The following is a 57,671-nucleotide window of genomic DNA, read 5'->3' on the forward strand; positions in this document are numbered from 1 at the left end:
ACTCTTCAGAAAATTCATATAATTCAAATACATAAAATAGTTTTTTGAATTTCTTCCTAAACACACCAAACAAACAAAAAGGCCCTGCAACCGCGTTGGAGGGCCTTAAAATTTGTCACGGTTGAACGCTCGTTTAATCCATAAAGATCAAACCGCAGCCAAGAACAACAAGCGCCGCACCAATCCATGCGCCTACTGCCGGCGTCTCTTTGGTCAGCAGCCACAACACTGGCAACATCAGCACAGGGCTTGTTGCTGAAAGCGTTGTAATAACGCCCACCTCACCGCCGGAAAGCGCAAAGAGGAACAACGTCATACCCAAGCCCATTCCCACAAAACCGGAAAGAGCTGTACGGCCAAGAGTACGCAGAGTTGGCTTATTCTGCATTTTGATAGCAGCCCACGGCAGCTGCATCATGATCGTCAAACACATGGAAGCGATCAGACAGCGCATAGCAGCAACAGCAGTTGGGTCGGCACCGCTATCCATAACCGGGCGGATAAGAATGGACCCGATAGCCTGACATAGAGCGGCTACAAAACCAAAGCTGAGACCAATCCAGATTGGCCCCTTTACCGCTTCCCAATGGTGAAGCTGCGCACGGCGCTTACCAAACACAATAGCCAGAACAACACCGGAAAAGACGACGAGGATACCAAGCAACGCCTGCATGGAAAGCGCCTCATCCAGCACCATCCAGCCCAAAAGCACAGTCATTGGCGCATTGATGGAATAGATGATCGCTGTTCGGCGCGGCCCAAGGCGGTTCAAGGTCAAAAAGAGCGCGGTATCGCCAAGGAAAATGCCGATAAACCCGGAAAGGATAATCGGCGTAGCCAAGCTAACATCGACCGTACCCCAAAGACCGGCAATGGTAGCAAACACCGCCAGCATAGCCGTAACCATCCACATACGCAGACAGTTGAAGCCGATTGCACCGAGATAACCGGCAGGCCGAGAGGAAATCATGCCCCCGATTGCCCAGCAGAACGCAGTGAGCAACGCGGCGCTCTCATAAATATACATGGGATTACAATCCTAAAATGCGCAGGATTCGACAGCTATCCTATTGCGTGCAGCAAGACAACTAGAACCACTTTCTACGCAGCGTCTACCCACCGTTACAAATAGATTTTTGAGAGTATCTCATCCACTCTTAAAAAGAGAAACTGTAAAACCTTAACCCAATTCTTGTGTTCTTTTCCGCTCTCACTATAGATGCGTCATATCTAGATCGTCGCTATCACCGTAAGAATGCGACTGACCCAAACCGACACAAAGCCGGAACTAGTGAATGAGCGATATTGAAATTGCCCGTGCCGCCACCCTTCGACCAATGGAAGAGATTGCCGCAAAGCTGGATATTCCAGCCTCTGCTCTGGAGCCTTATGGACGCTCCAAGGCAAAAATCGCTAATGATTATGTAGCGAGCCTCTCTGATAAGCCTTTTGGAAAGCTGGTGTTGGTGACCGCTATTTCTCCGACGGCTGCCGGCGAAGGGAAAACCACCACGACCGTTGGTCTTGGCGATGCCATGAACAAGCTTGGCAAGAAGACAACCATCTGCCTGCGCGAACCATCTCTTGGTCCATGCTTTGGCATGAAAGGCGGCGCAGCTGGCGGCGGCCATGCACAGGTCGTACCGATGGAAGATATCAATCTTCACTTCACCGGAGACCTTCACGCCATCACAGCAGCGCATAACCTTCTCAGCGCGATGATCGACAACCATATCTACTGGGGTAACGAACTCGGTATTGATCAGCGCCGCATTGTATGGCGCCGTGTGGTTGATATGAACGATCGCGCATTGCGCTCAATCACAACTGGTCTGGGCGGCGTAACCAACGGCTACCCGACTGAATCCGGCTTCGATATCACAGTTGCCTCCGAAGTAATGGCGATCCTGTGCCTTGCAGAAAGCCTTGAAGACCTTCAAGAGCGCCTCGGCAAAATCGTTATTGCCTACAAGCACGATAAAACCGCTGTGACTTGTAAGGACCTGAAAGCAGATGGCGCTATGGCTGTGCTGCTTAAAGAGGCATTCCAGCCAAACCTTGTACAGACACTGGAAAACAACCCTGCTCTCATTCACGGTGGCCCGTTCGCCAACATCGCGCATGGCTGTAACTCAGTAATTGCAACCAAAACTGCGCTGCGCACCTCTGACTTCACTGTTACAGAAGCAGGTTTTGGCGCGGACCTTGGCGCTGAAAAATTCTTCGACATCAAATGCCGTCAGGCAGGCCTTACCCCTGATGCCGTGGTGCTGGTCGCAACAATTCGTGCGCTAAAAATGCACGGTGGTGTCGCAAAAGCTGACCTTGGCAACACCGATGTAGAAGCCTTGAAGAAAGGCAGCGCAAACCTTGCTCGCCATATCCTGAACGTTAAGCAGTTCGGTCTTCCTGTTGTTGTGGCTCTCAACCGCTTCTCCGGCGATAGTGCTGAGGAAATGCAGGCTCTGCAGGAAATCACCCGCGAACTGGGCGTTGAAACCATCATCTGCGAACATTGGGCCAAAGGCTCAGAGGGCGCACTTGATCTGGCTCGCCACGTTACAACGCTGCTGGAAAGCACTCAGGCGCAGTTCGCACCGCTTTACCGAGATGACCTCCCTATCCTTGAAAAAGTGAAGACAATCGCGACGCGCATTTACCGCGCCGATGAGATCACTGCTGCGCCATCGGTCAAATCCCAGCTAAAAAAATGGGAAGCTGAAGGCTACGGCCACCTACCAGTATGTATTGCCAAGACACCATATTCCTTCTCTACCGATCAGAAGGCCTATGGTGCACCAACGGGTCATACGCTTGATATTCGCAGTGTCCGCCTTTGTGCAGGTGCTGGATTCATCGTAGTGCTGACTGGTGAAGTTTTGACCATGCCAGGTTTGCCACGTCATCCTGCAGCCGAAACCATCGGCCTTGATGCGAACGGCAACATCGAAGGTCTCTTCTAAAGCATATCAATCGACATCGGACCGCTTCGGCCCTCGCTTGAAGCGGTCCAGATAAACGACAGAATCCAGATCTTTGCGGTCAGGGTCGCGATAGTGCCCGAACTTGAAATATTGTGTTGGGCCGGTGAAATCATCATTGCCGACAGACCCTGTAACGCGGGCGATAAAGTTTCCATTGGCCCATATTTCAATGAGAGCACCGCCTTTCCGATCGCCTTTGATACGATAGCGCATATCAACCCATCCCTTTGATGGATCCGGCAAGTTGGGATTGGCCGATATTTCAATCTTTACGTCAGGGTCCTGACTATATTTTTCTTTGTCAGTCAAAAACGGGAAGGCTTTGACGTTCTGCGTTTGAATCGCCTTGTTAAACTCGGAGCGGCGAAGCTGTTGGTCCAAATAATCCTCATAGGAAATGGAAGCGTCTTCTTTTTTGCGGAAGCCGTAGTCATCAAGCAGAAGTAACTGCTTCATTTCATTAGAAAAACGATCGAAGTCGAGATACTGGTCACCATCGGACTTGGCAACCAGAAGACGTTTATCATTGTGCTGAACGGTGATGTGAAAAACGCCATTGTCATAGCGCTGCGCAAGGAACGGACTACCGCCGGACTCCTCTTTCCACTGGCCGATGACCCAGCGCGTACTACCGCTTCGCCAAACCGTTCCTTTGATGAGGAAGCTGAAGGAATACCAAACCTCATCTCCGAAGTTGCAACGCTTCTCGTTCGCCTCCCAAATCTCGTGTTTAAGCTTTCCCTCCGCATCAACAATATCATCACCAGTGATACTGATAGCAAGCGCCTGCCCGCCCTCACGTACGTTGATGCCTTGCAGAGTAAAGTCTTCCTTTGGCACCATGCGCTTGGTTAGCCAGTTTTTGGGAGATAGAGGTTTGGCGAAATCTTCTAGAATAGTTTCGCAGGTACCCGACCGATCCTGCGGGGTCTCAACAACCAATTCTTCAGCGGGAGCTTCCACATTCGGAGCACTATCTATGGGCTGGCTATTTTGCTGAGCAAAGACGTATCCGCCAGCGAGGAATAGAGCAGCAAATGCCGAAATAGAGCCGAACACAGCAGAGCGCAAAGGAAAGGTTTTCACAGAAGATACGAACATATTCACCCTTCTAAACGGGGTAATTTCAGTTCACATTACATTATCAGAGCATAAAAATCTAACAAACGACAATCACAGGACAACTTCTGACTTTTTAAATGCAGTATTAATCAGCTGGAAAACCTAGAAGAATATCCTGAGCTTCATCAAAGCTGTACTCTAGTGTCTGTTTAGCAAGACTATAGGAAAAACCGGCTCTTAAGAGACTGGCAAGATGCTTGTCGTGCTTTTCTTCCCGATCCTTGCGGGCAAATGGACCTAGTCCCCGCCTGCGGGCATAGTAAAGCGCGGCCTTTTGATCGTCGTGCTCACTCTCTTCAAGGGCACTGCTGACCACGTCCTTGTCCGCACCTTTGAAAACAAGTTCCTGCGATAGACGCGCTTGAGACTTTCCCTTGGTCTGACCAACCCGAATGCGAGACTGGCAATAAGCTTCATCATCAACAAAACCATGCTCTGAACACCACAAAACCACCTGCTCTATCAGAGCAGATGGATCATCCAGTTCCCACTCACGCTCTTGCATACGCTTTTTCAATTTGCGGGTGAGAACACGAGATAGGTTTTGCTGTGTGGAGGGATATCGTGAGAGGTAGTACGCTGCGGCGTTCTTAAGATAGTTCAATACCTTTTCTTCTAGCACGCAGCGCCCCGTTCAAATGAAAAACCGATAGGCTTTAATAAAGGAAGTGGCAGCAGGCCCCTAGCCCACAAAAGCCCTTTCAACCACAAACTCTGCCGGACGGTTGTTTGCGCCTTCTGTCAGGCCGCGCTCTTCCAGCAAAATCTTGGTATCACGGATCATCTCCATGGAACCACAAATCATGCCGCGATCTACAGCAGGGTCGAGCGGGGGTACGCCAAGTTCCTCAAAAAGCTTACCGTTCTCGATCAGATCGGTAATCCGTCCCTTGATAGGAAAATCATCACGGGTAACGGAGTTGAACAAACGCAGTTTACCCTCTGCCATTTCGCCGATTAGCGGATCATCCTTGATCTGTGCCACAAGATCCTGACCGTACTTCAACTCAGAAACCTCACGGCAAGTATGAGTGAGGATGACATCCTCGAACTTTTCATAGGTCTCTGGATCGCGAATAATGCTGGCAAACGGAGCAATACCGGTGCCGGTAGAGAACATGTAGAGCCGCTTACCAGGAATGAGAGCATCATTGACGAGCGTTCCGGTAGGCTTCTTCTTCATCAAAATGACGTCGCCGATTTCAATCTTCTGGAGATGCTGAGTGAGCGGGCCACCCGGTACCTTGATAGAGAAGAACTCGATTTCCTCATCCCAAGAAGGGCTGGCAATTGAATAGGCACGGTAGATTGGCTTGCCATCAACCATAAGGCCAATCATGACGAATTCGCCAGAGCGGAAACGGAAACTAGCCGGACGGGTGATACGAAACCGGAACAGACGGTCCGTGTAATGTTGAACCTCAGTCACCTTCTCTGCAAACACGTTTGCCGGAAGTGCCTCCATCAGCTCTTCACCTTTCATCACCACATTCATATGACTATCCAACTCCATCGGAACGAAACATTCTAGCTGCTACAGTTTTAGCGTAGAAATTGAACCGAGCTAAGGCCCACAGCAGATCAAATTTGCGCGGAAGTAAAAACCTATTCCACAAGAGGAACAATCCTTAGAACGTAGAGGACGCTGAATGCAGCGTCTCTTAATCAGGCAGGCTCGAATCCACGCAAACACAAACCTAGGTACTTACACATGCGAGATAATACAATAAGCATTGTGCCGCACCTCACCACTTTCCATGAAAGCAATCCACGGTGATCCAATAGACCTAACACGTTCAAATATCCTGCATTAGTACGAGAACAACGCTCTATTTGATTATGGAATAATATAAGGTTATCACCGCAGCCGCATTTCATGCTTATCGAGTGACAGCTTCGCCACCAAATCACGAGCGGGTCTAAGCGATGTTTCTTAATTAGGCAGCGGGTTGAGACTGATCTTCATTTGCCCCACCTTCTTCTGCTGCAAGGCGCTCTGCTTCCAAAGCAAGCTGCTTCTCAAGTACCGCCCCAACAGGATTATAGGTCCCCGTCTCTATTTGATGAGCAAGAAGCAGATAATCATCTACCGGTAATGGCTTTGCGAACAGGTAACCTTGAGCTTCGCTAACACCCAGCTTTTCAAGAGCTTTCATTTGCGTATAGGTTTCCACGCCCTCAGCTATGATGCCCATATTGAGATTATCTGCCAGTTCCACAATCGATACGGCAATACTGGAAGCACTCTGGTCCGTCCCAAGCGGGTCCACGAACATACGGTCGATCTTTACGATATCGACCCCGAGCTTTTGCAGGTAAGCCAAACCGCCGTGGCCCGTACCTACATCATCAAGAGCAACGCGTACTTCCATAGACTGAAGTTCGGCAATGATTTTACGCGCCAGATCGACGTTTTGAAGCGGTTGGCGCTCTGTCACCTCAAGCACGATCTGGGAAAGAGGTATTTGGGAGGCTCCATATATCTCTTTGATATCGCGAATAATCTCGCGGTTGTTAAAGTGGCCGGCAAAGAGGTTGATGGAAAGCTTCAGCTTAGGGTTTCTGGAATAAAGATCGCCCACCTCATCAATGGTCTGTACCATCAAACGGCGTGTCATCTCAAATATGTGACCAGTCGCTTCTGCGTAAGGCATAAATTTGCCCGGTGGTATCATCACCCCATTGGGCTGTTGCCAGCGCATCAAAACTTCACAGCCGAGTAACTCGCCGGTCGAGATGTCAACAACGGGCTGATAATACGGTATGAACTCGTTGTTGCGAATGGCGGCTATAAATTCGTCTTCTGCTTCGCTATCAGGCCGCCAAGAGAACCAAACGCCCACCATCACAAGAAAAATGGCACCACTAGCACAGGCGATAGCCGCAACGATTTTGAGCTCGTAGACCAGCTCCAGAATGGCCTCTCGATCACTCTCTATCTTTGCGGAAATCGGATAAAGCGACGAGCGCAGCGTAAGCGACAATGGCCCATCACTTCCATCTGCAACTGGCATAGAATTTACGCTTGTGTGAACCCACAAAGCATCGGCGCCCAGACGAACCTGCAAATTGCTGGCTTTCCTGAGGTATTCCGGGCCCGGTTCCAAATCCATCACAAGCGGAGAGATCTCGGCAAACAGCCGCCATCCGTTATCTACGGCCCACGAAATACGCGCTCCTTTAACTCCCCTGAAGTCCTGATCCATGAGACCGAGCCCAACACGCGGACTATCAACGGAATAGGCAGGCAGTAGATTTCTGCCCGAAAGCGCTTTCGCTGGAACGGCACACATAGGAACGCCAGCTTCATCTGCCAGTCCCAATGAATGTACAAAGACATTACTGCCGACTGCGTTGCCCATGGCCCGTCGGTTTTGCCAGCTACAGGAGTTCACGCTGTTTTCGTCCAGCTCTTGAAGAGCAGAGACAACCTGCGTGATTGCGCGCTCAGCCTGCGAAATATAGCGCTTTGCGATGGATTGCATTTCTGCTCGAGCCCGTTGCTCGGCATAGTTCTCAAGTACGAGATTCGTTACGAGCAGCGGCCCCAACGACACGAGAAGCGCCAGAGCGATCGTCCGGATAAAGATCATGTAACGGCGCGACACGGGCGGCAAAACTCCCAGCTTTATGGATACGTATTTTTATCAATTAACTAGGTAAAGAAATTGCAAAACTTCGTATTACCACCAGAAATCTACCGCTATTATCCAGCTCGTTACGACGAACGGATAACGAGCGGACCATGTTTGTGATAGGCTGCGCGGCGTTAGGTTTGTTTGCCAAAGCTTAACCAATAACAAGAACGGGCGAAGCTGAATGATCGCCGGTCAATGTCCTATCCATTCATAAAAAGGAAAGAGTATTACCGTGTCCGCTAAGAGCAGCGTAAAATTTAGCAAATTGCTCGCATATGCATTTGCAGCATTCATTGCAATGACTGGGCTAACACTTGCCCAGAACACTGAAAAACAACAACTTCCGCAAAGCTACATGAATTTGTTTGAAGGAAGCGGAATTGACATCGAGGAATTCGGTGAGATCGAAGAGACCTCCGACAGCCTTATTGTCCATGACCTTGTTATGCGCCCCTCACCGATTGAGGATCCAAACCTGTTTTTGGAAACAGGTACAATGGAGTTCCAAGGTTTTCACAATGATGTCGTAGGCGAAACACGCATCGATATTATCAAAATCAACGATGCGAAGTTTTATGACGATGAAACAAAGCTGACTTTCGACAAGCTGGAAATTCACGATTTCTATGTGCCCGAGGAAGTCAAGGAAATGACCATTTCCGAGGCTTTGAAAGAACTACCTTTTACGCTGGTCCAGTTTCAAAACTTGAATTACGAGGACCCGTCAGAAGGCATCACATCTTCGCTCAAAAGCATTAGCCTTGCATTTGATGCCATGAGCAACGAGGACGTATTCGATCTCGCCTTCACAATGGAAAGCGTTGAGTTTCCCGTAACTGATGAGCATGCCGACAGCATGACATTCCTCAACCCAGAAGCTGAAACGCTCTCCTTCTCGGTTGATAGTAAAGTCAGCTGGAACCTTGTTTCCGGCCTACTGGATATCAACTACCTCCAACTCATCGTTGACGACATGTTTTCTGTGAACGCCAACGGTATGGCGAGCGGCATCACTGCTGAACTGATCGAGGATTACGAAGCTGCAACGAAAATGGGTAAGACACCAAACCCGCTGGAGTTTACAGATTCTATCATCATCAACAATGCAGCGGTCACCTACGAAGACTGGGGCGCAGCACCAAACATTCTAAAGCAGATGTCAAAGGAAACCGGCATTCCTGAGGAAGCGATCACCGAGCAGCTGACAGCTAATCCTTCGATCTTCCTTCCTGAGATCAAAGACCCTGAGTTGAAGCTTCTTCTTGCAACCGGCATTCAGAAGTTCCTCCGTTCTCCGGAAACCATGACAGTGCGAGCAGACCCTGAAGAAAGCATCGTGAAACTATTCATGGGCATCGCGTTCGCGCCTAAGATGATGGGCCGCTTGCTGAATGTCTCTATGGAAGTAAATGGCGAGCCGGTAGAGCCAGCTGCTTCTGCTCCGGTCACACAGCGCAGCAACTAATCATTTCACTTCGCATATCCGAGATACAAAAAAGGCCCCTCAAACTGGAGGGGCCTTTTCTTTTGAGCTCTAGTCAGAACCTTCAGTGAACTGCAGTTCGCATAGCCTGCGATAGAAGCCATCCATCTTGTAAAGCTCATTGTGGTTGCCGCTTTCAAGCAGCTTACCGGCATCAAGGACATGGATAACATCTGCATTTCGAACAGTTGAAAGCCGATGGGCAATAACGATTGTCGTCCGGTCTTCCATCAAACGCGCCAGTGCAGACTGAACTTTGCTTTCAGACTCTGCATCCAGAGCCGATGTCGCCTCATCCAGCAACAAAATCGGTGCGTTAGAAAGCATTGCACGGGCAATGGCAATACGCTGACGTTGACCACCTGAAAGACGGCCGCCGCCCTCGCCTACCATTGTATCGTAGCCATTATCCAAGCCTTCAATGAAGGCGTGGGCGTTGGCATTCTTTGCAGCTTCGATGATTTCGTCTTCACTGGCATCTGGGCGGCCAATGGCAATGTTTTCGCGAACACTGCGATCAAACAGGAACGTATCCTGCGTAACGATAGCAATACTGGAACGAAGGGATTCCACAGAGGCTTCGCAAATCGGCTGGCCGTCAATGAAGATAGCGCCGGACTGCGGCTCGTAGAAACGCTCGATCATAGCGAAGACGGTGGACTTACCGGCACCAGAAGACCCAACCAGTGCAGTTACCTTACCAGCCTGCGCGGTCATGGACAGGCCATCCAAGGCAGGCGTTTCGCCATACTGGAACACAACGTTATCCAGTTTGACCTCACCCTTGGAAACTTCAAGCTCTTTAAGACCTGCTTCGCCGCCCTTTGCTTCATCCATATCGAGCAGTTCGTACATCAAACGCACACCAACAAGTGCCGAGTTCAAGTTGACCTGAAGACGAGCAAGGCGCTTGATCGGATCATAAGCAAGAAGCAAAGCCGTAATGAATGCAAAGAATGCTCCTGGGTCCTGCCCAAGAGAAATAACGCTGTAGCCGCCATAAAGGATGATCATCGCGATTGCGATGCCGCCAAGCGTTTCCATCAAAGGTGATGTGCGAGCTGTCAGCTTTGCGATCTTGTTGGACTGCTGCTCTACCTCACGAACCGCCGTACTCATGGAACCTGCCATTTCCGGTTCGTAGCGGAAGGACTTGACCACACGAATACCAATCGCGGTTTCTTTCACGATCGACAGGATTTTCGTTTGGGAGACGAACTGTGACTTTGCAATCTTGCGCACGCGCTTGACGAGCTTGGAGACCACAAAAACCGCTGGCGGCATGATGGTCATGGAAATCAGGCTCAAAAGCGGGTTCTGATAAACCATCACAGAAACGAGGCCGATTACCGACATCAAGTCGCGACCAGCGGCCAGAATGATCATATCCATGACCTGACGGGCAGACGTCGTGTTGTGACCGAAACGGGTCGCCAGATCACCAAAGGAGGTATGGTCGAAATAGCGCACGCCCAGACGTGTCACCTTCTGGTACATTCGCTCCTGCAAGCCGGCGACAATGGAGTTACCAATGCGGCTCAGAACCACTTGCTGACCGTAGGTCGCCAAGCCACGAATAACGAAAATCGTAACAACAGTCGCCGAAATCACGTAGACCATCGTCTGGTTACGGTCGATGAAGATCTCGTTGATCACGTCTTTCATGATAGCGGCAGAACCCGCACCAGCTGCTGCTGCAACTGCCATGAGCAAGAATGCGATGGCATACTGGGATCGGTAGGATTTGAAGTTTTCCTTCAGCAACCTTCGGATCAGCGAAGCTGCGCTTTCGGGATCAGCAAACAACTTCTTTTTTAGCGACTTGAACAAATTGAACCTCGGTCATTCGGCACGTTGCGCGACCTATTATCACAAAAAAAGGCGATCGTAGAGCTTACGACCGCCTTCCTAGTATTTTCTTACAGACGCAATCCGTCTCTACCTGAAAAGCTAAGGATTAGCTCTGTGGCAGGTTGAGGCGAATGTGAAGGTCACGCAGCTGAGCTGGGAACACTTCGCTTGGAGCGCCCATCAGCAGATCCTGTGCCTGCTGGTTCATTGGGAACAGGGTCACTTCGCGCAGGTTCTTAGCGCCAACCAGCAACATAACGATACGGTCTACACCAGCAGCCATACCACCGTGTGGAGGTGCGCCGTACTGGAATGCGCGCATCATACCGCCGAAACGCTCTTCGAGAGTTTTCTCGTCGTAACCAGCAATAGCGAAGGCCTTTTTCATGACCTCTACCTGATGGTTACGGATAGCACCGGAGCCGATTTCATAGCCGTTACAAACAACGTCGTACTGGGCTGCGTTCAGTTCCAGAGGATCGGTGTTTTCCAGACCTTCAAGGCCGCCTTCTGGCATGGAGAACGGGTTGTGAGAGAAGTCGACCTTCTTGTTCTCTTCGTCCCATTCGTACATTGGGAAGTCAACGATCCAGCAAAGTGCAAAGCGGTCTTCGTCGATGAGGTTCAGCTCTTCACCCGCGCGGGTACGTGCCTTACCTGCAAAGTCTGCAAACTTCTTCGGATCACCTGCTGCAAAGAATACTGCATCGCCTTCATCCAGACCAAGCTGGGTGCGGATTGCTTCAGTACGTTCTGCGCCGATGTTCTTCGCAATAGGACCAGCGCCTTCAAGCACTTCGCCTTCCTTACGGAAGAAGATGTAGCCAAGGCCAGGCTGACCTTCGCTCTGAGCCCAGGAGTTCATACGGTCACAGAATGCACGCGAACCACCGGTTGGAGCAGGAATTGCCCAAACCTGAACCTTTGGATCGTTCTCGATCATGCGTGCGAACACTTTGAAGCCGGAACCGGCGAAGTGTTCAGTCACTTCCTGCATTTCGATCGGGTTACGAAGGTCAGGCTTGTCAGAGCCGTATTTGCGGATGGATTCTGCGTAAGGAATGCGAGGGAATTCCTGAGTAACAGGCTTACCTTCAGCAAACTCTTCGAAGATACCGCGGATCACTGGCTCCATAGTTTCCAGAACGTCTTCCTGAGTCACGAAGCTCATTTCAACGTCCAGCTGGTAGAATTCACCCGGCAGACGGTCTGCGCGAGGGTCTTCATCGCGGAAGCATGGTGCGATCTGGAAGTAACGGTCAAAACCGGACATCATGAGCAGCTGCTTGAACTGCTGTGGTGCCTGCGGCAGAGCGTAGAACTTGCCCGGATGGATACGGGAAGGAACCAGGAAGTCGCGTGCACCTTCAGGAGAAGATGCAGTCAGGATCGGGGTCTGGAACTCGTTGAACGCAGCGTCGTTCATGCGGCGACGCATAGAACTGATGATCTTGGTACGGGTCATCAGGTTCTTGTGCAGCGTTTCGCGGCGCAGGTCGAGGAAGCGGTACTTCAGACGGGTGTCTTCTGGGTATTCCAGCTCACCAAACACAGGAAGAGGCAACTCGAGAGAAGAACCAAGCACTTCCATATCGCGAATGAACACTTCAATCGCGCCGGTAGGAAGGTTTGCGTTGGATGTCTCTTCGGTGCGCTTCTTTACTTCGCCGTCGATGCGGATACACCATTCGGAACGAACTGTTTCAGCAAGCTTGAACGCTGCAGAATCCGGATCAACCACACACTGCGTAATGCCATAATGATCGCGCAGGTCGATGAACAACAGACCGCCGTGATCGCGTACACGGTGTACCCAACCGGACAGGCGAACCGTTTCTCCCACGTGGGTTTCGCGCAACTCTCCACAGGTGTTGCTTCGATATCGATGCATAGCGTCCTCTGCCATAGTTCTTATAGTCATAAAACTCGTAGAAAAAGGTGCCTTAAATAAAAGGCGCTGGCTGGAAAAGCCACGTTGTCACGCTAAAGTCAAGGGAGCTATTCAAATCAGCGTAGTTTCCATAGAAAAATCGAGCGAAATTGCATTTTCGACGCACTCTTTCCATAAAAAGCGCAGAAGTGGCCTTCTCCGCCTTTTAAAGCCCACAGATCACGCTATCTCCTACCCGCGTTATCCATTAGCGAAATACGCGGTGTAACTGTGAAGTTTTTCGGGCGACAATCGGGCCAAGCTCAAGTATAGAACCAATACCATGAATATGATTGTTTCCAGCGAAGGGCTCAAAGAAGCCTGTGCACTCCTTTCCCGTTCGGACTTTGTCACTATCGACACCGAATTCCTCCGGGAAACGACATTTTGGCCGCAGCTTTGCCTAATCCAGATGGCTAGCCCGGAGCAGGCATACATTGTCGATGCTCTGGCGGAAGGTCTGGACCTGACCCCGTTTTTCGAATTGATGAAAAACCCAGCCGTCACAAAGGTATTTCATGCAGCCCGTCAGGACGTCGAGATCGTTTACAAGCTCGGCGGCATTATCCCGACACCTCTGTTTGACAGTCAGGTCGCGGCAATGGTCTGCGGCTTCGGCGATTCGGTCTCCTATGACCAGCTGGTGCAGAAAGTAACCGGCAACCAGATCGATAAATCCTCCCGCTTCACTGATTGGTCGCGCCGTCCGCTGACCCAGAAGCAGCTGGCCTACGCTCTGGCTGATGTTACGCACCTGCGCGATATCTATCTGTTCTTGAAAAAGCAGTTGGAACAAAAAGGTAGAACCCACTGGGTTGAGGATGAGATGAAACTTCTCACCTCGGAAGACACCTACCGTTCCGATCCGCTAAATGCGTGGAAACGCCTGAAACTGCGCGTAAAGAAACCGCGTGAGCTTGCCATTTTGAAAGAACTGGCAGCATGGCGCGATAAAGAAGCGCAAAGCCGCAACATGCCGCGTAGCCGTATCATGAAGGACGATGCCCTTTATGAACTGGCCCAGCAGCAGCCACGCTCAACAGAGGCACTTGGCCACCTGCGCGCCATTCCGCGTGGGTTTGAAAAGTCCAAATACGCTCCAGAGCTTCTCAAGGCAGTCGCTGCCGGTCTTGCTATTCCTGAACAGGACTTGCCAGAAATTCCAAAAGGCCGCCCTGCTCCAGATGGCTCTTCTGCTGCGGTAGACCTTCTCAAAGTTCTGCTGAAGATGAAGAGCGAAGACTTTGGCGTTGCCGCTAAAGTGATTGCGACTGTCGACGATCTTGAAAAAATCGCGGCAGACGATGAAGCAGACGTACAGGCTCTTCAGGGCTGGCGCCGCGAATTGTTCGGTGAAGCTGCTCTGCGCCTGAAAGCCGGTGAAGTGGCTCTTGCATTCAATGGCCGCGCAATCGTTCTTTGCGAACAAGGCGAGCCAGTGGAACGAGTATCCAAATCCGCTAAGCGCAACAAGCGTCCGAAAGCGGAAGGCAATGGCAAGCGCCCGCAAAACACAGAGCCGACTGAGTAAGCTCTTTAAAAATATAGAAACAAAAAAAGGCGCCGCGAATATTCGCAGGCGCCCTTTTTGTATCTTTAGCTCGTTAGCTCTATCAAAGAACGCGAACGTCCCCATCAAGGTCCATCAGCTTCGCAAGCTGGTTCACCCGCTTACGCAAACGCTCGCCATCAAAGTCAGAAAGATCTTTTGGCAAGGTAAGTGTCAGTTTGCCATCAACAAGGCTCATAGAGGTCCGCTCAAGAACGCCGGAAATCGACGCGCTGATGAGCGATGCCACTCTAAAGATCGCACCAATCACGCAAGCAAGATGGGCAAGACGGTCACTGCACAAAGCCCGAAGGCGCGGAGACAACGCGTCTTGAACAATACCTTCGTGGCGGAAGAACACCGCCATAGCTAGGTAAGCACGACCTGCATGATCAACCTGAACAAAGCCAGCATTACTAATAATGTTCAAGGACTGCTGACCACGATAATCAGGGTGCGCGCGCCAACCAATATCGGCTAGATAGCAAGCAGCTTCGCGCAGACGCGCTTCATATGCGCTCTCATCCAGACCGGAAATCTGCATGATCTGGTTACTCCACCGAATAAGCTCATTGCTGTATTCTGGAGAGCGGGCACGCAGTTCGCTAAGCTCTTCGGATGCGACAAGTAGAGCGTCCTTCTTCTTGCCTTCCTGAGAGAGCAAGTCGTAGAGCAGACCTTCACGTACACCAAGCGCAGAGAAGACCACCTTCTTTGCATGAGACTGTTTCAAAGTCTCGCGCATGACAGTTGCGCCAAACGGCAGCAACGAACGACGAGCCTTGGAAATCACCTCAATGCGAGGAAGTGTATTGACGTCATTGTTAATGATGGTGTCGCAGAAATCGATCGCCACTTCCGCAGGAATTGCATAGTCATGCATAACATGCAGCGGATAGCCTTCCTGAAACAGGTGCAAACGACCCAAGGAACGCCAAGTACCACCGATCGCATAGAAATTACGACCCGTCGCGTTGGTAAGCCAGTCAGCTTTGGAAAGCTCGGTCTTGGCAATCTTTGCAGCTTTGCCGAGATCCCGTTCAGATGAATCTTGAAGACGCAGACCACCAAGCGGGAATGTAATGCCTTGCCCGATACGGCCATGCTGAAGGTCGACAAGCTCCAAAGAGCCACCACCCAAGTCACCAACCACACCATCAGCTTTCCAGAAACCGGAAATTACACCAAGAGCGGAATAGTAGGCTTCATCGCGGCCGGAAAGGATGAGAACCGGCTGCCCGCAAATACGTTCAACATCGCGGATAAACGCGGCGCCGTTGCTGGCTTCGCGTGCGGCGGCAGTTGCCAGAATTTTCAGGCTGGTAACGCCGATATGATCGCAGATCTTTTTGAAGCGGGTGAGCGCCTTGAGCGCCACCTGCATCCGCTCGTCTTCCAGACGACCAGTCTGTCCGACACCGCGGCCAAGGCCCGCGAGGATTTTTTCGTTAAACAGTGCGGTTGGGCTACGAGACAGGCGCTCGTAAACCACCAGACGCACGGAGTTGGAACCAATATCTATGATTGCGATCGGGCCAGCACCGATGAACCGGCCCCTTACTTCGCCATGTTTATATATGTCAGGCACTTGTATCGCGTTCCGATAGCAATTTTGGACTGTCACTCAACAAAGAGCTACCACGGCCAGACAAGGAAGGGTTCGTCATAAAGAACTGATGCGCATTGAACGGTTCTTCATCTGGCAAAGGCACGATCCGCTCATGACTACCATCAGAAAGAAGGTTCCAGCTCTGCTGGTTGTCTTCCAGATTGGCGACCATAATCTGATCCAAAACCTGTTCGTGAACAGTCGGGTTGGTAATTGGCACCATAATCTCGACACGGCGGTCGAGGTTACGTGGCATAAGGTCGGCCGAACCAATGTAAACATGAGCATTTCTGCTCGGCAGACCGCAACCATTACCGAAGCAATAAATGCGGCTGTGTTCAAGGAAGCGACCAACAATAGACTTTGCGCGGATATTGTCAGAAAGCCCCGGAATGCCCGGACGCAGACAGCAAATACCGCGAATAACAAGATCAACCTGCACGCCCGCCTGACTTGCGCGGTACAAAGCGTCGATAATTTGCAGGTCGACAAGAGAATTCAGTTTCAACCAGATCTGCGCAGGGCGGCCCGCCTTGGCATGCGCAATTTCTTCTTCGGTATGCTGAAGAATGCGAGCCCGAAGGGACTTCGGAGAAATCGCAACTTTTTGCAACTCACCCGGCTCAACGTAGCCGGTCACATAATTAAACACCTTAGCCGCGTCACTTGCCATCGCAGGGTCAGCGGTAAAGTAAGACAGGTCGGTATATACGCGCGCAGTGATTGGGTGATAGTTGCCCGTACCGATATGGCAGTAGGTACGTAACGTGCTGCCTTCCCGGCGAACAACCATAGACAGCTTGGCGTGAGTTTTCAGCTCAAGGAAGCCAAAGACCACCTGCACACCTGCTCGTTCAAGGTCCCGGGCCCAGCGAATGTTTGCAGCCTCGTCAAAACGGGCCTTAAGCTCAACCAGCGCCGTAACGGATTTACCAGCCTCAGCAGCTTCAATCAGAGCCGTGACGATTGGCGAGTTATTTGAGGTCCGATAAAGGGTCTGCTTGATCGCGACAACGTCAGGGTCTTGCGCAGCCTGATGAAGGAACTGCACCACCACATCGAAGCTCTCATATGGATGATGGACCAAAATGTCTTTTTGCTGGATCGCCGCAAAACAATCGCCACCATGCTCGCGAATGCGCTCAGGGAAACGTGCATTGAACTTCGTGAACTTCAGATCCGGACGTTTGACGTCAAGGAGCTGAGAAAGGTCATTCAACGCGAGCAGACCATTGACGAGGAACACCTCATCGCCATCTTCGATTTCAAGCTCATTGGCTACGAAATTACGCAGGTCCTCTGGTGTTCCGTCTTCGATCTCCAGACGAATGACAGAACCACGGCGGCGACGGCGCAGAGCGCTTTCAAAAACGCGTACGAGATCTTCTGCTTCCTCTTCAATTTCAAGGTCGCTGTCTCGCAGGATGCGGAACGCGCCCTTACCGCGCACTTTGTATCCAGGGAACAAACGCGAAATGAAGAGGCTGATGATGGACTCAATTGGAACGAAGCGGATGACGCGGCGGTCTGCACTTTTATCTTCCGGCAAAATGACAAAGCGGCCGATCTGCGGCGGCACACGCAGCAGCGCAGTCATGCCCGCTCCGCCTTCCACCGACACAAGGTCCAAAATGAGTGAGAAACCAAGGTTTGGAATAAACGGGAACGGATGGGCAGGATCAATGGCCAGCGGCGTCAGAACAGGGAAGATGTGATTGAGGAAGTACTCCTCCAGCCACTCAGCCTCTCCCTTGCCTAGCTCTTTCGCAGGAACAATGTAGATGCCTTCGTCGGCAAGCTCTGTGCGCAACTGACGAAAGCGGCTCTGCTGCTCGCTCTGCAGCTTACCTACAGCATCACCAATCCGTTCAAGTTGTTCAGTTGGGGTATGACCGTCAGCAGAAAGCTTGCTCACCCCTGCCCGCAGTTGCCCACGCAAACCGGCAACGCGAACCATGAAGAACTCATCAAGGTTGTTTGCCGAGATAGAGAGAAAACGAAGGCGCTCCAGCAGAGGGTGACTAGGGTTCATGGATTCTTCCAGAACCCGCCTATTAAATTGCAGCCAAGACAGTTCCCTGTTCACGAACCGCTTAGGGGAATACATCAGCTCTGCACCGTCCTCAAAAGATGTCGGAGCGAAATCCGGAACATCGGTATGATTTAGTTCACTCATATCGTTCATTTCAGATCCTTTGAGGCACACCCAAGCGGCACTATAGTAGCCTGATGTTATAATAGGATTAAATCACTCGCACTTGCACCCTACCGGTAGACGCAGGTCTTAGTCCTGCGCCATTTCGTCCAGCACACTGGCAGCCATCGCGCGTGTCATTTTTTTACCCTTTGCCAACGCAAGGCGATCAAGGGCATCAACCACCTGCATTGCCGCATAAAGCGAGCGCTCAATGCGAATGACCAGATAGTCAATGAGTGCTGGATCAACCGCGACCTGGCGATCAGCAAACAGCTTCGTCAAAACCATACGCAGCAGCATATCGTCCGGCTCGGCAATCTCGATCGGCGTTGCCAGACGGAAGCGCGAAGCAAGGTCCGGCAGTGTCAGGTTAAAGGTTACCGGCAACGCTCGCGATGTCATAAGCAACGTCTGGCTATGCTGACGAACAGCATTAAACAGATGGAACAATGCACGCTCATTGAACCCGTCATGCAGGTCCTCAATAGCAACAGGACCGGACTCTGCCAGTACGGTTGCCATTTCTTCTGTCAGGTCACCAGCCTTCACCACCTGTGCGCCGGAAATCTCGTGCCACGCGTTGACCAAATGCGACTTACCTGAACCCGCAGGGCCAGTAAGCACAACATAAGGAGCGCTCCAGTCAGGCCATGTCGTCAGCAGGTTGAAGGCCGCCATGTTGGCCTCACTCACAAGATAGTCCTCTAATCCAAGAGCCTCCTCGTGAGGCAAGATCAGGGGCAACTGCTGAGGGTTTGCCGATCCTGTCATTCCAAATCGTCCATCTTTTTATTATTTGTGCCAAAACCGGCATAAAACGGGCTACCAAGATATTGTGTGAGCGCAAATCGCGCTAGTACCCCAACCACCGCTGCGGCCGGAATTGCGATCAACATCCCCACAAATCCCATCAAAGAACCAAAAGCGAACAACGCAAACATCAGCCAGACGGGGTGTAGCCCTACACTTTTACCTACCAATTTGGGTTGAAGGATGTTGCCCTCAAGAAACTGGCCAGCACCAAACACAGCCAGAACGAGCAAAATCCATAGCGGATCATCCCAGAACTGTACCAGAGCAACGCCAATAGAGAGCACAAAGCCCACAAGCGCGCCAACGTACGGAATGAAGCTGATGAGACCTGCAGTCAAGCCAATAAGCAAACCGAACTTTAGGCCAACCAGAACCAGCGCAACGGCATAGAAGCTGCCCAGCACCAGACATACCATTACCTGCCCGCGAACAAAGCCCGCTACAGCGTCATCCATCTGACGGGCAAGCCCGCGAATGGTCTGCTGATGCTGGCGAGGAAGCCAGCTGTCGATACGGGCGATCATATCATCCCAGTCGAGTAGCAAGTAGAACGCAACAACCGGCGTAACCACCATCAAGGACACGATGGAAAGCAGCGCCTGCCCGCCGCTCCAGATAGAGGCGAGAAGCTTGCCAAGCCATGTGGCGGCCTGAGCCATCAAGTTTCCAAGGTTATCGCGCAGCTCCAAGCCGGTCATATCAGCGATATTCGGAAACCGCTTGCCAATCACGTTGGTGAGCAGCGCTTGCAGGTCAGCAACGATTTGCGGCAAGTCATCAATGAACTGCGCCAACTGGCTTCCGATCAACGGACCCAGAATAAGCAGCACCACAACGAAGAACAGCAGGAACAGCAAGAGAATCAAAAAGGTCGCGATAAGGCGATTTAACCCCTTGGCCTCCAGATAATCCGCAACAGGATCCAGTAGGTATGCAAGGCCCATACCTGCAACGAATGGCAGCAGAATATCGCTGAATACCATAAGAAACAGAATGAACGCTGCAAAAGAACCAACCCAGAAATAAATGCGGTTGCGTAGTGTCATCTGGCATAACTCCCTGAACAACCTACTAAAACACGTAGCTGCCGTAATAGCGGATCTTACACATAATAGCACCACTGTTTCACAATAAATGACAGTATGGGAAAGTGGCGGAGTGTTCGTGCTACCATATGCCAGCGTATAACTAGGAAAAAGCATAAAAACAGAGCTGGTATATTCGCCACAAGCCTTGCTTTTAATGGTGCTTTTGGGTTCTATGCCGCCAAAATCACAAAGAACGCGGCGACCCTTCGCTCGCACAACGACGGAGTAAAATCCATGAGCCAGGCCCAAGATGGCGGCAAAGGTCTTACCTATTCTCAAGCAGGTGTCGATATTGATGCGGGTAACGCGCTTGTAAAGCGCATTTCACCATTGGTGAAAGCAACACGCCGTTCCGGTGCAGATGGTGAAATTGGTGGTTTTGGCGGTCTCTTTGATGTGAAGGGTGCAGGATTTAAAGATCCAATCCTTGTCGCAGCAAATGATGGTGTGGGTACCAAGCTCAAAATCGCAATCGACTCCGACCAACACGCAACCGTTGGTATCGACCTCGTAGCTATGTGCGTGAACGATCTTATCGTTCAGGGCGCAGAACCGCTGTTCTTCCTTGATTATTTTGCATGTGGTGCGCTGGACGTAGAACGCGCAACCGCAGTTATCGCAGGCATTGCTGAAGGCTGCAAAATCTCCGGCTGCGCCCTCATCGGCGGTGAAACCGCTGAAATGCCGGGCATGTACGCCAAAGACGATTATGACCTTGCAGGTTTTGCAGTTGGCGCGGCAGAACGCGGCCAGCTTCTTCCATCTGCGGACATTAAAGAAGGCGACGTTCTTCTGGGTCTTACCTCTTCCGGCGTTCACTCCAACGGCTTCTCCCTCGTTCGTAAGATCGTAGAGGTATCTGGCCTTGGCTGGCAGGACGCAGCACCATTTGAAGCGGATAAGAGCCTTGGCGAAGCGCTGATGGCCCCGACCCGCATCTATGTTAAACCAATACTGGCTGCAATCCGCGAAACCGGTGCAGTAAAAGCAATGGCTCACATCACCGGCGGCGGTCTTCCTGAAAACCTGCCTCGCGTTCTTCCTGATGCTTTGGCAGCGCGCATCAACCTTGATGCAATCAACGCTCCTGCGGTGTTCCGCTGGCTTTCCCAGACTGGCGACGTTGCCCAGTCTGAAATGCTGCGCACCTTCAACTGCGGCGTAGGCATGGTCGTTGTTGTCAGCGCTGAAAAGGCTGATGAAGCAATTGCCAAGCTCGAAGCAGAAGGCGAAACCGTTCTACGTCTCGGCCAGCTTGAAGCACGCTCCGGCGAAGCAGTCGTGTTCGACGGCGCACTGGACATGAGCCTATGAGCGAATTCGCACCCAAAAAAGTTGCAGTTCTGATTTCCGGCCGCGGCAGCAATATGGCCTCCCTTATTGCTGCAGCCAAGGAAGAAGGGTATCCGGCCCAGATCGTTCTGGTTGCCTCCAATAACCCTGATGCTAAAGGTCTTGAGACAGCAGCTGCAGAAGGCATTGCCACCTGCGCCGTTGATCACAAAGCCTACGGCAAGGACCGCGAAGCCTTTGAAAAGGCGCTGAACGAAGAAATCGTAAAGTCTGGTGCAGAGCTGGTCGTTCTGGCAGGCTTTATGCGCTTGCTAACGCCTTGGTTCGTGAAGCAGTGGGAAGGCCGGATGATCAACATCCACCCTGCTCTCCTGCCAAGCTTCAAAGGTCTGGACACGCACCAGCGCGCAATTGATGCAGGTGTTCGTCTCCACGGCGCGACTGTCCACTTCGTTACACCTGAAATGGATGTAGGCCCGATCATTATGCAGGGAGCGGTTCCGGTTCTTGACGATGATACGGAAGCAACCCTTGCGGCTCGCGTTCTCACCGTAGAACACGAGATCTATCCGGAAGCGCTGGCACTTGTAGCCGCAGAGCGCACCTGCATTGAAGGTATGCGCGTTCGCATTCTTGGTAGCGATGATATGGAAGAAGACCTGATCGCTCCTGTAGTTTAGCGGTCAGAGCAATCTGCTTTCATTTGTGATTTTTTAACGCGGCTTCGGGAAACCCAAGCCGCGTTTTTATTAGAGTTTGCGGACCGCTATATGGGCATCATGGAATGCCGCGCCGCCAAACGGTGCCACTTGGTCAGCACCAGTGAGCGTGTTGATACCACATCCATTGATGAAGCTTGCATTCGGCCAAAGCCCCTCGCTGACAACGGTGCCTCGCTTATGGCTCTCACGCACATCGCAATGCAGCTGTACTTCGCCGCGGTGATTGTAAAGCGCGACAGCATCACCATCGCTAACACCCAGCGCTGCCGCATCCTCTGGATGAAGAATAGCCGTCGGACGCCCTTCTTTGGCGATAGAACCTTCCGTCTCGTTGAACGATGAGTTCAAGAATGACCGTGCAGGTGCTGTTACCAGCCTGAATGGATAGTCTTGCGTCGGTTTTTCAGTCACATCCCAGTGGTCCGGCAGGCTCGGCATATCTGCCCACGGTCCCATAACGCCAGCATTCGTTACAGGAACAGACTTCCAGTCCGGTTTAAAACGGAACCGTCCATCCGAGTAACCGAAGCCGGTCAGATAGTGAGAGGTTTCGAAATTTGGCTGGCAGTCGATCCAACGCTCGCTTTCCAAACGCTCCAAACCGCCATAACCGGAAGAGCGCAGCATATAATCGACATGCTCACGAGCAGACCACGCATGGGCCTCATGGTATTGACCATCCGTGCGTTTGATCAGCTCATTGAGAACGTAGAGGTTCTCTTTCGCCTCACCCGGCGCATCCATAAGCTTCGGGCCAAACAAAATAGACTGCTGACCACCTGCTTTATATATGTCGTCATGCTCTAGAAACTGGGTCGCGGGCAGCACGATATCTGCCATCAGCGCAGTCTCGGTCATGAACTGCTCATGCACAACGGTGAAGAGGTCTTCCCTCGCCATCCCTTCGCGTACTAGCGCTTGCTCCGGCGCAGTAGACATAGGGTTTGTGTTCTGGATCAGCATTGCGGTAACAGGAGGACCACCAAGCAGCGCTTCTTCATCGCCTGTCAGAATGCGGCCGATCTGGGATTGGTCCAGCTCGCGTATGCCCTCTTCTTTCAGGCTGTGTCCTTCGATCATGGAGTAGTCGAGACCAAAGATGCCGCCGTTGTTGTGGAAGCAGCCGCCGCCCTCATACTGGTAATGACCGCCTACGACGGCAATGCACGAGGCGGCATGCATATTGGCCGTTCCATTGCGCGAGCGGCTGAACCCATAGCCCAAACGGAAGAACGTCTTTTGCGTTTTCCCGATTAGCCGCGCGAATTCCTCAATCGCATCGACTTCCAATCCGGTGATTTCCGCAGCCCATTCAGGCCCCTTGTCTTTCAGATGCGCTTCCAGCTCTTCCGGCGCATCCGCATAGGCCTTCATATAGTCTCTATCCGCGTACCCATCGCGGAAAAGCACATGCATCACAGCACAGGCCAGCGCACCATCTGTTCCGGGGCGAATGATAAGGCCAATATCGGCCTGCTTCATCGTCTCGGTTTCATACACATCAACGACGGCAATCTTCGCGCCACGTTTCTTTCGTGCTGCGATGGCGTGCGTCATAACGTTGATCTGCGTCGCGACCGGATTGGTGCCCCATATGACAACAAAGTCGGAAAGCGCCATCTCGCGCGGATCGGGACCAGCTAGACGGCCGGTACCGGCAATGTAACCCGTCCAAGCCATGTTGGTGCAGAACGTGGCATACATGCCAGAATAATTCTTGGAATGGCGCAGACGATTGATACTGTCGCGCTGAACGAGGCCCATGGTGCCTGCAAAGAAGTAAGGCCATACCGCCTGCGGTCCGTGACGCTCTTCCGCCTCAAGAAACTTGCGAGCGATGAGATCAAGCGCCTCATCCCATGAGACGCGGGTAAACTCGCCGCTCCCTTTTGGGCCGGTACGCTTTAGCGGATAAAGCAATCTGTCGGGGTGATGTAGACGCTCGCTATATCGGGCAACCTTCGCGCAAATCACACCGGCCGTATAGCTGTTCTCTCTAGCACCGCGCAAACGGGCAAGGCGGCCGTCCGGTTTAAACTCCACCTCAACGGCGCAGCTTGAAGGACAATCATGAGGACAGACCGAAAAGGCCTTGGAAGGCTTGGAGTGCGCGTTCATGTGTTCCCGAAATAATCGTGTTTGCGGCCAACGTTTTCAAAGAGCCATCTCCACCCCATAAACCGTTGGGTGTCAAGGCACACCAGCCCAACTGACATAGATGTGAAGCACTACAGAAACAAAAAGGCCGGACGAACTGCCCGACCTTTAAAACTCGCAGTTTGATCTGGCTATTAGCCAACGATCTCGGTTTCAGAGAACCAGTATGCGATTTCGATCTGTGCGTTTTCAGCAGAGTCGGAACCATGAACAGAGTTCTCGCCGATGGAAAGAGCAAATGCTTTGCGAATGGTACCTTCAACAGCTTCTGCTGGATTGGTTGCGCCCATAACTTCGCGGTTCTTTGCAATAGCGTTTTCGCCTTCAAGAACCTGAACGATGGTTGGAGCGGAAGACATGAATTCAGTCAGTTCGCCAAAGAATGGACGCTCTTTGTGGACCGCGTAAAAACCTTCTGCCTGCTTCAAGGACATCCAAACGCGCTTGGAAGCAACAACGCGCAGACCGGATTCTTCCAGCTTCGCGGTAATTGCGCCAGTAAGGTTGCGCTTGGTAGCGTCTGGCTTGATCATGGAGAAGGTGCGTTCAATCGCCATCTTTTATTCCTGTCTGTAACTGTGGGTACAAAAGCTGCACCCGATACTGAAATATCCCAGAGGGCTCACGTAAACCCAAAATTGAGGAGTTTGCGCAGGGTATACTTTTAGAACACTGCCTATTGCAAGTAGCTATACGTTTATTTGCGTATCTTTTTTCGATCTCCCGTAACCCACTCAACTCTTTAGGGAAACTTCACCTCCATTATATAGGTGTATCCACGATTATCAAATCCACCTAATTCCAAATGCGTCTGGGGACCACGGTAACAATTCGCAAAAATTGATTCCCATCAATTTCTAATCGCCTCTTTAGAAGCACTCTACGCGCAACAATTTCGGAAGAGGTTTGCCATGAAAGCAGCGTTCGTAATGTACGCAGCATATAATAAGTGGGCTAATGGTATCCTGCTTAGAGAATGCGAACAGATTAGCGAAGACGATTACCACCGCGACATGGGGGTATATTTCGGCTCGATCCACCGCACGCTGGACCACCAACTGCTGGCCGATCACGTATGGCTATACCGCCTGACTGGTGATGGCGAACCATTCGACAGCCTTGATGATGATATGACCGGCTCTTTGGATGTGCTGACAGAAAAGCGCATTCGCCTTGATGAACGCATCATCTCCACCATTGATCAGATGAAGGAATCTGATCTCATGCGCACGCTCATCTACCGCACTCTGCGCAAACCTCTTGTGATGCAGCAGCCGCTTGGCGCGGCCCTCTTCCACTTCTTTAACCACCAGACCCATCATCGCGGTCAGGTCCATGCTCTTATGCACCAACTCGGCCGCACGCCACCGGCTCTGGATCTCATCTATTTCCAGAACGAGAGCGGGGTTGGCATGGCCAAAGACAAGTACCGCGTAATGCCATAGGGAACGCCTTAAGCGGTTTCCTATTTAAAGAGCGCAATTTATGTCAATCAGTGGCAGTTGCGCTCTTGCCAAACCGCAGCATTGGGTTCAAACAACGCCAATGCTACAGATTACCGACCTCACCTACCGCATTGCAGGACGCCTGCTGATTGATAACGCCAGCGTCACCATTCCCTCCAACGCCAAAACCGGCTTGGTTGGTCGAAATGGTGCGGGCAAATCAACGCTTTTCAAGATTTTGATGGGCGAGCTTTCATCAGAAAGCGGCTCATCGTCCATGCCACGCAATGCGCGTATCGGTCAGGTCGCACAGGAAGCGCCGGGAACGCAGGATAGTCTGCTCCAGACAGTTCTTGCAGCCGATACAGAACGTACTGCCCTGCTTGAGGAAGCTGAAACGGCAACGGACCCGATCCGCATTGCCGAAATTCACACGCGCCTTGCAGATATTGGCAGCCACAGCGCAGAAGCGCGCGCTGGCGCTATTCTTTCCGGCCTTGGCTTTTCAGCCGAGCAGCAGCAAGAGCCTTGCGCCAACTTCTCCGGTGGTTGGCGTATGCGCGTTGCGCTGGCAGCGCTTCTATTCTCCGAGCCTGACCTGCTACTCCTCGACGAGCCAACCAACTACCTCGACTTGGAAGGTACGCTGTGGCTTGAAAACTTCGTCGCTCGCTACCCGCATCAGGTTCTACTGATCTCGCACGACCGCGACCTACTTAACAAAGCAGTCGATTCCATCGTGCATCTGGATCGCGGCAAGCTCACATTCTATCGCGGTGGTTATGATAGCTTTGACCGTCAACGACGCGAAAAACTGATCCTTCAGAAGAAGGAGAGCGAAAAGGTCGAAGCACGCCGCAAGCATATGCAGGCGTTTGTTGATCGCTTCCGCGCAAAGGCAACCAAGGCCCGTCAGGCTCAGTCTCGCCTGAAGATGCTGGAGAAGATGCAGCCTATTACCGTATTGGATATGGAAAGTGGTCTACCGCTTCGTATTCCGGATGCGCAGGTGCAGCTCTCTCCGCCAATCATCAAGCTGGAAAGCGCGTCTGTCGGTTACGGCGACAAAACCATTCTCTCACGCATCAATCTGAACATCGATCACGATGACCGTATTGCTCTGCTGGGTGCCAATGGTAACGGCAAGTCCACATTCGCCAAGCTGATTGCCGGCCGTTTGGGCTTGCAGGCGGGTAACATGATTACCTCGCCAAAACTGAACACCGCATTTTTCGCCCAGCACCAACTGGACGACCTGATGCCGGACGCAACCGCAGTCGATCACGTTCGCCCATTGATGCCAGATGCGCCAGAATCCAAGCTGCGTGCCCGCGTTGATCAGTTCGGTCTGCCGACAGACCGTATGGACACCGCTGCAAGAGATCTTTCCGGTGGTGAAAAGGCACGCCTTCTACTGGGCCTCGCAACCTTTACCGGCCCTAACCTTCTCATCCTCGACGAACCAACCAACCACTTGGACATCGACAGCCGCGAAGCGCTGGTACACGCAATCAACGAGTATCGCGGCGCAGTCATTCTTATCTCGCACGATCGTCACCTGATCGAAGCCTGTGCTGATCGTCTGTGGCTCGTAAACGAAGGCACCGTGAAGCCATACGATGGTGACATGGAGGACTATCGCAAGCTCATCCTGCAGAAGGACAAAGACAACGGCGACAAGGGCAGTTCGGCTAATGGCGAGGAAAAGAAAGAATCTTTAACAGACCGTCGCCGCGCGGCTGCAGAAAAGCGCGCTCAGCTTGCTCCACTGAAGAAGAAAATTCAGGAGCAGGAAAAAGAGATGGCTCGTCTTCAAGAGAAGATGGACAAGCTCGACGTAGCCCTATCTGACGGCGATCTCTATGTGAACGATCCTGAAAAAGCAACGAAGTACGCCAAGATCCGCGCTGAAGCTGAACGTCTGCTTGCAAGAGCTGAAGAGAAATGGCTCGAACTATCCGATCAGTATGAGGAAGCTGGCGGCGAGTAACGAGACCCGCCCTTCAAAACAGTACCCAGCTCACTTTAAGGGCTGAAAGAGAACTCTCAAGAAAGCCTGCTAGATAACTGTTCTATCAGGCTTTTCTTTCCCAGCCACCCTGCTCCGTCTGCGCCCAGTAGGTCAACTCGTGATCAAGACCTTTCACCTCAACCCAGCGCTGACGTGCTTCCTGAAGCGCTTCAGGGTCGTTTCCATCAAACATATAAACAACACGCTGGTACTCGCTCGCATCGGGTAACGGAGCACGATCGACGCAAAAACGTACGATTGAAGTGTTCGGGTTGTCACCTTCACATGTGAGGTAGATCGGCTGCGCTTCTTCGTAACCATCCTCTTTGGTGCCATGGGGCAAGAAGGCTTCGTCGGAATAGGTCCACAAATGCGCGTTCATCGAATCGCGGCGCTCCTGACTGCCAAACTGAACCGTTACGGCCCAGTCCCTGTCCAGGCACTTTTGAAGGAGCAAAGGCAAAGCCTGTTCCAAAGGAAATTTCGAAAGCTGGTAGAACAGCACTTCACTCATGTGTAAAACCCACTCCAATGGCTGCTAAGTATTTTACGCTAGGTCAGTTTTCCCGTTGCGTTTCCTAGGCCCAAACACACAACTGTAGAATTTGGGGCACAGCCTATTCTAAAAATTAGGGAATTCGCCGAGCGTTCGGTTGCACTCCCTGCGATATTCCGAGATAAATGCCACCAGTACAAAATTGGTTTGTATTCGACAACTCTTAAAACCTATTAACTATGCATAAACCCTCCATGATATTTATTCGTGGGTGTTATGAGGATTGCGCAACAAGCCAGTCCCTTAAAAAGATAATGCGGGTGGCATCAAAGGGTCGATAATGTTTGCGCGTATAGCTTTGTTTCTAACGCTGGTCTGTGGTTTGGTGGGTGTAACGGCAGCAGTTGGCGCTATTTTGCCAACAACCGACTACCAGACCTGTGAAAACTACAAAACCTGTTAAACGGTTAGAGTTCTTAGAGTTTTAGGCCCTCGTTTTTGATGGGCCTACAAATAAAAAAGCCGGAGGTTTTTCCTCCGGCTTTTTTGCTGCATTTTCCAAAGCTTATGCTTCGTAATGGTCTTTCACCAGCTTGTTCAGCGAGCGAACGCCGAAACCGGAAGCCCAACCCTGCGAAATAGCAGATTTAGGAGAGCCCATTGCTGTACCTGCGATATCAAGGTGCGCCCATGGGGTTTCACCAATAAAGCGCTGCAGCATGACAGCAGCGGTGCTTGCACCACCCCAGCGGTTGCCGCCGGTGTTCTTCATGTCAGCATTAGGGGTATCGATCTGCTTGTCGTACTCCTTGCCGAGCGGCAAACGCCAGTACTTCTCTTCGGTTGCCTCACCTGCATCAAAAATGCGGCCAGCAAGTTCATCATCGTTGGAGAACAGGCCAGCGCGGTGAATGCCAAGCGCAACCATGCAAGCGCCTGTTAGGGTAGCAAGGTCAACGATCATGGACGGCTTAAAGCGATCGTTGGTGTACCAAAGCGCATCAGCCAGCACCAGACGACCTTCAGCATCGGTGTTGAGGATTTCGATGGTCTGACCAGACATAGTAGTCACGATATCGCCCGGACGCTGAGCATCACCATCCGGCATGTTTTCTACCAGACCGATCACACCAATGACGTTCGCTTTCGCTTTACGAGCGGCAAGAGCGTACATAAGGCCGGTTACAGCACCTGCACCGCCCATATCACCCTTCATTTCATCCATGCCAGCGCCCGGTTTCAAGGAAATACCGCCGGAATCAAACACAACGCCCTTACCGACAAATGCGATAGGCGCATCGCCATCTTTGCCGCCGTTCCACTTCATAATAGCGATACGGGCAGGACGGCGGGAACCGCGAGCAACACCAAGCAGAGCGCCCATGCCGAGCTTTTCCATCTGCTCAACGTCCAGCACTTCGGTTTCAATGCCGAGGCTTTCAAGCTCAACAGCCTTGGCAGCAAACTCAATAGGACCAAGATCGTTTGGTGGGGTGTTCACCAGCTGACGAGCAAGCAGAGCGCCACGAGCAACAGCTTCTCTTTCAGCCCAGCTTGCAGAGGCAGCAGCAACATCTGCAGCCTTGATTTCGAGCATTAGGCTGTAATCGCCCTCGCCGTCATCATCTTTCTTCTTGGTTTTGTAGTCGTCAAACTCATAACCGCGTAGCAGTGCACCTTCAGCAAATGCGCCAGCAGCTTCTACAGAACCGTCAAAACATACTTCAGCAGCCGCAACTTTCAGCGCTTTCAGTTTGCCGTAAACTTCACCGCCAATAAGCGTCCAATCCTGAGCACTCAGCTCGTCAGCCTTGCCCAGACCAACAACAAGAACGCGACCAGCATTCACACCTGCAGGAACCAGAAGATCCAGCATGGAAGATTTCTTGCCTTTGAACGCAGCAACCTCTGCCGCCTTCTTCAGGTTTTCAGCGCCCTCGCCCAGAGCTGCCAGAGCAGATTCGGAAAATGCCAAATCGTCCTGAGCAAATACCACGAGCACAGGAGCACTCACTGCTGACAATGCGGAAAATGAAATAGCTGGAAGTATCGCCATCCTCGTCCTTCTTTCTTTATATCCACCGGTCTTTCTGGACCAATCATCCAACCGGTGCGTGTAGTCATAATCTTTGGTGAGACAATGGCCCTGCAGGTCTCGTCTTGCAAGATTTCGTTGCGAAACTAACGGAATTATTCATCAATTCAGGCGCTTCCCCCCTCCCTTTGGGAAAATCCGTGCTATGCAGGGGTGATAAAAAGAAAAGCAAACAACCAACTTGGCCACCAGGTGCGTCGGAATTTATGAAAACAATTGAACGCTACATATTGTTTCGCACTGTGAACACGTTCGTGCTCGCCATCGCGGCGATGACTGGCGTGGTGTGGGCGACCCAGGCCCTGCGCCAACTCGACCTTGTCACGGCGAAAGGCCAAACACTTCTTCAGTTTGTCTATATTACTTCCCTCGCTCTTCCCTTTCTTTGTGTCATCGTCGCGCCGTTTGCGCTGATGATAGCGCTCGTCGTGGTGCTGAACGCACTGGCAAGGGATAGTGAGCTCATCGTAATTAGCGCCTCGGGCGCAGGTCGCTCTATCATATTGAAACCGGTGATGGTTTTCGCACTAATGATAGCCGGCCTCATGGCGTATTTCGCGCTATTTTTATCTCCATCATCCCTTGCAACACTGCGAGAGGAACTAACTCGCGTTCGCGTTGATCTGGTTGCAAATATCGTAAAACCGGGCCGTTTTATCCAAATGGATCAGGGCCTTACTTTCCATATTCGCAACCGTACCGGTGATGGTCTTCTGGAAGGACTGCTGCTCAATGACGAGCGCGATCCAGAGATAATCTTCACCTACACTGCTGAACGCGGTCAGATCATGGAGATCGCGGACAAGACATTGCTCGTCATGCTAGACGGTACAATTCAGCGCCGTCCAACACAGGGCGATGACATCTCCATTGTCAGCTTTGAATCCTACGGTTTTGACCTTTCGGCGATGATCCCTGAAGCAAGTGAGCCGACGTATAAAGCCAGTGAGCGGCCGACGTTCGAGCTCCTTTCAATCGACCCGAACGATGCCTACGCCAACAAAAATCGGGACCGCCTCCTCGTTGAGTTTCATGACCGTATGAGCATACCGCTCTATCCGATTGCATTTGCTTTAGTCGCATTTGCATTGCTGGGTGGGCCAAAAACAACACGTCAAAGTCAGGTGCTTTCGATCACCATGGTCATCGCTCTTTGCGTTCTGATCAGAACGGCCGGTTTTGGCGCAACACTGATAGTCTCCAGCCTGCCTAGCCTGTTCTGGATTCAATATGCCGTGCCGCTAACTGCGATTTTGCTTACGAGTTGGGCAATCGCAATGGGCACACGGCCGCGCTGGCTCAAAGCACTCGGCAACACTATTGATAATGCTATTGAAAAGATCTCTGCACGACTGTCAGCCTCCAAGAATAAAGGAGCAGCATCGTGATTAGAGGAAGAACCCTATTCACCTACATATCTGCGCGGTTTTTCAAGACCATCTTGGCCCTGTTCCTCTTTGCGGCTGTTTTGATCTTCCTGTTCGACGTACTGGAACTGGTTCGGCGTGGTGCCGACCGTGAAGGTTTCTCGGTCCTGCGTATTACCGCGATTTCCGCTCTTCGAATGCCACTGCTACTGGAACAAGTGTTCCCATTTGCGGTTCTGTTCGGGTCCATCTGGTCGTTTTTAACGCTCAGCCGGAGCCTGGAGCTGGTCGTAGCAAGAGCTGCGGGCATGTCCGTTTGGCAGTTCACAGCACCGGCAATTCTGACAGCACTGTTCCTCGGCATCTTTGCGATTTTGGCTTACAACCCGCTTGCTGCAAAAATGCAGGAGTATTCGGATCAGCTCGCCGCCGGTATCTTTGGCGTTGAACAAAGCTATCTTCTCAACTCACAAGGGGAGATCTGGTTGCGGCAGGATGGTTCGGATGGCGAGTCTGTTTTGCATGCCCGCCACATGATGTCTCACGGCGACACTCTGAACGGTGTCACGATTTTCGCGTTCGACCGTAACGGCAAGTTTATGGAACGAATCGAGGCGAGAAGCGCCAGCCTTGCGGATAATATGTGGCACTTAAAGGACGCAACTGTGTATGGCCTAAACGTTGATCCACAACATTATGGCAGCTACACCCTAAGCACTTTCTTAACGCCGACGGAAATTCGCGAGAGCATAGCCTCCCCTGAATCCATTAGTTTCTGGCAGTTACCGCGCTTCATCGAGCTATCACAAAGGGCGGGTCTCCCTGCATATCGGTATTCTTTACAGTATCAAACTCTCCTTGCGAAACCACTATTGTTGGTGGCGATGGTTCTGATTGCCGCTGCAGTTTCATTAAGAGTTTCGAGATTTGGCGGAATTGGCAAGCTAATTGTAGGTGGTATTTCCGCAGGCTTCGTGCTTTACGTAGTCACTGAAGTCTCAGGGGATTTAGGGGGCGCGGGTATCGTCCCTACCACCGTAGCTGCATGGGCGCCTGGCGTATTTGGGGTACTTATGGGTTTTACAATCCTGTTGAATCAGGAGGACGGCTGATGAAGCTGGTGTCCTCCCGTCGACAGATAACAAAAAATAGCAGGGTGCTGGCCTACAAGTTTTTGCTTGGGGTATCTTCGCTCGCACTGATTGGTAGCGCAGGTGTATTGTCTGCGACCGACCCCGCTTATGCTCAAGTCAATTTCGAAGACGCAATTTCGCAGAAGGTTGATACCGATCAACCAATGCTGCTTGAAGCGCGCGAGCTTCAATATGATTTTGATAATGATGTTGTAAGCGCTGAGGGCGCTGTCGAAATCTATTTCGACGACTACACGCTGCAAGCCAACAAAGTCGTCTATGACCGTAAATCCGGCCGTTTCAAAGCCTTTGGCGATGTTCGAATGACGGAGCCCGACGGCAACCTCATTCAGGCACAGTCACTGGATTTGAGTGACGACTTCAAAGATGGCTTTATCAAAGTTCTGCAAATCGATACGCCGCAGTTTACTCGGTTGATGGCTGAAAGTGCGGAGCGTAAGGACGATAACCTAACCACGCTCACTGACGGCGTTTACACAGTGTATACCACCTCGGCGAAGCCTGCCCTGTGGCGTGTGAAAGCTGCAAAGGTGATCCACGACCAGAACGAGCAGGTTATCTATTTCGAGAAGCCATCTCTGGAGTTTCTAGGCTCTTCCATTCTGACGGTCCCTTATTTCGAGATTGCGGATCCCTCAGTCAAGCGCAAGTCAGGCTTCCTGACACCAAACTTCATTTATAAAAGCCGCGTAGGTTACGGCACCACCATTCCGTATTACTGGGCGCTTGATCCGCATTACGATCTTCTCACCACGCTTACTCCTCTCACCAGTCAGGGCGCGTTGTTGACCGCAACATGGCGACAGGAAGTTGAAGGCGGTGAGTATAGCCTCACGCTTGGCGGTATAAATCAGTTCCAGCCGGAAAAGTTTGAAGGGTCTAGCGGCGATAAAGATTTCCGTTTTATCGTAAATACTGAAGGCGGCATCGATTTAACAGATCGTTGGACAGCCGGCTGGAATCTAACTTACGCAACTGACCGTGCTTTCCGTGATGATTATGGTTTTGCAGACTTTGGCGCTGCTGAAGAGAAATCGGAAATTTATCTGAGGGGACAAAGCGAAACCAACCGCTTTGAGGCAGCTCTCTACGCCTTCCAAATTTCGCAGGAAGACAATCCAGATCCATTTGATCCGGCAAACCCAACGCCTCCGTTTTCACCGGTTGACGACGATCTTCAGTCGAAGCAGCCTGTTGTTCATCCGGTGATCGACCATTCTGTTATTTTTGGACAGTCGATCTTAGGTGGCGAGTTAGCCTATACGAGTAACATCACCAGCCTTACCCGTGATAAAACCGACGCGTTTTCCATAAATAACGAAGATCGGTTCCGCGGAGTAGAAGGCACATTTACTCGAGCAAGTGCTGACCTCAGCTGGAAACGCTCGTTCATTGATCCATTCGGTCAAGTCTTCACACCGTTTGCATACGCAAAGACCAACCTGTACTTCCTCGCCTCTGCCGATAAGAACGTAACGGCTCTCACAGGCGATGCGGTGGCGTTTACAGGTATGCCTGCGGTTGGTCTGGAGTACAGTTATCCGATCCTCGTTGGATTTGATGGCGGTCACCAGATCTTCCAGCCGACTGCCCAGATTATTGCTCGTCCAAACGAACAGCGTATCGGCGAACTGCCAAACGAAGACGCACAGTCTATGGTGTTCGACGCATCGACCTTGTTTGAGTGGGACAAGTTCTCAGGCTTTGACCGAAACGAAGGCGGCACACGTGCTAACCTCGGCCTGCAGTACCGTCTGCAATTTGACCGCGGCGCGTTTGCAAGTGCCCTATTCGGACGCTCCATCCAGCTTGCTGGCGAGAACTCCTATGCAGTTCCAGATATTCTGGACGCGACGGGCGACTCCGGCCTGCAGAACGATCTGTCTGACTACGTAACGAGCCTCTATTTCGATACCAACACTGGTGTTCGCCTTGGTGCCAACGCACGCTTCGACGAGCATGACTTCTCGGTTCAGCGTGCAGAAATCAACACCAGCGGCCGTTATGGTCCGGTTTCAGCAGCGCTTGGTTATGCTTTCCTCGCAGAGCGTGAAGATGCAGGCGTCGACGAGCAACGTCAGGAAATGGTTGGTTCGACCAACATCAGCCTCTCCGATACGTGGCGAATGTTCGGCTCTATGCGTTTCGACCTTGTGAACGGCAACGTCGTGCAGGATATGCTCGGCATCGGTTATGACGATGAAGGCCTCTCCCTTTCTGTTTCCTATGCAGAAGATAGAAGCCGAAACAACGGCGAGCCAGTTGAGCAAATCTTCTATTTCCGTGTTGGCCTTCGCACAATCGGCGACACCAGCGTGAGCACTGGACGTTAGAATTGAATAGTGACAAACGGAGACGCATACCGCCTGCTCCGTTTGTCAAAAGATGGCCGCAAATTGGCCATTCTCATGAGCTAGGCGGTTGCCTGTAGAAACACGTCGATAAACCTTCTGTTTTTAATCGAATTGTGTCACATACAGTAAATTCACCGGATTAGAATTTGGGCATCCCGGAACGCTTTATGATGAAGACAAGTCAATTAGGTCTCCTTTTCGCTGCAGCTTTGCTGGTTGCGCCACTTACCGCGCCACTTCCAACTCAAGCTGCGACCCGCATCGAGATCGTGATCAACGATAAACCGATCACCAGCTATGACTTGTCACAGCGCGTTAAGCTCATTCAGCTCACCACGCCATACAAAGGCTCTGCAGCGAAAAAACGCGCCAAGGAAGAGCTGATCGACGAGGCTTTGAAGCTTCAGGAAGCCAAGCGCATCGGCGTGAGAATCAACGACAAACAAGTCGATGATGCATTTGCGACCATCGCAAAACGGGTGAAATTGTCTCCTAGCCAGTTTAAACAGGCTCTTGGACAGAACGGCGTGAATTCCAAAACCTTGAAAGATCGCCTGCGCGCAGAAATCGCCTGGAGCGACGTTGTTATGCAGCGATTCCGCGCGACCGTACGCATTAACGAATCTGATGTTATTGCAGCGATGCAAGGCAGCGGTAAAGCCGATAGCGACAACTCTGCCGTCGAATATGACCTTCAGCGCGTAATCTTCGTCATTCCTGAAAACGCTAGCAGCTCCTTCAAGCGCAAGCGTCAGAACGAAGTTGATAAGCTGCGCAGCCGCTTCACTTCTTGTAAGGATGGCCTGCGCATCGCTTCTGGCCTTAAGGAAGTTGTCGTAAAGCCAATCGGTAAGCGCTTGGAAACAGACCTTCCGCCGCAACTGCGTGAACAGCTCTCCAAGATCTCTGTCGGCCGCCTCCTTCCACCTGAGAAGGAAAAGAACAGCATCTCCATGCTTGCTGTTTGCGGTAAGCGCACCATTCAAAGTGATGCAGCTGCTCGTGAAGAAATCGAAGGCGAACTGCGTAACAAACAGGGCCAGCAGCTTTCCCGGCGTTACCTGCATGATCTTCGTGCCAACGCGGTTATCGAAGAGCGCTAATAATTTGCTTTGAGATTATCTCCCGAGATTGGGAGTAACACTCGTTTAAGGGCGTTTTGGTGCTGGCAAGCCCAAAGCGCCCTAAGCATTTGAAACTACCAATCGTGTATTCGGCTATTTCAGCCCAATCCTAGATGGTCTATGCTGCTAAAGGCATAGAAACTACAAAACTTGGGGGGATGGCAAACCATGATGAAGCGCGCCCAAAGACCGCTTGCAGTAACAATGGGAGAGCCAGCAGGAATTGGCCCCGAGCTTATCCTTAAAGCATGGAAGGAGCGCTATGAGCGCGACCTGCCGGAGTTTTATGTAGTAGCCGATCCAGAGTTTCTAAAAGCGCGGGCAAAAGAGCTTGGCATCAATGTGCCTGTGAAGGTCGTCGAACCAGAAGATGCGCTTCCTGTGTTTCACAGCTCCTTGCCTGTCTTTCCACTTTCTTCATCAGTGAAGTGCCAAGCAGGCGAACCAGATAGCAAAAATGCGGCTGCTGTCATTGAGTCCATTCGTACTTGTGTAGCGCACGTTTTAGAGCGCAAAGCAGAAGCATTGGTGACTAACCCAATCGCTAAATCAGTGCTTTATGAAGCTGGATTTGAACATCCGGGCCACACCGAGTATCTCGCACACCTATCGCACGAACTTTACAGCGTACACGCAGAGCCCGTCATGCTGCTGGCTGGCCCAGACCTCATGACAGTGCCGCTCACCGTACACATTCCGCTAAAGGATGTACCTGCTGCGCTGACCGAAGAGCTCATCATCACAAAGGCGCGCATCGTTCACAACGACATGCGCCGCCGCTTTGGCTTGACCTCACCACGCCTTGCGATCTGCGGCCTTAATCCGCACGCCGGCGAAGACGGAACCATGGGCCGTGAGGACCGTGAAATCATTGCACCCGCTGTGCGCAAGCTTCAGGATGAGGGCATCAACGCGTCTGGCCCGTTCCCTGGAGACACCCTCTTTCACCGGGAAGCACGCAAAACCTATGATGTGGCGCTCGCGACCTACCACGATCAGGCGCTCATCCCTGTAAAAACCATTGCCTTTGACGATACAGTTAATGTAACGCTAGGACTTCCTTTTGTTAGAACTTCACCGGACCATGGAACAGCCTTTGGCCTTGCTGGTACCGGAAAAGCATCAGCCAACAGCCTTTCGGCAGCCCTGCGCCTTGCACTGGCGCTGGCAGAACCTGAATTAGTATAAAAAGAATGGCACAAATCGACAGCCTCCCTCCTCTGCGCGAGGTCATCGCCGAACACGGTCTGGACGCCCGCAAATCCCTTGGTCAGAACTTCCTTCTGGACCTGAACCTTACCAGCCGCATTGCGCGCAACGCTGGCCCGCTGGAAGACTGCACTGTTGTGGAAGTTGGGCCGGGCCCGGGTGGCCTTACCCGCGCACTTCTGGCAGAAGGCGCTAAAAAGGTCATCGCGATCGAAAAAGACAGCCGCTGCTTGCCAGCGCTGAAGCAGATCAGCGATCACTATGATGGCCGGTTGGAAGTGATCGAAGGCGATGCGCTGAAATTCAATCCAGCAGACCTTGCTGACGGCCCGATCAAGATCGTTGCAAACCTTCCTTACAACGTCGGCACACAGCTTTTGCTGGGCTGGCTCACAATGGAAGAATGGCCGCCGTTTTGGTCATCCCTCACCTTGATGTTCCAAAAGGAAGTTGGTGAGCGCATTGTTGCCGATACTGCCAGCAAGCACTATGGCCGCCTCGGCGTTCTTGCCAACTGGCGCTGCCATACCGAAATCCTGTTTGACCTGAACCCGAAAGCATTTACGCCGCCGCCAAAGGTAACGTCCTCTGTTGTGCAGCTGCTGCCTCGTGAAAAGCCACTGGACTGTCCCATCAGAGCGCTTGAGAAAGTTACTGCAGCAGCCTTTGGTCAACGCCGCAAAATGCTTCGCCAAAGTCTCAAGTCTTTGGCCCCAGATGCTGAAGACCGGATTGTGGCCGCAGGTCTAAAGCCAACATCGCGCGCAGAAGAAGTCGATGTGGCAGGCTTTATCGCTCTTGCCCATGCTTTCAGCTAAAAGCATAAATTTTCAAAAGAAAAGCCCCTTGCAGGTCCATCTTGCAAGGGGCTTCTTGATTTTTGCAGCTAGACTTGATTAGTCCTGCTTGGACTGATCAACCACGTCCTGCAGGTCTTCAACCATCGCATCAATAAGCGGCTCCAGAGATGGAATACGCTTGCGGCGAAGACGCTCTGCTTTCAGAATAGAGCGAACAGCGTCATAAGCACGATCTAGGTCATCATTGATGACTACATAATCGTACTTCTTCCACTCGCTCATCTCGCTCACAGCGGTCTTCATGCGCTTGAGAATAACTTCCTCAGAATCTTCCGCACGCTTGGTCAAACGAGCACGCATTTCAGCGATTGATGGAGGCAGAATGAAAATGGAAACAACATCTTCACGCATCTTGTCATAGAGCTGGAAGGTGCCAGCAATATCGATATCAAACAGAACGTCACTGCCATCAGACAGGCTGTTTTCAACCAGCTCACGCGGTGTACCGTAGCTGTTGCCATGTACGGTGGCCCATTCCAGCAGCTCATCCTGATCAGCCATCTTGGTGAACTTGTCCTGCGTGATGAAGTGGTAGTGAACCCCATCAACTTCGGAGGTACGGCGCGGACGCGTCGTTACGGAAACGGACATACGCAGGTTTTTTTCCTGCTCAAGCAGCAAGCGCGCAATTGTGGACTTACCAGCACCCGATGGTGAGGAAAGCACCAGCATCAAACCGCGGCGTTCATCATCTGCCTGCTGGGAACTAACAGTGGTGCCAGCTCTTTTCTCGGACATATTCCAGCTCCAAATTCTAACGGGCTTAGCGCCCTCTTTTGTTCTTGCTTTAAACGTCTAAATTATTCCAGATTCTGGATTTGCTCACGCATCTGGTCGATAACGGTTTTAAGCTCAAGGCCAATCGTGGTCAGTTCCACAGAGTTTGACTTGGAGCACAGTGTGTTGGCCTCGCGGTTAAACTCCTGAGCCAAAAAGTCAAGACGTCGACCAATAGGACCGCCCGCCTGCGCCAACTCCCGCACAGCTGCAACGTGGGCAATCAAGCGGTCAATCTCTTCGCGCACGTCAGCTTTTGTTGCAAGCAAAGCAGCTTCCTGATGAAGACGCTGCTCATCGAGTTTGCTGGACGCTTCAAGAAGCTCTTCAATTTGTTTGGCCAAACGGGCACGAATGACATCTGTCTGTCGAGATGGTAACTCTTCAGCCTGTTTGGTCAAACGAGCAATTTCGTCTACCTGAGAGATCAATAGACCGCCCACAGCAGCACCTTCGGTCTGGCGCATAGCCTGTAACCCATCAACTGCATCAGACAAGCTTGCCAGAATACCTTCAGCGATGCGGGTCTTGTCTTCTTCGCTCTCCTCAGGCTCTTTTAGCTCCAACACACCCTTGTGAGCCAGAATGCCGTCAATACTTGGAGCGCTTGCGTCCGGCATGCGAGCCTTTAGAAGCTCAACAGCCTTCAAAACCTGATCCAGCGCTTCTTCATTGATAGCGAGCGTGTTATCGCCCTGCTCTCGCTGAATCTGCAGGTTTGCAGTGATATTGCCGCGCTTGAAGGCCTTGCTAAACAACGCCCGCGCTTGCACTTCCAACGCGTCAAAGCCCTGCGGCAGACGCATTCTTACATCAAGACCTTTGCCGTTTACCGAGCGCAGTTCCCATACCCAGCGGGTTTGCTTGTATTCACCCTCGCTACGGGCAAAACCTGTCATGCTGGCAAGAGCCATGGATCGATGCCTTTCTAAAGGTTCCGCACCCTTTCAGATCACGGAAAGTCGCTGACTTCTATGAGTATTAGCCAGCCTGTTGATGCGAGAAAGGGAGGGTTACCCCTCCCTTGTCATCATAGTGCCAAACCTAGTTGGACTTTGCTTTTTCTGCCTGCTTGGCACGAATTTCACGCTCGATCTTACGCCACTTGGCAACATTGTTCTGATGCTGCTTGTAGGTTTCTGCAAAAGCGTGACCACCTGTGCCATCGGCCACAAAGTAAAGGTCTTTAGTCCGTGAAGGATTTGCAACAGCTTCCAGCGCCGCTACGCCCGGGTTACCAATCGGTCCCGGAGGCAGAGCCTTGATCTGGTAGGTGTTGTAAGGGTTCTTCTGGTTAAGTTCGCTGCGGGTAATGCCAGAGCGATCCTTAAGCCATGCATCACTGCCATAGAGGCCATAAAGAATGGTCGGGTCAGACTGCAGCTTCATACCCTTGTTGAGGCGGTTTACAAATACGCCCGCAACACGATTGCGCTCGTCAGCCTTGCTGGTTTCTTTCTCAACGATAGAAGCCAGAATGACCAATTCCTCAGGACTATTAATCGGAAGATCCTGCGTTCTGCCGCGCCAAACACGCTCAAGGTTCTTACTCATAGCCGCGCCCATCTCATCCAGAATTTTCTGGCGGGTTGTGCCGCGCGTGAATGAGTAAGTCTCTGGCATCAAGCTGCCTTCAACCGGAATTGCGCTAATTTCGCCAAGCAGAACTTCGTTCTTGTTAAGGCGGTCCACGATCTGCGCACTCGTCCAACCTTCTGGGAAGGTTACGGAGTGGAACACAGCGCGGCCGGAAACGAGATCATTCATCACTTCGCGCATGGAAGAACCAGCGGCAAAAGCGTATTCACCCGCCTTCATCTTGTTCTGGTTCTTGTAAACGCGCACTGCACCTTCAAACACGAAGGTATTGTCGATCACACCGGCGTCAATCAACCGGTCAGAGATCGTTGCAAGGGAAGATCCGTTTGGAATGACAACCGTCGCTTCTTGCTTCAAAGGTCCTGGCTCTTCAAAGCGAGCCTTACCCCAATAAAGGGCACCCCCTGCAGCAAGGGCAGCAAGAACTGTGATTGTAAGGAAGAAATTGATAACGAGAACAATAGGATTGCGCGCATGGCGCGAACGCTTTGGCGGCGGAGGAGCCTGCTCAGGCTGAATGGCCTGACTAGGGCTTTTAGGATTGATCCGCGACTTGCCAATTACATTGGATGCTTCGGTTTCACTAGTGTTGCCACTAGGCGAATTATCCTCGGAACCAGATGATTGGGTCATATCCATTCCTAAAAAAAAGTAAGCCAGAGGCCGCGGCAGCGACTTCTGGCCTCTAAAAAAATCAAAGGATCAGCTCGGGATCAAGCTTCAACTTTTTTGAAAACGAGAGAAGCGTTGGTGCCACCAAAACCGAAGGAGTTGGAAAGAGCAACGTTGATCTCCATTTTCTTAGCCTTGTGCGGAACCAGATCAATCTCGGTTTCAACCGATGGATTGTCGAGGTTCAGCGTAGGAGGCGCGATACCGTCACGGATTGCCAGAACAGAGAAGATAGCTTCTACCGCGCCTGCTGCACCCAGAAGGTGACCAACGCTGGACTTGGTGGAAGACATAGTCAGGTTCTTGGCAGCATCGCCTGCAAGGCGAGCAACTGCACCCAGCTCGATTTCATCGCCGAGCGGAGTGGAAGTACCGTGAGCGTTTACATAGTCCACGTCAGCCATGGTCAGGCCTGCACGCTTCAGTGCAGCTTCCATGCAGCGGTAACCGCCGTCACCATCCGGAGATGGGGAAGTGATGTGGTACGCATCGCCGGAAAGGCCGTAGCCAACCACTTCAGCATAGATTTTTGCGCCGCGTGCTACAGCGTGCTCGTATTCTTCCAGAACAACGATACCTGAGCCTTCACCCATGACGAAGCCGTCACGATCCTTGTCATAAGGACGGGAAGCCTTTTCAGGTTCATCGTTGTAGCCGGTGGAAAGAGCACGGCAAGCGTTAAAGCCTGCAATACCAAGACGGCAGATTGGGGATTCAGTACCACCTGCAACCATCACGTCAGCGTCGCCATACGCAACAAGGCGAGCAGCATCACCAATGGCGTGAGCGCCGGTGGAGCATGCGGTTACTACAGAGTGGTTAGGGCCTTTCAAGCCATGACGAATGGAAACATAACCACTTGCCAGGTTGATAAGACGGCCAGGAATGAAGAACGGGCTAACGCGGCGCGGGCCCTTCTCATTAAGAAGAATAGCAGTATCAGCGATACCCTGGAAGCCACCAATGCCGGAGCCGATCAGAACGCCGGTACGGTTCTGGTCTTCGGTGCTTTCTGGTTTCCAGTTAGCATCAGCAAGAGCCTGATCAGCTGCAGCAATAGCAAAAACGATGAACTCGTCTACTTTGCGCTGCTCTTTCGGCTCCATCCAGTCATTAGGATTGAAGGTACCATCGGTGCCATCGCCAAACGGGATCTGGCAGGCAATTTTGGTCTGCAGATCATCGGTCTCGAATTTCTCAACCTTACGGGCACCACTTTCGCCCTTTAGAATCCGCTCCCAGGAGATTTCCGCCCCACAGCCCAGAGGGCTTACCATTCCAATACCGGTAACAACGACTCGACGCATTGACCTTCACTTCTGTTTTGAGCGCAAGGAACAGCGCTCTGCTTATCAGCGATCTTAAAAGGAAATCGCGGCAGATGATACCACCCACCGCGAAAAGCCATTAGCCAATAAATTAGTTGGCTTTGGATTCGATGAAGCTTACAGCGTCACCAACAGTCTGGATGGTTTCTGCTGCATCATCAGGAATCTCAACGCCGAAAGCTTCTTCAAAAGCCATAACCAGCTCAACGGTGTCCAAGCTGTCTGCGCCCAGATCGTCGATGAAGCTTGCAGATTCAGTGACCTTGTCAGCTTCCACGCCCAGGTGTTCGACAACGATCTTCTTTACCTGTTCGGCTACATTGCTCATTTTAAGTCCTCAGTTGTTTTTAAGGTGTCTGTTTCAGCCCTTTGTATAGGCCAAATCCAAAAATCTGGTCCCCTGTGACACACTCTCGCGCTTTTGAAAAGCATTATCCGCCCTCATGGCAGACAACTTCCAAAAGAAACGTATGTTTCGTGCCACAAAAGCCCGAATTCTAATTCTGAACGGCGCTCCTATCACACTTTACAAGTTTTGACCAGCGCGCCGTTACAGTCTGCGTAAACGCAGCGTCCATGTACCTTTTTTAAATAGGTACCTATCAGATCATTGCCATGCCGCCGTTAACGTGCAGTGTCTGGCCGGTCACATAACCACCCTCGTCACTTGCAAGGTACACAGCAGCTGCAGCAATGTCTTCAACAGAACCGAGACGACCGGCCGGTACGGAGGTAAGGATCGATTCGCGCTGTTTGTCGTTCAGCTCGTCAGTCATCGCGGTGGCAATGAAGCCCGGCGCAATGGTGTTGACGGTGATGTTGCGGCTTGCAACTTCGCGAGCCAGAGACTTGGACATGCCGATCATGCCAGCCTTAGCTGCGGAGTAGTTCACCTGACCTGGGTTACCGGTCACACCCACAACAGAAGTGATACCGATGATGCGGCCAGAACGACGCTTCATCATGCCCTTGATCGCTGCGCGGCACAGACGGAAGGTAGAAGACAGGTTCACTTCCAGAACGCTATCCCACTCGTCGTCTTTCATACGCATGAAGATGTTGTCGCGGGTAATACCAGCGTTGTTTACCAGAATGTCCAGACCGCCCATTTTTTCTTCGGCAGCAGGAACAAGCGCATCAACGCTATCGCGGTCAGAAAGGTTTGCAGCCTGAATGAATACGCGATCACCAAGAGAAGCAGCCAGCTCTTCAAGCTTTGCTTCGCGGGTACCGGAAAGGGTTACAACAGCGCCCTGTGCGTGCAGTGCGCGGGCAATACCTTCGCCAATACCGCCGGTAGCGCCGGTTACAAGCGCGCGCTTATTCGTTAAATCAAACATGCCGTATCTCCTCGGCTAAAATCTTGAAAATGAGTTCTTGTAGTCAGCGTTCGGCCATTAGCCGTTCAAGCGAGCAACAAGAGCATCAATATCTTCGGCAGTGTTGATCGCAACACCTTCTGCGCCAGCAGCAATACGTTTCACCATGCCGGTGAGCACTTTGCCTGTGCCGACTTCCACAAATGTGGTTACGCCGTTTTCAGCCATCCACTGAACGGATTCGCGCCAGCGAACAGTGCCTGTAACCTGCTCGACCAAGCGAGCGCGGATTTCGGCAGGGTCTGTGATAGGAGCAGCCAGAACGTTAGCAACCAGCGGCACCTTTGGTGCGTTGATTTCTACGTTTGCAAGAGCCTCAGCCATCACGTCTGCAGCAGGTGCCATCAGTGCGCAATGGAACGGAGCAGATACTGGCAGCAGAACAGCGCGGCGTGCGCCTTTGCTTTTTGCGATCTCACAAGCACGCTCAACAGCTGCTTTATGGCCGGATACAACAACCTGACCAGGAGCGTTATCGTTTGCAGCCTGACAGACTTCACCCTGTGCAGCCTCTTCAGCGATTTCCTTAGCCTGCTCGAAGTCCAGACCCAGAAGAGCTGCCATAGCGCCCTCACCGACTGGAACAGCCTTCTGCATAGCATCACCACGAGTGCGCAGCAGACGGGCAGCGTCGGAAATGGAAAGGCTACCGGCAGCAGCGAGCGCGGAGTACTCACCCAAAGAGTGACCTGCCACGAAAGAAACTGCAGATTTCAGATCAACGCCTTTTGCTTCCAGCACGCGCAAGGTTGCAAGGCTAACCGCCATAAGCGCTGGCTGGGCGTTGGACGTAAGGGTCAGCTCGTCGGCTGGACCTTCCCACATAATCTTAGAGAGCGCCTGCCCCAGAGCGGCGTCTACTTCGTCGAATACGGCTTTCGCTTCAGGAAAGGTATCAGCAAGGTTCTTGCCCATACCAACGGCCTGACTTCCCTGACCAGGGAATGTGAAGGCTATAGTCATTGCTTTCATGCTCCATTCTAAATGAAACTGTTTTTGTTATATGGAGGCCTTTAGCCGGTACTGCCGCAGAGAAGCCCGTACCCGCCACCTTGAAAACCCTAGGGTTTCTCAAGAAACGGTCTGCCAATAAAAGCGGACAAGACCCCCAAGCCCCCTTTCTGTCAAGGCTGAGGGGTAAAAAAACGGCTTTTTGAACAGAAGCTCTTGTATTGTGGGCCGGTTTATATATAAAGCCATCCCGTTACCGGTGTCTGGCCGGGGGCTGAACGGAAGATAGCGTTTTACGCTAAGGAATCGAAAGATATCCGCCTTCCCGTGTCCCCGCTCTCGAAGATATCTTCTCGCCTTTCACTTCAAAACGAAGGCTCGAAGGGGCTTTGCGCCGAGACCGGTTAACCAGAAAGCAGAAAGGCTAAACAGATGGCGCTCTATGAGCACGTGATCCTGGCTCGCCAGGACATTTCTACCCAGCAGGTTGAAGCCCTCGTCGAACAGTTCAAAGCTGTAATCGAAGCTGGCGAAGGTAAGGTTGGTAAAGTTGAATTTTGGGGTCTGCGCACTCTCGCATACCGCGTCAACAAAAACCGCAAAGCACACTACGTTCTGATGAACCTTGACGCTCCACACGCAGCAGTAGCTGAAATGGAACGTCTTGAAGGCCTGAACGAAGACATTCTGCGCGTTATGACCGTTCGTGTTGAAGAACTCGACGAAGAACAGTCTGTAATGATGCAGAAGCGTGATCGTGACGACCGTCGTCGTGGTGACCGTCCGACTGGCCCACGTGGTCCACGTCGCAACGAAGCAGCAGCGGAGTAATCGAAAATGACTGAAGCATCTTCCGGCGCACGTCGCCCATTCTTCCGTCGTCGCAAGACCTGCCCTTTCTCTGGCGCGAATGCTCCAAAGATCGACTACAAGGACATCCGTCTTCTGCAGCGTTACATTTCTGAACGCGGCAAGATCGTTCCTTCCCGTATTACTGCGGTTTCTGCGAAAAAGCAGCGTGAACTCGCTCGTGCAATTAAGCGCGCTCGTTTCCTCGGCCTGCTTCCATTCGTAATCAAGTAAGATTACTTGGAACTTAGTGCGGGGCTTGCCCCGCACTTTTTCCCTGCGCTCAGCAGGGCCCCGGTTGATGTCGGCGGGGTACACCGTCATCTAACTGCGATTTGATCGCAGGACAGCTATCAAAGGAATATCCCAATGGACATTATTCTTCTTGAACGCGTAGCTAAGCTCGGCCAGATGGGCGACACCGTTCGCGTACGCGACGGTTATGCACGTAACTACCTTCTGCCACAGGGCAAAGCTCTTCGCGCAAACAAAGCTAACCTGGCTCGCTTCGAAAACGAACGCGCTCAGCTGGAAGCTCGTAACCTTGAGCGTAAGGCAGAAGCTGAAGCAGTAGCTGAAAAGCTCAACGGCAAATCCATCATCGTTATCCGCGCTGCTGGTGAAACCGGTCAGCTTTACGGTTCCGTTGCTACCCGCGATATCGCAACTCAGCTTGGTGAAGGCGTTGTTGACGGCGACAAGTTCGACGTTGTTCGCTCCCAGGTTTCCCTGCGCGCACCAATCAAGACCATTGGTCTGCACGAAGTTGTAATCTCCCTGCACCCAGAAGTAGACGCAGTTATCGCAGTGAACGTTGCTCGTTCCACTGACGAAGCTAACCGTCAGGCTGCTGGTGAAGACCTCACCGTCACCGAGCAGGACGAGTTCGAATTCGAAGAAGACCTGGAAGACGAAGCTGAAGGCGAAGAAGCTGAAGTTTCTGAAGAGGAAGCAGAAGAGCAGGAATAAGCATCAGCTTATCCTTGCGTGCTCCTTGCACCAAGTTAAGAGGCGGGCCTCGTTTTTCGAGGCTCGCTTTTTTTCTCCCCCCTCAAGATTCTCAGTACCCTCCCAAAGAGAACAATAAGAAAAAACGCTGGCTAAGCGCTTGTTTCATATACGTCCGCAAATCCTTCAACTATGAAATACTAGTGAGGCTCGCACGTATCACGCGCTCGCCTTGTCAATTGGCAACCCATGATTTTCCCCGCTGATCTTAAACTGTTAAAGAACTGTATTTATGTCTCGAGGGGTGTCTTCCCTCACCTTTCGCAAAAGAGTAACCAAGATGGCGAGCGGCGAGAGGATTAGGATGCAAGGCAAACTTCACAAGGTCGAAACAGCAGCAGAAAACGCGCGCGTTGTTCCACACAACGCAGAGGCAGAGCGTCAGTTGCTGGGTGCGATTCTAGTCAACAACGAAACCTACTATCGTGTTTCCGAGTTTCTGGAACCTCTCCACTTTTTCCTGCAGCCCCACAAAGAAATTTACGAGAAGTGCGCCGCGCTCATCAAAGCAGGCAAGATCGCTTCTCCTATCACCGTAAAAACCTTCTTCCCTGCTGACGAGAAGATCGCGGACCTTAGCGCAACGCAGTACCTCCTGCGCCTTGCAGCTGACGCGGCCTCTATCATCAACGCGGAAGACTACGGCCAGACCATTTACGACCTTGCGCAGCGCCGCTCGCTGATCCGCATTGGTGAGGATATCGTCAACACCGCATTCGACGCGCCAATTGACAAAACGCCGAACCATCAGATCGACGATGCCGAGCGCGCCCTGTTCGAACTGGCCGAGACCGGCCGCTCAGACGGTGGTTTTCAGGATTTTGGCTCTGCGCTGACTCAGACCATCGAAATGGCGGCAGCGGCTTTCCAGCGTGAAGGCTCCCTTTCCGGTATCTCTACCGGCCTGCGTGATCTGGACCGCCTGATGGGTGGTCTGCAGCAGTCTGACTTGATCGTTCTGGCAGGTCGTCCGGCGATGGGTAAAACCTCGCTCGTGACCAACATTGCCTATAACGTTGCTCAGGCATTTCAGGCAGAAGAACAGCCAGACGGCTCTATGAAAACCGTCAATGGCGGCGTTGTAGGCTTCTTCTCTCTCGAAATGAGCGCCGAGCAGCTCGCAACTCGTATCATTTCCGAGCAGACCGAGATTTCTTCCTCCAAGATTCGCCGCGGCGATATCAACGAGGCAGACTTTGAAAAACTCGTGGCTGCGACCCAGCACATGCAGCATGTGCCACTACACGTGGATCAGACCGGTGGTATCTCCATCGCCTCTCTCGTCTCCAAGGCACGCCGCCTGAAGAGACAAAAGGGTCTCGACCTTATCGTAGTGGACTATATCCAGCTCCTTACCGGTTCCTCCAAGAACTCCGGTAACCGCGTGCAGGAAATTACCGAAATCACCACCGGCCTCAAAGCGCTGGCAAAAGAACTGAACACGCCGATTATCGCGTTGTCCCAGCTCTCCCGTCAGGTTGAAAACCGTGACGACAAGCGCCCTCAGATGTCTGACCTTCGTGAATCGGGCTCCATCGAGCAGGACGCGGACGTCATCCTCTTCGTTTACCGCGAAGAGTACTATATGGGCAAAAAAGAGCCGCCGGAAGGTACACCAGAATACGAAACGTGGAACACGGAAATGGAGCGCGTACGCGGCAAGGCCGAAGTTATCATCGGTAAGCAGCGTCACGGCCCTACCGGTATCGTGGAACTACAGTTCCAGGGCGAATTCACCCGCTTCTCCGACTTGATGGATGAAACACATCTCAGCGGACACCACATGTAAGTTGCAGATTTCTCTGTACATATTAAGCCCGGCCCACAGCGCAATCTGAGGTCGGGCTTTTTGTTGGCACCGATACACATTAAACTAACGCTAAGTTCTACTAGATTTGCGGGTTATTCCCTTGGTTGAAAAGCTGCTTTCCGCGCCTGCCTTTTGCGGCGCTAAACTAACCATCCACCTCGACCGTGTATGCGCCAACTGGCGCAAACTGGCAGATATGACCGCGCCAAAGGCTCGCTGCGCCGCTGTAGTAAAAGCAGATGCCTACGGCACCGGAGCAGCGATCACCGCAAAAGCGCTCTACGATGCTGGCGCCCGCACATTCTTCACTGCAATTCCAAGCGAGGGCATCACTGTTCGTGAAGTCTGTCCGGATGCAGAAATCTATATTCTGGGCGGGCTGTTCCATGGCCGCGCTGGCACCTATGAACTGCATGGCCTGCGCCCTGTCCTCAATTCCTTGGAAGAAATTGAGGAGTGGCGCCTATTCAACCTTGGCCGCGAGACCGCGCTACCTGCCGCCATTCACATCGACACTGGTATGAACCGCCTTGGCCTCACACTGGATGAAGCCGAAGAGCTGGGTACGAAGCGCTTTGAGGATGTTAAGCCGTTCCTCTCCCTACTGATGACCCACCTTTCCTGCGCGGATGAGCCAACCCATCCGCTCAATGCGCTGCAGCTTGAGCGCTTTAAGAAAATGCGTGGTTTCTTTCCGGGTGTTCCAGCCTCTATGGCCAATTCGGCTGGCGTGTTCCTTGGCGAAGAGTACCACATGGATATTGCTCGTCCGGGCATCGCTGTTTACGGCGGCAACCCGATTCCAGAGCGCGAAAACCCGATGCAGGCTGTTGCCAGCATCCATGCAGAGGTTGTTCAGGTTCGCTGGGTAGAGGAAGGCCACGGCATCGGCTATAGCGCCAGCTTAACCGCAACAAAGCGCAGCCGCATTGCAGTTATCAGCGCGGGTTACGCAGACGGTCTTCATCGTCTGGCGGGCTCCAGCGATGAAAAAGACGGCGCTCATTTCTTCGTGGGTGGTCACTTCGTTCCCCTTGCAGGCCGCGTATCTATGGACCTCATCGCCCTCGACGTTACCCACGTACCGGAGGACCTTGTGCGCCGTGGCACCCTCGTAGAAGTGCTTGGAGACAATGTTCTCGTGGATGACCTTGCAAAACATGCCCATACCATTTCCTATGAGCTTTTGACTGGGTTAGGCAGACGCTATCACCGCGTTTATAGCGACGGCTCTAACCAACCAGAAGCAATGGCATAATGGCAAAGCGCTCTATCTCTTTCGTCTGTCAAAGCTGCGGAGCAATCACGCCTAAATGGGCGGGTCGCTGCGAATCGTGCGGCGAATGGAATTCAATTCAAGAAGAGCGCCCAGCATCCGGCGTTGGTGGTGGCCCAGCTGCCGCTCGCTCTGCCAAAGGTAGAGTTTTCCCTTTGGTCGGCCTTTCGGGTGAAAGTAAGGAAGCCCCACGCATCGTTACCGGTGTACAGGAGCTGGACCGGGTAACCGGCGGCGGCTTTGTAAAGGGCTCGGCTATTCTGGTGGGCGGCGATCCGGGAATCGGCAAGTCCACTCTTCTCATTCAGGCAAGTGCGGTGCTGGCCAATCAAGGCCACAAGATCGTTTACATCTCAGGTGAGGAAGCCGTTGATCAGGTACGCCTGCGCTCTGAGCGTTTGGGCCTTTCCGCTTCTCCTGTCGCTCTTGCAGCTGAAACCAGCGTTGAAGATATCATCGCAACACTGCAATCAGAAAAAAACCCGGCGCTTGTCATCATCGATTCCATTCAGACACTCTGGACAGAGCAGGCTGATTCTCCTCCTGGCACTGTTACACAGGTGCGCGCATCGGCTCAGGCGCTCGTTCGCTATGCCAAAAAGTCCGGCTGCACTGTTGTTATCGTCGGTCACGTTACCAAGGATGGACAGATCGCAGGCCCGCGCGTTGTAGAGCATATGGTCGATGCCGTTCTCTACTTCGAGGGCGATGGCGCACACCAGTACCGCATCCTGCGCGGCGTGAAAAACCGCTTCGGCGCAACGGATGAAATCGGCGTTTTTGAAATGACCGATATGGGTCTGAAAGAAGTCGCCAACCCGTCCAGCCTGTTTTTGGGTGAGCGAAACGCCAACACACCGGGTGCAGCCGTTTTTGCAGGACTTGAAGGCACCCGCCCGCTTCTGGTGGAAATTCAGGCACTTGTTGCCCCGTCTTCACTCGGCACACCACGCCGCGCGGTGATCGGCTGGGATACAGCACGCCTTTCCATGATCTTGGCTGTGCTGGAAGCGCGCTGCGGCGTGAAGTTCTCGCAGCACGATGTTTATCTCAACGTTGCAGGCGGTCTACGTATTAACGAACCGGCAGCGGACTTGGCCGTTGCGGCAGCGCTGATATCCTCTCTGAGCGGGGTTGCCCTGCCAATGGATTGTGTTTATTTCGGCGAAGTGAGTCTATCGGGCGGCGTTCGCCCTGTTGCTCAGGCCAATTCTCGGTTAAAAGAGGCTCGCAAACTTGGCTTTGGTCAAGCGGTTATTTCCGGGGCCAACCAGAAGGACGCAAACAACGGTCTGGACAAAGTCCGTGGCCTTGATGAACTGGGCGAACTGGTTGCCACCGTCGCCTCCGGTTCCTAGGAAAGCCTAGGCTTTCCCTCGTGTATGCGTGTACTGTAAAAATTGGATCTTTGGCCTTGAATTTAAGGTAGGGCCGACAAACATAAGGGGCTGTGTCGATCTATGCCGATCACACTACTTGACGGTATTTTGCTCGTCATCATGTTCATCTCGGCAATACTCGCGATGATTCGCGGCTTTGTGCGCGAGGTGCTATCCATTGTATCGTGGTTTGCAGCAGCGTTTGCAGCCTATTCTTTTTACGGAAATCTGACACCGTTTGTTTCAGAGTATATTTCGAGTGCTACCATTGCCACGGCCGTTTCCGTGGCAATCATATTTATGGTGACACTCCTGATTGTCAGTTACATCACGATGCGGATTTCGGATTTTGTTCTTGATAGCCGTATCGGCGCGCTGGATCGCTCTTTGGGGTTCGTATTTGGCGCAGCACGCGGTTTTCTGCTTGTCGTTGTTGCCCTGCTCTTCTTTGACTGGTTTGTACCAGAGCAGCAGCAGCCGCAGTGGGTGCTTAATGCCAAGTCCCGACACTTCCTGTCCAGCACTGGCAGCGCGCTTATTGCAGCTCTTCCGGAAGATCCGGGTAAGGCGATCCTGCAGCAAATTCGTAGCAACGAACAACAGTTGGGCGCCAATGGCGATGCCCAGTCTGATGCCCCGAACTATTCCGCAGCGGAAAGACGGAGCCTTGATCAATTGAGCGAATCTGGCACCGGCAACTGATGACTAGACCAACATCTGCCGGAAGACCCAAGAACAACAAGGAGAACGCCATGAGCGGCGTAAACAACGAAACCTTGGACCTTGATCTGGATGGGGACACCCTACACGAAGAATGCGGTGTATTCGGCATTCTCGGTCATGAAGATGCAGCAGCCCTGACAGCCCTGGGCCTGCACGCTCTCCAGCATCGTGGTCAGGAAGCCGCTGGTATCGTTACCTTTGACGGTCAGCAGTTCCGCTCCGAGCGTCATTTGGGTCTTGTTGGTGATCACTTCACCAAGAAAGAAACCATGCAGCAGCTGCGCGGTGCGTACGCTGTAGGCCACGTTCGTTACTCCACAACGGGCGAGCCGGCTCTGCGCAACGTACAGCCTCTGTTTGCCGAGCTTGATGGCGGCGGCATCGCAGTTTGTCACAACGGCAACTTCACCAATGCTATGACGCTGCGCCGTCAGCTCATCAAAGACGGTGCGATCTGTCAGTCCACATCGGATTCCGAAGTTGTTCTGCAGCTCGTAGCACGCAGCCGCAAAACAAAGATCGTTGACCGTTTTGTTGATGCAATCAGCCAGATGGAAGGCGCTTACGCTCTTGTAGCGCTGACCAAGAAAAAGCTGATCGGCGCACGTGATCCTAACGGCATCCGTCCGCTGGTACTGGGCGACCTTAACGGAGCTCCGATCTTCGCTTCCGAAACCTGTGCACTGGACATCATCGGTGCAAAGTTCATTCGTGAAGTGGAAAACGGCGAAGTGGTTGTTTGTACTCCAAGCGGTATCGAAAGCTTCTTCCCGTTTGGCAAGCGCCCTGCACGCCCTTGTATCTTTGAATACATCTACTTCTCTCGCCCAGATTCCGTACTGGATGGCCGCTCTGTCTATGACGTGCGTAAATCTTTCGGCAGCATTCTGGCACGTGAAACCCACGTTGAAGCAGATGTTGTTGTACCGGTTCCAGATTCCGGCGTTCCAGCAGCTCTTGGTTATGCAAGAGAAAGCGGTATTCCGTTTGAGCTGGGCATCATCCGCAACCACTACGTAGGCCGTACCTTTATTGAGCCGACACAGCAGATCCGAACCTTGGGCGTTAAACTCAAGCACTCTGCAAACCGTGCGCAGATTGAAGGCAAACGCGTTGTTCTAGTGGATGACAGCTTGGTGCGTGGTACCACTTCGCTCAAGATCGTTCAGATGATCCGCGAAGCAGGTGCAAAAGAAGTTCACTTCCGTCTGGCCAGCCCGCCTATCCGCTTCTCCGACTATTACGGCATTGATACGCCTGTTCGCGAGAAGCTTCTGGCCGCGAAATACGACCTTGAGGGAATGCGCAAATACATCGGCGCGGACTCCCTTGCGTTCCTCTCCATCGACGGTGTCTATCAGGCGATGGGCTTTGAGGGCCGCGATAACGAGAACCCGCAGTTCACGGATCATTGCTTCACCGGCGATTATCCAACACCACTGACGGATCTCGACAATGACGACGACAATCCTAAAGAGCCTCGTCTCGTAGAAGTTGGGTAACAATGACAGAAAAGACCTTTGAGGGTCGTGTAGCAGTTGTCACGGGCGCGTCCCGTGGCATCGGTTATTACACGGCGAAGGCGCTTGCTGCTAAGGGCGCGCATATCATCGCTGTAGCTCGCACAGTCGGCGGACTGGAAGAGCTGGACGACGAGATTCAAAAGGCTGGGGGATCAGCAACGCTGGTGCCATTTGATCTCAAAGACTTCGACGCAATCGACCGTCTTGGCGCTGCAATTTACGAGCGCTGGAAAAAGCTTGATATCCTCATTGGTAACGCTGGCATTCTTGGCCCGACATCGCCAATTGGTCATGTGGAACCAAAGAAGTTTGATGAGGTTATCGCGGTAAACGTTACTGCAAATTATCGCCTTATCCGTTCTCTGGATCCGCTCCTGCGCCAGTCTGATGCTGGCCGTGCAGTGTTCCTGTCTTCCGGCGCTGCACACAAGTGCAAGGCTTACTGGGGTCCATACTCCATTTCCAAGGCCGCACTAGAAGCAATGGTCCGCACCTACGTAAACGAGACCCGTAAAACCAATGTGAAATCCATGCTGGTGAACCCGGGCCCTCTGCGCACCGCAATGCGTGCACGCGCAATGCCGGGTGAAGATCCGCAGACACTTGCTCATCCTGACACTTTGGTCGAGCCGCTCCTGCGTTTTGCCGCTGCAAACAGCGAATACAACGGACAGCTCTACGACCACCCAAGCGGAGAAGTCCGCGACTTTGTTCAGGTCTCAAGCTAATAAAAAAGCCCCGCTCTCAGGCGGGGCTTTTTCAATTTGGAGAGATCTAACAATTTCTCTGCCAGTTTTCCCATACAAATTCATAGTTCCAAGTACACCGGTGGGTTCTACCGAGACACTGCTGAATGCTAGAGCGCAGTTTATGCGCACCTTCAATAAACTCGTGAAACTGTATTTGGAGATGGTCTATTGAGGGGACGATCTCATCCTGAATGAGCTGCGGTAGCAATGAATACTCTCCACCCTCAATATTTATTTTCATCAATGCAATCTTCGGACTACCGAGCTCTTCATACACTGAGGATATAGAGCGTACTCTTACTTTCTCTGCATCCCCGCCCTTGGAAGAGCTTACTACGGAAGACCCATCTCCCTCGTCTGAAAGATCAAACTCTCCATCAGCATCTGAAAGACCATAGTTGAAACAAACTATATTTGGATTTTCCTCAAAGCGTTTTTCGCACAGATCATAGAACGCCTTACTAGGTTCAAAAACATAGACTTTGCAGCCATACCTTTCATAAATTGCCGATGCAAAATCTCCATGATATCCGCCAATGTCAAACACCACAGAATCTTTGCTCAAGTCGTAATCTAACCTTAACGTTACGTCGCCGCGATCTTTTTTCCAACGTCTATGGGCAACTAAAAATGGGTCTTTAAGTACATAGATCTTATAGTATTTCGCAATTCTAAGTTTTGTTTTTTCTAGAAAACCCATCGTTTATCATCTCTCGTTTATAGCAACAGCAAAAGTTATAAAATAAAGGATGCACGCCTGCTGCTGAAACATTATTTCAAGTCTCTCCCCCAGGCGGGGCTTTTTCTTTTATTATTCGTCAACGTAGGCGCTGGCGCTAATGCCTTCCACCACATCGTAGACCCCGCTTGCGCAGGCGGCGATGCGGTAGCCGCTCTCCAGCATCTCATCCATATCTACAGGGTTTGTACGCCCGCCCGCTTCCTCGATAGCTAGACGGCCAGCAAGACAGTCCCAAGGCTGCAAATTGCCCTCCACGAAGCCTAGAAGGCGACCTGAAGCCACATAGCACAGGGACAGACCGCCTGAAGCATTGCGGAAGAACACACCTTTGTTCTCCAAAATACCCTGCACCGCATTTACCATCTGCATGTAAGGGCGCTTACGGGTAAAGCCAATGCCGATAGCGCCGCCCGTTAGATCCGTAGCAGTCGATGCCTTGATCTGTTCGCCATTGAGAAATGCGCCCTGCCCTTTGTAAGCGGTAAAGCACTCTTCGCGGCATGGCTCGAAGGTAACGCCGAATAGGGTATCGCCGTCTTTCACGCAGGCAATGATCACACACCACTGCGGAATACCGGAGACGAAGTTTGCTGTACCATCAATCGGGTCAATCACCCAAAGGTAACCGGAGGTGCCATCCTCACGGCCCCGCTCCTCACCCAGAATACCGTCTTCTGGGTAGGCTTTGGCGATTGCCTCACGCACGAGATCTTCTGTCTCGCGGTCAGCTTTCGACACCAGATCGTGATGCCCCTTGGATTCAATCTGAAGCTGATCGAAGTTCTCGAAATAGCCCTTTGCAAAGGCACCGGCCTTCTTGGCAAGCTCAATTGCAAAGTCAAAGCGGGGATCGTGCGTACTCATAATAAACCTTAGGGTCTTGGGAGTTGTCCGGCCAAGGCCGAACGGGAAGGAATGTCCTTCCCTTCTACCAGAGATTTACCTGTAGGTCTTGTCCGTGAGAGCCTTGATCTCCTGATAAACATTCGGGCCACCAACGACGATCTTTGCGCCTTGGTAAATGCCTTCCTGCCAGTCTACAGGGTCATGCAATGCACCCGCTTCTGCTGCGATGATAAGCCCAGCAAAACAGTCCCAAGCGTTCATGTGCTCTTCAACGTAACCAATCAGACGGCCTGAGGCCGCATAAGCCAGCATGAGGCCACCGGAAGCGTTGCGGAAAAACACGCCGCCAGCATCCAAAATACCGCTCACGGTTTCCTTCACGCCGTCTTTGCGGGCGCGCGCATTGAAGCCAAGACCGATAGAACCTCTGGAGAGGCTGTCGCTGCTGCTTGCGTGAATGGCTTTGCCATTAAGCACAGCACCAAAGCCAACATGCGCCGCAAAGCATTCATCCGCGCATGGGTCGTAGATAACGCCGAACTCTTTGTGGCCGTCCTTCACGCAGGCAATGATCACACACCACTGCGGAATACCGGCAACAAAGTTAGCGGTGCCATCAATCGGGTCGATAATCCAAGTGTAGCCGCTTGTGCCTTCGACTGGATCGTACTCCTCACCAACAATGCCGTCATCGGGATATTCAAGAGCGATACCCTCGCGAACGAGAATTTCGGTATCTTTATCGGCTTCGGACACCATATCCTGGTGGCCTTTGCTCTCAACGGTCAGTGTTTCAATTTTGCGGAAGTACTCAAGGGCATACGCACCCGCGCGTCTAGCCAGGTCAATGGCAAAGACATAACGATCTTGGCTCATAGTGTCCTTCAATTCGAAAAGCAGAGCAGAAAAGAAAAGGGCTGGCACCCCGTAAGGAGAGCCAGCCCTATGCAACCTATAGTGACGTGCGCGTCACAGCAAGTACTTCTAGCGCTTTTTCTTTTTCGCGTAAGGGTTTTCACCCTTTCTATAGGACAACCGGATCGGCGTACCTTGAATATCAAAGCGCTCACGCAAACCATTGACCAGATAGCGAGTATAGCTTTCTGCAAGGCTTTCCGGACGAGACGAGAACACCACGAAGTGTGGCGGACGGGTCTTCGGCTGGGTCATGAAGCGCAGACGTACGCGGCGGCCGGCAACTGCTGGCGGCGGATGGTGAATAATCACACCCTCAAGCCAACGGTTAAGCGCAGAAGTGCTAACGCGCTTGTTCCACATGGAGTAAGAACGAAGAGCCGCTTCCATAAGGCGGTTGAGGCCCTGACCGGTCTGACCGGACATGGTCACAATCTCTACACCACGGATCTGGTTCAGGTAACGATCCTGACAATCCTTGATGTGCGCCCAAGCAGCTTCGCGATCCTCAATGAGGTCCCACTTGTTGAGTGCGATTACAAGCGCACGGCCCTCACGAGCACAAAGCTCGATGATCTGAAGGTCCTGCTTTTC

The 57,671-nt window shown here is 52.2% G+C and carries 49 protein-coding genes (1 of these 49 only partly in view); 23 read left to right on the forward strand and 26 right to left on the reverse strand.

Features of this window, described 5'->3' with window-relative positions; all coding sequences use genetic code 11:
• Positions 1-133: 133 nt before the first annotated feature.
• Positions 134-1,027 (reverse strand): DMT family transporter, encoded by an 894-nt coding sequence (locus tag E1162_RS10060; RefSeq protein WP_155130269.1) that lies wholly within the window; start codon positions 1,025-1,027, stop codon positions 134-136.
• A gap of 268 nt (positions 1,028-1,295) precedes the next feature.
• Here E1162_RS10060 and E1162_RS10065 point away from each other — a divergent pair, with 268 nt between their 5' ends.
• Positions 1,296-2,963, forward strand: coding sequence for a formate--tetrahydrofolate ligase (locus tag E1162_RS10065; protein ID WP_155130271.1), 1,668 nt, complete (start codon positions 1,296-1,298; stop codon positions 2,961-2,963).
• Between the two features lie 6 nt (positions 2,964-2,969).
• On the opposite strand, the gene E1162_RS10070 is transcribed toward E1162_RS10065, so the two are convergent.
• The 4 genes from E1162_RS10070 to E1162_RS10085 all read right to left on the reverse strand — a co-directional run bounded on the left by E1162_RS10070 (position 2,970) and on the right by E1162_RS10085 (position 7,714).
• The gene (locus E1162_RS10070) at positions 2,970-4,085 is read right to left on the reverse strand and encodes a heparin lyase I family protein (protein ID WP_155130273.1); all 1,116 of its coding nucleotides are present in this window, start codon (positions 4,083-4,085) and stop codon (positions 2,970-2,972) included.
• A gap of 106 nt (positions 4,086-4,191) precedes the next feature.
• A complete protein-coding gene (locus E1162_RS10075) occupies positions 4,192-4,611 on the reverse strand; it encodes a regulatory protein RecX (RefSeq protein WP_155130275.1) in 420 nt (139 codons plus the stop codon).
• 177 nt (positions 4,612-4,788) lie between these two features.
• Positions 4,789-5,601: a ferredoxin--NADP reductase gene (locus tag E1162_RS10080; protein ID WP_155130277.1), complete on the reverse strand. Its 813-nt coding sequence runs from the start codon at positions 5,599-5,601 to the stop codon at positions 4,789-4,791.
• A 442-nt stretch (positions 5,602-6,043) separates the two neighbouring features.
• Complete coding sequence (locus tag E1162_RS10085) at positions 6,044-7,714, reverse strand: EAL domain-containing protein (protein WP_371311891.1); 1,671 nt, start codon at positions 7,712-7,714, stop codon at positions 6,044-6,046.
• A gap of 328 nt (positions 7,715-8,042) precedes the next feature.
• Here E1162_RS10085 and E1162_RS10090 point away from each other — a divergent pair, with 328 nt between their 5' ends.
• The gene (locus tag E1162_RS10090) at positions 8,043-9,209 is read left to right on the forward strand and encodes an aq_1923 C-terminal domain (RefSeq protein WP_155130279.1); all 1,167 of its coding nucleotides are present in this window, start codon (positions 8,043-8,045) and stop codon (positions 9,207-9,209) included.
• A gap of 69 nt (positions 9,210-9,278) precedes the next feature.
• On the opposite strand, the gene E1162_RS10095 is transcribed toward E1162_RS10090, so the two are convergent.
• On the reverse strand, positions 9,279-11,057 hold the full coding sequence (locus tag E1162_RS10095) for an ABC transporter ATP-binding protein (RefSeq protein ID WP_155130281.1): 1,779 nt from the start codon (positions 11,055-11,057) through the stop codon (positions 9,279-9,281).
• Between the two features lie 127 nt (positions 11,058-11,184).
• Positions 11,185-12,969, reverse strand: a complete 1,785-nt coding sequence (gene aspS / locus E1162_RS10100; protein WP_155130283.1) for an aspartate--tRNA ligase — start codon at positions 12,967-12,969, stop codon at positions 11,185-11,187.
• Between the two features lie 328 nt (positions 12,970-13,297).
• Here aspS and rnd point away from each other — a divergent pair, with 328 nt between their 5' ends.
• The gene (gene rnd / locus E1162_RS10105; protein WP_257098902.1) at positions 13,298-14,539 is read left to right on the forward strand and encodes a ribonuclease D; all 1,242 of its coding nucleotides are present in this window, start codon (positions 13,298-13,300) and stop codon (positions 14,537-14,539) included.
• An 82-nt stretch (positions 14,540-14,621) separates the two neighbouring features.
• Here rnd and ppx read toward each other — a convergent pair whose 3' ends face one another.
• The 4 genes from ppx to E1162_RS10125 form a co-directional block, all read right to left on the reverse strand.
• Positions 14,622-16,145, reverse strand: coding sequence for an exopolyphosphatase (ppx, locus tag E1162_RS10110; protein ID WP_371311892.1), 1,524 nt, complete (start codon positions 16,143-16,145; stop codon positions 14,622-14,624).
• Positions 16,138-18,342, reverse strand: coding sequence for an RNA degradosome polyphosphate kinase (locus tag E1162_RS10115; protein ID WP_371311896.1), 2,205 nt, complete (start codon positions 18,340-18,342; stop codon positions 16,138-16,140). The genes ppx and E1162_RS10115 overlap by 8 nt, the downstream gene beginning before the upstream one ends.
• A 108-nt stretch (positions 18,343-18,450) precedes the next feature.
• Complete coding sequence (locus E1162_RS10120; RefSeq protein WP_155130289.1) at positions 18,451-19,134, reverse strand: P-loop NTPase family protein; 684 nt, start codon at positions 19,132-19,134, stop codon at positions 18,451-18,453.
• Positions 19,131-20,222: an AI-2E family transporter gene (locus E1162_RS10125; RefSeq protein WP_155130291.1), complete on the reverse strand. Its 1,092-nt coding sequence runs from the start codon at positions 20,220-20,222 to the stop codon at positions 19,131-19,133. The genes E1162_RS10120 and E1162_RS10125 overlap by 4 nt, the downstream gene beginning before the upstream one ends.
• 276 nt (positions 20,223-20,498) lie before the next feature.
• On the opposite strand from E1162_RS10125, the gene purM reads away from it, so the two are divergent.
• The gene (gene purM / locus E1162_RS10130; RefSeq protein WP_155130293.1) at positions 20,499-21,578 is read left to right on the forward strand and encodes a phosphoribosylformylglycinamidine cyclo-ligase; all 1,080 of its coding nucleotides are present in this window, start codon (positions 20,499-20,501) and stop codon (positions 21,576-21,578) included.
• The gene (purN, locus tag E1162_RS10135) at positions 21,575-22,237 is read left to right on the forward strand and encodes a phosphoribosylglycinamide formyltransferase (protein WP_155130295.1); all 663 of its coding nucleotides are present in this window, start codon (positions 21,575-21,577) and stop codon (positions 22,235-22,237) included. Before purM ends, purN begins: the two co-directional genes overlap by 4 nt.
• 69 nt (positions 22,238-22,306) lie before the next feature.
• On the opposite strand, the gene E1162_RS10140 is transcribed toward purN, so the two are convergent.
• Positions 22,307-24,397 (reverse strand): molybdopterin-containing oxidoreductase family protein, encoded by a 2,091-nt coding sequence (locus tag E1162_RS10140; protein WP_155130297.1) that lies wholly within the window; start codon positions 24,395-24,397, stop codon positions 22,307-22,309.
• A gap of 173 nt (positions 24,398-24,570) precedes the next feature.
• A complete protein-coding gene (ndk, locus tag E1162_RS10145; protein WP_155130299.1) occupies positions 24,571-24,993 on the reverse strand; it encodes a nucleoside-diphosphate kinase in 423 nt (140 codons plus the stop codon).
• Positions 24,994-25,347: 354 nt separating this feature from the next.
• Between ndk and E1162_RS10150 the strand changes: the two genes are divergently transcribed.
• Together E1162_RS10150 and E1162_RS10155 are read left to right on the forward strand one after the other, a co-directional pair.
• Entirely contained in the window at positions 25,348-25,881 is a 534-nt protein-coding gene (locus tag E1162_RS10150) for a DinB family protein (protein ID WP_155130301.1), read from the forward strand.
• Between the two features lie 100 nt (positions 25,882-25,981).
• Positions 25,982-27,871, forward strand: coding sequence for an ABC-F family ATP-binding cassette domain-containing protein (locus E1162_RS10155; protein ID WP_155130422.1), 1,890 nt, complete (start codon positions 25,982-25,984; stop codon positions 27,869-27,871).
• Between the two features lie 85 nt (positions 27,872-27,956).
• Here the strand turns inward: E1162_RS10155 and E1162_RS10160 are convergent, their stop codons facing one another.
• Positions 27,957-28,406 (reverse strand): DNA polymerase III subunit chi, encoded by a 450-nt coding sequence (locus E1162_RS10160; RefSeq protein ID WP_155130303.1) that lies wholly within the window; start codon positions 28,404-28,406, stop codon positions 27,957-27,959.
• 322 nt (positions 28,407-28,728) lie between these two features.
• Between E1162_RS10160 and E1162_RS19535 the strand changes: the two genes are divergently transcribed.
• Entirely contained in the window at positions 28,729-28,851 is a 123-nt protein-coding gene (locus E1162_RS19535) for a hypothetical protein (RefSeq protein ID WP_257098892.1), read from the forward strand.
• Between the two features lie 102 nt (positions 28,852-28,953).
• Here the strand turns inward: E1162_RS19535 and E1162_RS10165 are convergent, their stop codons facing one another.
• Positions 28,954-30,444 carry a leucyl aminopeptidase gene (locus E1162_RS10165; protein WP_155130305.1) on the reverse strand — a complete coding sequence of 497 codons (1,491 nt, stop codon included), beginning with the start codon at positions 30,442-30,444 and terminating at the stop codon, positions 28,954-28,956.
• A 245-nt stretch (positions 30,445-30,689) separates the two neighbouring features.
• Between E1162_RS10165 and lptF the strand changes: the two genes are divergently transcribed.
• From lptF to rsmA, 6 genes are all read left to right on the forward strand, one after another.
• Positions 30,690-31,871, forward strand: a complete 1,182-nt coding sequence (lptF, locus tag E1162_RS10170; RefSeq protein ID WP_155130307.1) for an LPS export ABC transporter permease LptF — start codon at positions 30,690-30,692, stop codon at positions 31,869-31,871.
• A complete protein-coding gene (gene lptG / locus E1162_RS10175) occupies positions 31,871-32,962 on the forward strand; it encodes an LPS export ABC transporter permease LptG (RefSeq protein WP_371311897.1) in 1,092 nt (363 codons plus the stop codon). Before lptF ends, lptG begins: the two co-directional genes overlap by 1 nt.
• Positions 32,962-35,337, forward strand: coding sequence for an LPS-assembly protein LptD (locus E1162_RS10180; RefSeq protein WP_155130311.1), 2,376 nt, complete (start codon positions 32,962-32,964; stop codon positions 35,335-35,337). Before lptG ends, E1162_RS10180 begins: the two co-directional genes overlap by 1 nt.
• A gap of 188 nt (positions 35,338-35,525) precedes the next feature.
• The gene (locus E1162_RS10185; protein ID WP_257098893.1) at positions 35,526-36,461 is read left to right on the forward strand and encodes a SurA N-terminal domain-containing protein; all 936 of its coding nucleotides are present in this window, start codon (positions 35,526-35,528) and stop codon (positions 36,459-36,461) included.
• Between the two features lie 189 nt (positions 36,462-36,650).
• Positions 36,651-37,670, forward strand: coding sequence for a 4-hydroxythreonine-4-phosphate dehydrogenase PdxA (gene pdxA, locus E1162_RS10190; RefSeq protein ID WP_306455029.1), 1,020 nt, complete (start codon positions 36,651-36,653; stop codon positions 37,668-37,670).
• Positions 37,671-37,675: 5 nt separating this feature from the next.
• Complete coding sequence (gene rsmA / locus E1162_RS10195; protein WP_155130312.1) at positions 37,676-38,509, forward strand: 16S rRNA (adenine(1518)-N(6)/adenine(1519)-N(6))-dimethyltransferase RsmA; 834 nt, start codon at positions 37,676-37,678, stop codon at positions 38,507-38,509.
• 78 nt (positions 38,510-38,587) lie between these two features.
• Here the strand turns inward: rsmA and gmk are convergent, their stop codons facing one another.
• From gmk to fabD, 7 genes are all read right to left on the reverse strand, one after another.
• The gene (gene gmk / locus E1162_RS10200; protein WP_155130314.1) at positions 38,588-39,289 is read right to left on the reverse strand and encodes a guanylate kinase; all 702 of its coding nucleotides are present in this window, start codon (positions 39,287-39,289) and stop codon (positions 38,588-38,590) included.
• Positions 39,290-39,351: 62 nt separating this feature from the next.
• Complete coding sequence (locus tag E1162_RS10205) at positions 39,352-40,242, reverse strand: YicC/YloC family endoribonuclease (RefSeq protein ID WP_155130315.1); 891 nt, start codon at positions 40,240-40,242, stop codon at positions 39,352-39,354.
• A gap of 130 nt (positions 40,243-40,372) precedes the next feature.
• The gene (mltG, locus tag E1162_RS10210; protein ID WP_155130317.1) at positions 40,373-41,560 is read right to left on the reverse strand and encodes an endolytic transglycosylase MltG; all 1,188 of its coding nucleotides are present in this window, start codon (positions 41,558-41,560) and stop codon (positions 40,373-40,375) included.
• An 80-nt stretch (positions 41,561-41,640) separates the two neighbouring features.
• On the reverse strand, positions 41,641-42,906 hold the full coding sequence (gene fabF / locus E1162_RS10215) for a beta-ketoacyl-ACP synthase II (RefSeq protein WP_155130319.1): 1,266 nt from the start codon (positions 42,904-42,906) through the stop codon (positions 41,641-41,643).
• A gap of 112 nt (positions 42,907-43,018) precedes the next feature.
• Positions 43,019-43,255, reverse strand: a complete 237-nt coding sequence (locus E1162_RS10220; RefSeq protein ID WP_155130321.1) for an acyl carrier protein — start codon at positions 43,253-43,255, stop codon at positions 43,019-43,021.
• 274 nt (positions 43,256-43,529) lie between these two features.
• A complete protein-coding gene (gene fabG, locus E1162_RS10225; RefSeq protein WP_155130322.1) occupies positions 43,530-44,267 on the reverse strand; it encodes a 3-oxoacyl-[acyl-carrier-protein] reductase in 738 nt (245 codons plus the stop codon).
• A 57-nt stretch (positions 44,268-44,324) separates the two neighbouring features.
• Positions 44,325-45,269: an ACP S-malonyltransferase gene (gene fabD, locus E1162_RS10230; protein WP_155130324.1), complete on the reverse strand. Its 945-nt coding sequence runs from the start codon at positions 45,267-45,269 to the stop codon at positions 44,325-44,327.
• A gap of 420 nt (positions 45,270-45,689) precedes the next feature.
• Here fabD and rpsF point away from each other — a divergent pair, with 420 nt between their 5' ends.
• The 9 genes from rpsF (at position 45,690) to E1162_RS10275 (ending at position 54,553) form a co-directional block, all read left to right on the forward strand.
• Positions 45,690-46,088, forward strand: coding sequence for a 30S ribosomal protein S6 (rpsF, locus tag E1162_RS10235; protein WP_155130326.1), 399 nt, complete (start codon positions 45,690-45,692; stop codon positions 46,086-46,088).
• Between the two features lie 6 nt (positions 46,089-46,094).
• On the forward strand, positions 46,095-46,340 hold the full coding sequence (rpsR, locus tag E1162_RS10240; protein ID WP_155130328.1) for a 30S ribosomal protein S18: 246 nt from the start codon (positions 46,095-46,097) through the stop codon (positions 46,338-46,340).
• A gap of 135 nt (positions 46,341-46,475) precedes the next feature.
• Entirely contained in the window at positions 46,476-47,075 is a 600-nt protein-coding gene (rplI, locus tag E1162_RS10245) for a 50S ribosomal protein L9 (protein WP_155130330.1), read from the forward strand.
• Positions 47,076-47,418: 343 nt separating this feature from the next.
• Positions 47,419-48,903 carry a replicative DNA helicase gene (locus E1162_RS10250; protein WP_155130332.1) on the forward strand — a complete coding sequence of 495 codons (1,485 nt, stop codon included), beginning with the start codon at positions 47,419-47,421 and terminating at the stop codon, positions 48,901-48,903.
• A gap of 121 nt (positions 48,904-49,024) precedes the next feature.
• Positions 49,025-50,182, forward strand: a complete 1,158-nt coding sequence (gene alr / locus E1162_RS10255) for an alanine racemase (RefSeq protein ID WP_257098894.1) — start codon at positions 49,025-49,027, stop codon at positions 50,180-50,182.
• Positions 50,182-51,558: a DNA repair protein RadA gene (gene radA, locus E1162_RS10260; protein WP_155130334.1), complete on the forward strand. Its 1,377-nt coding sequence runs from the start codon at positions 50,182-50,184 to the stop codon at positions 51,556-51,558. Before alr ends, radA begins: the two co-directional genes overlap by 1 nt.
• 102 nt (positions 51,559-51,660) lie before the next feature.
• Positions 51,661-52,281, forward strand: a complete 621-nt coding sequence (locus tag E1162_RS10265; protein ID WP_155130336.1) for a CvpA family protein — start codon at positions 51,661-51,663, stop codon at positions 52,279-52,281.
• A 50-nt stretch (positions 52,282-52,331) separates the two neighbouring features.
• Positions 52,332-53,804: an amidophosphoribosyltransferase gene (gene purF / locus E1162_RS10270; RefSeq protein ID WP_155130337.1), complete on the forward strand. Its 1,473-nt coding sequence runs from the start codon at positions 52,332-52,334 to the stop codon at positions 53,802-53,804.
• Between the two features lie 2 nt (positions 53,805-53,806).
• Entirely contained in the window at positions 53,807-54,553 is a 747-nt protein-coding gene (locus E1162_RS10275; protein ID WP_155130339.1) for an SDR family NAD(P)-dependent oxidoreductase, read from the forward strand.
• A 46-nt stretch (positions 54,554-54,599) separates the two neighbouring features.
• Here E1162_RS10275 and E1162_RS10280 read toward each other — a convergent pair whose 3' ends face one another.
• From E1162_RS10280 to der, 4 genes are all read right to left on the reverse strand, one after another.
• Positions 54,600-55,274, reverse strand: coding sequence for an FkbM family methyltransferase (locus E1162_RS10280; RefSeq protein WP_155130341.1), 675 nt, complete (start codon positions 55,272-55,274; stop codon positions 54,600-54,602).
• A 111-nt stretch (positions 55,275-55,385) separates the two neighbouring features.
• Positions 55,386-56,180: an inositol monophosphatase family protein gene (locus tag E1162_RS10285; RefSeq protein WP_155130343.1), complete on the reverse strand. Its 795-nt coding sequence runs from the start codon at positions 56,178-56,180 to the stop codon at positions 55,386-55,388.
• 75 nt (positions 56,181-56,255) lie between these two features.
• The gene (locus E1162_RS10290; RefSeq protein WP_155130345.1) at positions 56,256-57,038 is read right to left on the reverse strand and encodes an inositol monophosphatase family protein; all 783 of its coding nucleotides are present in this window, start codon (positions 57,036-57,038) and stop codon (positions 56,256-56,258) included.
• Between the two features lie 108 nt (positions 57,039-57,146).
• Positions 57,147-57,671, reverse strand: partial view of a ribosome biogenesis GTPase Der gene (gene der, locus E1162_RS10295; protein ID WP_371311893.1) — the end only. It continues 894 nt past the right edge of the window; the window shows 525 of its 1,419 coding nt (coding positions 895-1,419); the start codon falls outside the window, past its right edge; it ends in the stop codon at positions 57,147-57,149.

The sequence above is a fragment of the Pseudovibrio flavus genome (genome assembly GCF_009711345.1).
Lineage (GTDB): Bacteria > Pseudomonadota > Alphaproteobacteria > Rhizobiales > Stappiaceae > Pseudovibrio > Pseudovibrio flavus.

What these genes read in the sequence shown, in the direction of transcription:
- E1162_RS10060 (WP_155130269.1), bottom strand. Translation starts at nt 1,027, where the DNA reads ATGTATATTTATGAGAGCGCCGCGTTGCTCACTGCGTTCTGCTGGGCA.
- E1162_RS10065 (WP_155130271.1), top strand. Translation starts at nt 1,296, where the DNA reads ATGAGCGATATTGAAATTGCCCGTGCCGCCACCCTTCGACCAATGGAA.
- E1162_RS10070 (WP_155130273.1), bottom strand. Translation starts at nt 4,085, where the DNA reads ATGTTCGTATCTTCTGTGAAAACCTTTCCTTTGCGCTCTGCTGTGTTC.
- E1162_RS10075 (WP_155130275.1), bottom strand. Translation starts at nt 4,611, where the DNA reads ATGCAAGAGCGTGAGTGGGAACTGGATGATCCATCTGCTCTGATAGAG.
- E1162_RS10080 (WP_155130277.1), bottom strand. Translation starts at nt 5,601, where the DNA reads ATGAATGTGGTGATGAAAGGTGAAGAGCTGATGGAGGCACTTCCGGCA.
- E1162_RS10090 (WP_155130279.1), top strand. Translation starts at nt 8,043, where the DNA reads ATGACTGGGCTAACACTTGCCCAGAACACTGAAAAACAACAACTTCCG.
- aspS (WP_155130283.1), bottom strand. Translation starts at nt 12,969, where the DNA reads ATGCATCGATATCGAAGCAACACCTGTGGAGAGTTGCGCGAAACCCAC.
- rnd (WP_257098902.1), top strand. Translation starts at nt 13,298, where the DNA reads ATGATTGTTTCCAGCGAAGGGCTCAAAGAAGCCTGTGCACTCCTTTCC.
- E1162_RS10115 (WP_371311896.1), bottom strand. Translation starts at nt 18,342, where the DNA reads ATGAGTGAACTAAATCATACCGATGTTCCGGATTTCGCTCCGACATCT.
- E1162_RS10120 (WP_155130289.1), bottom strand. Translation starts at nt 19,134, where the DNA reads ATGACAGGATCGGCAAACCCTCAGCAGTTGCCCCTGATCTTGCCTCAC.
- E1162_RS10125 (WP_155130291.1), bottom strand. Translation starts at nt 20,222, where the DNA reads ATGACACTACGCAACCGCATTTATTTCTGGGTTGGTTCTTTTGCAGCG.
- purM (WP_155130293.1), top strand. Translation starts at nt 20,499, where the DNA reads ATGAGCCAGGCCCAAGATGGCGGCAAAGGTCTTACCTATTCTCAAGCA.
- purN (WP_155130295.1), top strand. Translation starts at nt 21,575, where the DNA reads ATGAGCGAATTCGCACCCAAAAAAGTTGCAGTTCTGATTTCCGGCCGC.
- E1162_RS10140 (WP_155130297.1), bottom strand. Translation starts at nt 24,397, where the DNA reads ATGAACGCGCACTCCAAGCCTTCCAAGGCCTTTTCGGTCTGTCCTCAT.
- ndk (WP_155130299.1), bottom strand. Translation starts at nt 24,993, where the DNA reads ATGGCGATTGAACGCACCTTCTCCATGATCAAGCCAGACGCTACCAAG.
- E1162_RS10150 (WP_155130301.1), top strand. Translation starts at nt 25,348, where the DNA reads ATGAAAGCAGCGTTCGTAATGTACGCAGCATATAATAAGTGGGCTAAT.
- E1162_RS10155 (WP_155130422.1), top strand. Translation starts at nt 25,982, where the DNA reads ATGCTACAGATTACCGACCTCACCTACCGCATTGCAGGACGCCTGCTG.
- E1162_RS10160 (WP_155130303.1), bottom strand. Translation starts at nt 28,406, where the DNA reads ATGAGTGAAGTGCTGTTCTACCAGCTTTCGAAATTTCCTTTGGAACAG.
- E1162_RS19535 (WP_257098892.1), top strand. Translation starts at nt 28,729, where the DNA reads ATGTTTGCGCGTATAGCTTTGTTTCTAACGCTGGTCTGTGGTTTGGTG.
- E1162_RS10165 (WP_155130305.1), bottom strand. Translation starts at nt 30,444, where the DNA reads ATGGCGATACTTCCAGCTATTTCATTTTCCGCATTGTCAGCAGTGAGT.
- lptF (WP_155130307.1), top strand. Translation starts at nt 30,690, where the DNA reads ATGAAAACAATTGAACGCTACATATTGTTTCGCACTGTGAACACGTTC.
- E1162_RS10180 (WP_155130311.1), top strand. Translation starts at nt 32,962, where the DNA reads ATGAAGCTGGTGTCCTCCCGTCGACAGATAACAAAAAATAGCAGGGTG.
- E1162_RS10185 (WP_257098893.1), top strand. Translation starts at nt 35,526, where the DNA reads ATGATGAAGACAAGTCAATTAGGTCTCCTTTTCGCTGCAGCTTTGCTG.
- pdxA (WP_306455029.1), top strand. Translation starts at nt 36,651, where the DNA reads ATGATGAAGCGCGCCCAAAGACCGCTTGCAGTAACAATGGGAGAGCCA.
- rsmA (WP_155130312.1), top strand. Translation starts at nt 37,676, where the DNA reads ATGGCACAAATCGACAGCCTCCCTCCTCTGCGCGAGGTCATCGCCGAA.
- gmk (WP_155130314.1), bottom strand. Translation starts at nt 39,289, where the DNA reads ATGTCCGAGAAAAGAGCTGGCACCACTGTTAGTTCCCAGCAGGCAGAT.
- E1162_RS10205 (WP_155130315.1), bottom strand. Translation starts at nt 40,242, where the DNA reads ATGGCTCTTGCCAGCATGACAGGTTTTGCCCGTAGCGAGGGTGAATAC.
- mltG (WP_155130317.1), bottom strand. Translation starts at nt 41,560, where the DNA reads ATGACCCAATCATCTGGTTCCGAGGATAATTCGCCTAGTGGCAACACT.
- fabF (WP_155130319.1), bottom strand. Translation starts at nt 42,906, where the DNA reads ATGCGTCGAGTCGTTGTTACCGGTATTGGAATGGTAAGCCCTCTGGGC.
- E1162_RS10220 (WP_155130321.1), bottom strand. Translation starts at nt 43,255, where the DNA reads ATGAGCAATGTAGCCGAACAGGTAAAGAAGATCGTTGTCGAACACCTG.
- fabG (WP_155130322.1), bottom strand. Translation starts at nt 44,267, where the DNA reads ATGTTTGATTTAACGAATAAGCGCGCGCTTGTAACCGGCGCTACCGGC.
- fabD (WP_155130324.1), bottom strand. Translation starts at nt 45,269, where the DNA reads ATGACTATAGCCTTCACATTCCCTGGTCAGGGAAGTCAGGCCGTTGGT.
- rpsF (WP_155130326.1), top strand. Translation starts at nt 45,690, where the DNA reads ATGGCGCTCTATGAGCACGTGATCCTGGCTCGCCAGGACATTTCTACC.
- rpsR (WP_155130328.1), top strand. Translation starts at nt 46,095, where the DNA reads ATGACTGAAGCATCTTCCGGCGCACGTCGCCCATTCTTCCGTCGTCGC.
- rplI (WP_155130330.1), top strand. Translation starts at nt 46,476, where the DNA reads ATGGACATTATTCTTCTTGAACGCGTAGCTAAGCTCGGCCAGATGGGC.
- E1162_RS10250 (WP_155130332.1), top strand. Translation starts at nt 47,419, where the DNA reads ATGCAAGGCAAACTTCACAAGGTCGAAACAGCAGCAGAAAACGCGCGC.
- radA (WP_155130334.1), top strand. Translation starts at nt 50,182, where the DNA reads ATGGCAAAGCGCTCTATCTCTTTCGTCTGTCAAAGCTGCGGAGCAATC.
- E1162_RS10265 (WP_155130336.1), top strand. Translation starts at nt 51,661, where the DNA reads ATGCCGATCACACTACTTGACGGTATTTTGCTCGTCATCATGTTCATC.
- purF (WP_155130337.1), top strand. Translation starts at nt 52,332, where the DNA reads ATGAGCGGCGTAAACAACGAAACCTTGGACCTTGATCTGGATGGGGAC.
- E1162_RS10275 (WP_155130339.1), top strand. Translation starts at nt 53,807, where the DNA reads ATGACAGAAAAGACCTTTGAGGGTCGTGTAGCAGTTGTCACGGGCGCG.
- E1162_RS10280 (WP_155130341.1), bottom strand. Translation starts at nt 55,274, where the DNA reads ATGGGTTTTCTAGAAAAAACAAAACTTAGAATTGCGAAATACTATAAG.
- E1162_RS10285 (WP_155130343.1), bottom strand. Translation starts at nt 56,180, where the DNA reads ATGAGTACGCACGATCCCCGCTTTGACTTTGCAATTGAGCTTGCCAAG.
- E1162_RS10290 (WP_155130345.1), bottom strand. Translation starts at nt 57,038, where the DNA reads ATGAGCCAAGATCGTTATGTCTTTGCCATTGACCTGGCTAGACGCGCG.